Source organism: Rhodopirellula sp. UBA1907 (assembly GCF_002337565.1).
Classification (GTDB): Bacteria; Planctomycetota; Planctomycetia; order Pirellulales; family Pirellulaceae; genus Rhodopirellula; species Rhodopirellula europaea.
Genome location: NZ_DDGH01000094.1, coordinates 260,547 through 301,869, shown reverse-complemented (window position 1 = coordinate 301,869; position 41,323 = coordinate 260,547). Strand labels below are relative to the sequence as shown.

35 protein-coding genes are annotated in these 41,323 nt (G+C 55.2%); 12 read left to right on the top strand and 23 right to left on the bottom strand.

Features of this window, described 5'->3' with window-relative positions; genetic code table 11:
* Both B2R17_RS22770 and B2R17_RS22765 read right to left on the bottom strand, forming a co-directional pair.
* A partial coding sequence (locus B2R17_RS22770; RefSeq protein ID WP_286765806.1) for a hypothetical protein occupies positions 1 to 396 on the bottom strand: 396 nt, incomplete at its 3' end.
* Positions 397 to 747: 351 nt separating this feature from the next.
* A complete protein-coding gene (locus B2R17_RS22765) occupies positions 748 to 1,017 on the bottom strand; it encodes a hypothetical protein (protein WP_286765805.1) in 270 nt (89 codons plus the stop codon).
* A gap of 394 nt (positions 1,018 to 1,411) precedes the next feature.
* On the opposite strand from B2R17_RS22765, the gene B2R17_RS22760 reads away from it, so the two are divergent.
* From B2R17_RS22760 to B2R17_RS22740, 5 genes are all read left to right on the top strand, one after another.
* Positions 1,412 to 2,557 carry an ImmA/IrrE family metallo-endopeptidase gene (locus tag B2R17_RS22760; protein WP_286765804.1) on the top strand — a complete coding sequence of 382 codons (1,146 nt, stop codon included), beginning with the start codon at positions 1,412 to 1,414 and terminating at the stop codon, positions 2,555 to 2,557.
* Positions 2,554 to 3,087 (top strand): DUF4411 family protein, encoded by a 534-nt coding sequence (locus B2R17_RS22755; RefSeq protein ID WP_286765803.1) that lies wholly within the window; start codon positions 2,554 to 2,556, stop codon positions 3,085 to 3,087. The genes B2R17_RS22760 and B2R17_RS22755 overlap by 4 nt, the downstream gene beginning before the upstream one ends.
* Before the next feature lie 527 nt (positions 3,088 to 3,614).
* Positions 3,615 to 5,126, top strand: coding sequence for a hypothetical protein (locus tag B2R17_RS22750; protein ID WP_286765802.1), 1,512 nt, complete (start codon positions 3,615 to 3,617; stop codon positions 5,124 to 5,126).
* Positions 5,127 to 5,201: 75 nt separating this feature from the next.
* Entirely contained in the window at positions 5,202 to 5,516 is a 315-nt protein-coding gene (locus B2R17_RS22745; protein ID WP_286765801.1) for a hypothetical protein, read from the top strand.
* Positions 5,513 to 5,716, top strand: coding sequence for a hypothetical protein (locus tag B2R17_RS22740; RefSeq protein ID WP_286765800.1), 204 nt, complete (start codon positions 5,513 to 5,515; stop codon positions 5,714 to 5,716). Before B2R17_RS22745 ends, B2R17_RS22740 begins: the two co-directional genes overlap by 4 nt.
* Before the next feature lie 406 nt (positions 5,717 to 6,122).
* Here the strand turns inward: B2R17_RS22740 and B2R17_RS22735 are convergent, their stop codons facing one another.
* The 4 genes from B2R17_RS22735 to B2R17_RS22720 form a co-directional block, all read right to left on the bottom strand.
* Positions 6,123 to 7,115: a GGDEF domain-containing response regulator gene (locus B2R17_RS22735; protein ID WP_286765799.1), complete on the bottom strand. Its 993-nt coding sequence runs from the start codon at positions 7,113 to 7,115 to the stop codon at positions 6,123 to 6,125.
* 244 nt (positions 7,116 to 7,359) lie between these two features.
* Positions 7,360 to 7,746 carry a hypothetical protein gene (locus B2R17_RS22730; RefSeq protein ID WP_286765798.1) on the bottom strand — a complete coding sequence of 129 codons (387 nt, stop codon included), beginning with the start codon at positions 7,744 to 7,746 and terminating at the stop codon, positions 7,360 to 7,362.
* Positions 7,747 to 8,691: 945 nt separating this feature from the next.
* Positions 8,692 to 8,886, bottom strand: a complete 195-nt coding sequence (locus B2R17_RS22725; protein ID WP_286765797.1) for a hypothetical protein — start codon at positions 8,884 to 8,886, stop codon at positions 8,692 to 8,694.
* A 180-nt stretch (positions 8,887 to 9,066) separates the two neighbouring features.
* Entirely contained in the window at positions 9,067 to 10,140 is a 1,074-nt protein-coding gene (locus B2R17_RS22720; protein ID WP_286765796.1) for a hypothetical protein, read from the bottom strand.
* Between the two features lie 339 nt (positions 10,141 to 10,479).
* Here B2R17_RS22720 and B2R17_RS22715 point away from each other — a divergent pair, with 339 nt between their 5' ends.
* Positions 10,480 to 11,346 carry a hypothetical protein gene (locus tag B2R17_RS22715; RefSeq protein WP_286765795.1) on the top strand — a complete coding sequence of 289 codons (867 nt, stop codon included), beginning with the start codon at positions 10,480 to 10,482 and terminating at the stop codon, positions 11,344 to 11,346.
* A 111-nt stretch (positions 11,347 to 11,457) separates the two neighbouring features.
* Here B2R17_RS22715 and B2R17_RS22710 read toward each other — a convergent pair whose 3' ends face one another.
* The 7 genes from B2R17_RS22710 to B2R17_RS22680 all read right to left on the bottom strand — a co-directional run bounded on the left by B2R17_RS22710 (position 11,458) and on the right by B2R17_RS22680 (position 19,598).
* Entirely contained in the window at positions 11,458 to 11,790 is a 333-nt protein-coding gene (locus tag B2R17_RS22710) for a hypothetical protein (protein WP_286765794.1), read from the bottom strand.
* A gap of 742 nt (positions 11,791 to 12,532) precedes the next feature.
* Positions 12,533 to 13,048: a hypothetical protein gene (locus B2R17_RS22705; protein WP_286765793.1), complete on the bottom strand. Its 516-nt coding sequence runs from the start codon at positions 13,046 to 13,048 to the stop codon at positions 12,533 to 12,535.
* Between the two features lie 100 nt (positions 13,049 to 13,148).
* Entirely contained in the window at positions 13,149 to 16,592 is a 3,444-nt protein-coding gene (locus B2R17_RS22700) for an efflux RND transporter permease subunit (protein ID WP_286765792.1), read from the bottom strand.
* 72 nt (positions 16,593 to 16,664) lie between these two features.
* Entirely contained in the window at positions 16,665 to 16,820 is a 156-nt protein-coding gene (locus B2R17_RS22695; protein ID WP_008670908.1) for a hypothetical protein, read from the bottom strand.
* Positions 16,821 to 16,827: 7 nt separating this feature from the next.
* Positions 16,828 to 18,231, bottom strand: a complete 1,404-nt coding sequence (locus tag B2R17_RS22690) for an efflux RND transporter periplasmic adaptor subunit (RefSeq protein ID WP_286765791.1) — start codon at positions 18,229 to 18,231, stop codon at positions 16,828 to 16,830.
* Positions 18,232 to 18,455: 224 nt separating this feature from the next.
* Positions 18,456 to 18,896: a hypothetical protein gene (locus B2R17_RS22685; protein WP_286765790.1), complete on the bottom strand. Its 441-nt coding sequence runs from the start codon at positions 18,894 to 18,896 to the stop codon at positions 18,456 to 18,458.
* A 243-nt stretch (positions 18,897 to 19,139) separates the two neighbouring features.
* Positions 19,140 to 19,598 carry a hypothetical protein gene (locus B2R17_RS22680; RefSeq protein WP_008670902.1) on the bottom strand — a complete coding sequence of 153 codons (459 nt, stop codon included), beginning with the start codon at positions 19,596 to 19,598 and terminating at the stop codon, positions 19,140 to 19,142.
* 476 nt (positions 19,599 to 20,074) lie between these two features.
* Here B2R17_RS22680 and B2R17_RS22675 point away from each other — a divergent pair, with 476 nt between their 5' ends.
* Both B2R17_RS22675 and B2R17_RS22670 read left to right on the top strand, forming a co-directional pair.
* Positions 20,075 to 20,863 carry a rhomboid family intramembrane serine protease gene (locus tag B2R17_RS22675; protein WP_339886647.1) on the top strand — a complete coding sequence of 263 codons (789 nt, stop codon included), beginning with the start codon at positions 20,075 to 20,077 and terminating at the stop codon, positions 20,861 to 20,863.
* A 204-nt stretch (positions 20,864 to 21,067) separates the two neighbouring features.
* The gene (locus tag B2R17_RS22670) at positions 21,068 to 22,399 is read left to right on the top strand and encodes a hypothetical protein (RefSeq protein WP_286765788.1); all 1,332 of its coding nucleotides are present in this window, start codon (positions 21,068 to 21,070) and stop codon (positions 22,397 to 22,399) included.
* Between the two features lie 271 nt (positions 22,400 to 22,670).
* Here B2R17_RS22670 and B2R17_RS22665 read toward each other — a convergent pair whose 3' ends face one another.
* The 3 genes from B2R17_RS22665 to B2R17_RS22655 form a co-directional block, all read right to left on the bottom strand.
* Complete coding sequence (locus B2R17_RS22665; protein WP_286765787.1) at positions 22,671 to 23,036, bottom strand: hypothetical protein; 366 nt, start codon at positions 23,034 to 23,036, stop codon at positions 22,671 to 22,673.
* Between the two features lie 593 nt (positions 23,037 to 23,629).
* Complete coding sequence (fdhA, locus tag B2R17_RS22660; protein WP_037253482.1) at positions 23,630 to 24,838, bottom strand: formaldehyde dehydrogenase, glutathione-independent; 1,209 nt, start codon at positions 24,836 to 24,838, stop codon at positions 23,630 to 23,632.
* A gap of 281 nt (positions 24,839 to 25,119) precedes the next feature.
* A complete protein-coding gene (locus B2R17_RS22655; RefSeq protein WP_286765831.1) occupies positions 25,120 to 26,001 on the bottom strand; it encodes an SHOCT domain-containing protein in 882 nt (293 codons plus the stop codon).
* Between the two features lie 368 nt (positions 26,002 to 26,369).
* Between B2R17_RS22655 and B2R17_RS22650 the strand changes: the two genes are divergently transcribed.
* A complete protein-coding gene (locus tag B2R17_RS22650) occupies positions 26,370 to 28,409 on the top strand; it encodes a dockerin type I domain-containing protein (RefSeq protein WP_286765830.1) in 2,040 nt (679 codons plus the stop codon).
* 81 nt (positions 28,410 to 28,490) lie between these two features.
* Here B2R17_RS22650 and B2R17_RS22645 read toward each other — a convergent pair whose 3' ends face one another.
* Positions 28,491 to 29,999: a mannitol dehydrogenase family protein gene (locus B2R17_RS22645; protein ID WP_286765786.1), complete on the bottom strand. Its 1,509-nt coding sequence runs from the start codon at positions 29,997 to 29,999 to the stop codon at positions 28,491 to 28,493.
* 18 nt (positions 30,000 to 30,017) lie between these two features.
* Positions 30,018 to 31,745: a purine-cytosine permease family protein gene (locus B2R17_RS22640; RefSeq protein ID WP_286765785.1), complete on the bottom strand. Its 1,728-nt coding sequence runs from the start codon at positions 31,743 to 31,745 to the stop codon at positions 30,018 to 30,020.
* Positions 31,746 to 32,271: 526 nt separating this feature from the next.
* On the opposite strand from B2R17_RS22640, the gene B2R17_RS22635 reads away from it, so the two are divergent.
* Positions 32,272 to 33,333 carry a hypothetical protein gene (locus B2R17_RS22635; protein WP_286765784.1) on the top strand — a complete coding sequence of 354 codons (1,062 nt, stop codon included), beginning with the start codon at positions 32,272 to 32,274 and terminating at the stop codon, positions 33,331 to 33,333.
* Between the two features lie 140 nt (positions 33,334 to 33,473).
* Here the strand turns inward: B2R17_RS22635 and B2R17_RS22630 are convergent, their stop codons facing one another.
* Positions 33,474 to 34,595 (bottom strand): transglutaminase-like domain-containing protein, encoded by a 1,122-nt coding sequence (locus B2R17_RS22630; RefSeq protein ID WP_286765783.1) that lies wholly within the window; start codon positions 34,593 to 34,595, stop codon positions 33,474 to 33,476.
* 148 nt (positions 34,596 to 34,743) lie between these two features.
* The gene (locus B2R17_RS22625; protein WP_286765782.1) at positions 34,744 to 35,268 is read right to left on the bottom strand and encodes a hypothetical protein; all 525 of its coding nucleotides are present in this window, start codon (positions 35,266 to 35,268) and stop codon (positions 34,744 to 34,746) included.
* Positions 35,269 to 35,701: 433 nt separating this feature from the next.
* On the opposite strand from B2R17_RS22625, the gene B2R17_RS22620 reads away from it, so the two are divergent.
* The gene (locus B2R17_RS22620) at positions 35,702 to 36,862 is read left to right on the top strand and encodes a Gfo/Idh/MocA family protein (RefSeq protein ID WP_286765781.1); all 1,161 of its coding nucleotides are present in this window, start codon (positions 35,702 to 35,704) and stop codon (positions 36,860 to 36,862) included.
* On the top strand, positions 36,859 to 37,140 hold the full coding sequence (locus B2R17_RS22615) for a hypothetical protein (protein WP_286765780.1): 282 nt from the start codon (positions 36,859 to 36,861) through the stop codon (positions 37,138 to 37,140). The genes B2R17_RS22620 and B2R17_RS22615 overlap by 4 nt, the downstream gene beginning before the upstream one ends.
* Positions 37,141 to 37,514: 374 nt before the next feature.
* Here B2R17_RS22615 and B2R17_RS22610 read toward each other — a convergent pair whose 3' ends face one another.
* The 3 genes from B2R17_RS22610 to B2R17_RS22600 form a co-directional block, all read right to left on the bottom strand.
* On the bottom strand, positions 37,515 to 39,215 hold the full coding sequence (locus tag B2R17_RS22610; protein ID WP_286765779.1) for a J domain-containing protein: 1,701 nt from the start codon (positions 39,213 to 39,215) through the stop codon (positions 37,515 to 37,517).
* A 113-nt stretch (positions 39,216 to 39,328) separates the two neighbouring features.
* On the bottom strand, positions 39,329 to 40,009 hold the full coding sequence (locus B2R17_RS22605; protein WP_286765778.1) for a hypothetical protein: 681 nt from the start codon (positions 40,007 to 40,009) through the stop codon (positions 39,329 to 39,331).
* Between the two features lie 2 nt (positions 40,010 to 40,011).
* On the bottom strand, positions 40,012 to 41,323 hold a 1,312-nt coding region (locus B2R17_RS22600; protein ID WP_286765777.1), incomplete at its 5' end, for an Hsp70 family protein.

The following is a 41,323-nucleotide window of genomic DNA, read 5'->3' as shown; positions in this document are numbered from 1 at the left end:
CTGAACCGACTCACCGTATGCTTGAGAACAAAGGATCCGATGAAGCGTCAAGCCAGCGTCGATTGCTGCTTGAATATCTCGACCGCTTCCGTGTCCGACCGCCTTCAGGCCTTCGCGAATTATGCTGAACTGTTCAGGAGAAAGCTTCCCCGCGGTTCGCAATGACTCGATCATCCCAGCGCACCCGCCGGTTTCTTTCCGCCCGACCAAGCCTCTTTGGGCGAGTGCCAGCTGAACAGGCAACGTTCCGGACAAAATTGTCATCGCGTGCTCAGGACGACCGCTTTTTCGCAGAGTTCCCGCCATTGTCACCGCAGAGCGACAGTGGCTGATCAATCGCTGATCTCGGGCTGCTTTGTCGAGATGCTTCCCGACTTCTCGTGTGGATTTGCCCATTCTTGGACCTGATTCCTTCCGCAGCCACCATGGGTGACCGCGCACGACAAAGCCCAATCACCCGGTAGAAAACACGGAAACTACACCGCGTCGAACTTCTCGTTGCTCCCTGCCTGCGCAGATCGATGCTTCGATGGTTCCCGAATGATTGGGCTTTGGCATTCTCGCTCGTTCAGATTGTAGTTTGCGGCACTGTCACCTGTGGTCAGAGAAAACCACCGGTCAAGTCAATCAAGTTTTCTAGACTCGATCAACTGCCAAACGATGGCCGGATGATGCGCTTTTGCAAAACGAGTGTCAAGCGGAATCATTCAACGATTCGCAACCACGCCATTCGCGATGAAGCCAACTTCACGACGGTTTCTTACTCGGCGGGAGATCTTCCATCGGATCCTCGCGATTTCGAATTGCTTGCCACTGCTTGTGCGTTTTTGCTGCATGTCGCAATGCGGCCCTGATGTCCTCGCCTGCCATCCACCACACACCATTTCGCGGGTAATAGGGGATTTGGTGTTCGTTGATCCATTCCTTTACCGATCGATCGGTTTTAAAACCCATCGGAACCATCAGCTCCTTGTGGGTGATCGTCTCGCCGTCGCGAATTGCAAACACTGCACTCATCACTTAACCCATCACCTTTCAAGTTGCGTTCAAACAGCGGAAGCCCAAGGCAGTCCACGCCGTCGCCAGCGATCGTCAAACGTGAATCATGGACCGTTTCAGGTGTTGCGCGACACCCCAAAAGCGATCGCTACAAAACCGCCGCCCTCTCGAATCCACTGCCGCTGCAAAATGGACCAGGCTATTTTGCCGCTGAGACGACTAGAAAAGCCCTTTCTCCCGTCAATTGCGTGGATTCAGTCTCATTCTCCGGAAAAGTCATTCGGCTCGACAGACCATCACACTGCTCATTTGAGGGGCGAGAGCCGTTTGAACTAAACTGATATTGAGACGAACTCTGTGATTGAGATATCTCTCCTCGGGTGGGGGGACACCACGTCAATTGATTGCGGGAATGGCAAACTTCATCAGCATCGAACCGAACATGCTCACTTGGGCGGTGCAGCGTGCGCGTAAAGATGCTTCAGATTTCAAGCAGCCAGTACGAGAATGGATCGACGGAGGGCGGAAACCGACGCTCAAGCAACTGCAAGACTTCGCCCGCGCGGCAATGGTCCCATTGGGTTACCTCTTTCTAGAAACTCCGCCGGAAGAGAAGCTTCCAGTTCCAGATTTCAGAACACGACTGAGCAAAGAGGTTGAAAGTCCAAGCCCCAACTTGATTGACACCATTTTCGAAATGGAACGTCGTCAGGATTGGATGAGAGACTACCTCATTGATGCCGGGCAAGATCCACTTGAATTTGTGGGGAAATTTTCTGTCGATTCTGATGTGGTCGAAGTGGCGAATGACATCAGGCGAGAACTTGGCCTACCTCTCGACTGGGCTGAGCTGTGTTCGAATTCGTCGGAAACAGTTCGTGCATTTCGCAATGCCGTGAACAATGCCGGGATCCTCATCTTCTTCAATGGCATCGTTGGCAACACAACCCATCGAGTTCTCGATACGGACGAGTTTCAAGGCTTCGTGCTGGTCGACAACTACGCTCCTCTCATCTTCGTGAATTCCACAGACGCGAAAGCTGCCCAGCTTTTTACAATCGCGCACGAACTTGCTCACGTGTGGATCGGGCAAAGCGCTCTATTCAATGACCTGATGACGGACGAGAGCAGCCAGGGCATCGAGAGATTCTGCAACAAGGTCGCGGCGGAATTTTTGATGCCACGAGATGTCTTTACGGCCACCTGGAGGTTGCTGCCTGCGGGAGGGCGGCAAAGCGAACTCCAACGAAAGTTCAAGACAAGCCCCATCGCGATTGCAATCCGAGCGGTTGAACATGGGCTGATGAGCCGCAAGAAGTACGAGGAGTTTCTCGAAAAATACACCGAGCGGTTGGACGACGCCGACGTGCCAGAACCGACCAGTGGAAACTTCTGGAACAACCAAAATTCTCGTCTCTGCAGGAGGTTTGGGCAGGCGGTTGTCGCAGCAAACCAAGAAGGACGGCTTGGCCATATGGAGGCCTACGAGCTGACGAACCTGCGGGGCAAGACTTTCGACAAGTACGCAAAACGAATCTTAGATGGAGCTGGTGAATGACAGACGAATCGTTCGTGATGGATGCGGATTCGTTCATCAGCTCTCACAGAATGCACTACGGGTTTGACTTCTGCCCAGGCTTCTGGTCGGCGATCCTAATGGCGCATCGTCAACGCAGACTCGTCAGCATTGCCCGGGTGAAGGACGAGCTTGCTGGATCCGAGGATGAGCTTTCGGATTGGGTGAAGCAAATTGCACCTGAGTCATTTTTTGCGAAGCTCGACAATCAAGGCGTGCTTGTTAGCTACACCGAGATTTCTGAGTTCGTCCAAAACAGCACGCAGTACAAAGCCTCAGCAAAGGCAAAGTTCCTGGATGGCGCTGACCCCTGGCTGATTGCTTACGCGAAAGTCAATCGCTGCACGATTGTCACCCATGAAGTGCCAGCGCCACTTTCGACGACAAAAGTGAAGATCCCCGATGCGGCGAAGCATTTCAACGTGGATTGCATCGCACCTTACGAAATGCTCAGACGGCTACCTGGCTGCCTGACGTACCAAGAAGAGTCGGGCGACCGAGATCTTTTCTGAATCGTTCACGTTCGAGTTACTGAGCAAAGCGAGCCACCTTCCCGCCGGCCAGTCACCGCTTCCTCATCGCCCGGCTTTGCCGCTCAAACTCTGGCCCCACGTCTCTCGAGATTGAAATCACAACGCGTCCGGACCTGATGTCGTCCATAGCCTTCGCGATGCACCGGGGCGAAGGGATGTGCGAGAGCTTTTGAAAGCCTCCCGGTGAATAACGCCTGGCGTCGAGAACAACCAGCTCACATGCATCTGCGAAAGAGAAGCCGTGCAATCGCATCAGGCCTTCAACCTCTTGGGATTTCATCAGGTCGGCGGTGACAGCCGCGGGTTCTTCAGATGACTCAGCTGCTTGGCGTTTGATGAGCTGTGACAAAGACTTGGCTGGAGCAATCATTTGGTTCGCCAATAGGCTGCAACGGTACCGAAGTGATATCATGTCTTCAGCAGAGGCAAGCCGCACCTCGCTTTCCAGTCTTGCCAATTCAACAGCAAGGCCGATCGCACCAAACCACACTTGCAGGACTGCTCTTATGACACCTTCCCAATTCTCGCGCCAGAACCGTCGCAAAGCAATGGCTGCTGGCGGGCTGGCTGATCACCTCGCTGCGAACCCGCTTTCTCAGCAAGTTGCCGCGGATCCCCGCTGGCAAGCAATGCAGCAGCGTCGGCGACGAGCAACCAACGCAACGCAGACCATCGAAAACGTCTTCGGCTTCGATGCAGCTGCTCAACAGACCCCGCTCGTGAACGGTGCTCGCATGGCGCACGATCGTGCGAACCAGATACAGTCTCGCATGGCAAACGTTGCAACGATGGGCCAGCAAGCCGCTTCGTCTCAGGGACACACAGACAACTTCGGTATCACGACTCGGCGCGGTGTTGGAAACGCTGGGCCGTCGATGGGAAACCAAAGTGCGATCGATGCGGCCTACGCACAACGAACTGCCAGACGTGCCGCAAAACCGACCGCTCGAATTGGTAAGGGCGCTGACGGGAAACCCATGGTCGCACAAGGCGTGACGATGGATCAGCTGTTCCCAAGTGCGTCGGATGCCGGCAGCCGAGCCAAGTTCGAAGCCGCTCAGTCCGCCCGTGCTGAACGGAAAGCTGAGGCTCGCAGTATGCGACAAGACCAATTGGCCCAACAGCGTCAAGCTGCGTTGGCGCAACAGAGCCAAACCCCAGTGATCAATCCGTTCATGAACCCGATCGCTCTTGAGGCGATGCGGCGGGATCCAACGCTGGCACTCGGCGCGGTGAACAACTTGAACGAATCGCTGCAAGGGCGATCGCGGTTGGACCAGATTGCTTCACAAGCCCAGCAGCAGAACGCATTGGCGAACAAGCGATTCACGCTCGATGACTTTGTTCAGCGTGCTGGTGTCGACAATCAGGGCCAGATGACGACAGCGCAGATCGCTGACATGGCTGCACGCCAAGGTGTCGCGAAGGATTCCCTTGGCCTTCGTCGCGATGAGCTTGCTTTGCGGTACGGCGAGATGCAAAACGAATTTGCCAACCGAGATCGAATGACTGAGGAGGCGATCCAGGCCGGTCAGTACCAGCGCAGCCCCGAGTACCTGAACCATCAGCTCAAGCTCGCCGGCCGAGAAACTGGCAGTAGCGATGCGCCACTCACGCCGGCCGAGAGCTTCCAGGCGTCGATGGCGTTCTCTTCGCAGGATCCTGAGAGCCAGGCCAGTGCAATCGACTGGGGGGCAAACGCCATTCGACAGAATCCAGAGCGGGCAGGTGAGATCAGTCAGATGGTTGGCGCCAGCGATGAAGCCTTGCTGCAGAAATACGAGGAAGCTTTCCAAAGCCCGCACTGGCTATTTGAAGATGACAACGATGGCGAGATGCAGAAGGCGAGAATCGAACGAATCGGCTTGATGCTTGACGCTCGCGGGATCCCGCGTCCCGATCTCGATCGGAAACTGCCGTGGATGCAAGAGTTTTTGGGATGGAGCTATGCGAACCCGAAGCACACGGGCCGGGCGCTCGATGATCTGCTTGCGGCCGCCGCCGAACAAGCGGAGTAGAATAGCAGGATCGAGCAGGCGATTCCGGGGCAGCCCGTCACCCATCTCATTCGTGACTGGCAGGTGAGCTTGAAGATGGACGTCAACAAACTGCGAAAGGACAAGGCATCGCGTGCAATCGAGGTCTGCGCGCTGCGGGTGGTTCTCCATTCGAAGTTCAATCAGCGGATGTTCATTGATTTGGAAACCTCGCCAGAAAGCCCACACATGATCTGGCTGTTTGTCGGGCCAGAGTGCGAAACGATGACCAGTCGCCAGCACCAAGAAATGGCAGATGTTATCGCCGAGAGCTGGGAGAAATTTGACGGCGTGGAGCTGATTGACCGTCATGGAGAGGTGCTCGCCAGATCTCACTTTGATGAACTCGACAAGGATCGCCGGCGGGAATGAACACCGAGTTCGTTTCGGTGTATGGCGAATTCGCCGCCAGAGACGTCGCGACGGGCCACACCACAGGGCTCGGCACTCGTCACTCAGGCTCTAAGCGAGCGAGCCAAGATGGCTTGCCTTTGGCCGCTGGAGACCAGCAAGGCGAATTGATTCCTTTGGCCGTTGGCTATCAGGAAGCCTCGCAGTCGCCACCAGCTTGATGTGGGTAACGAATGAACGAATCAACGTCTGACAAACGGCCGCATTGGTCGACCAATTGGCACTCCTTCGGAAATCTTAGCAGCCTGTTTCCCGTTGACACATTTTGCTTCGAGCGAAAGATCCCTTTACAGATTCAAATTAATCAAAAGATGCCGGGAAACGAGCGGTCTAGCACTTGAGCCGCGGCTCCCGATTGCCCGAACGGAGCAAGGCTCAGCCCTCAGGCGCCGCCGCAACTCTTCTCTCGCGTGATACGAAATGATCAGCTCAGGCGAGCGATTGGATGTCCCAAGGCAAGCCGCGAGCCACGCGGTCAAGAAGGCCCACAGAAGCGATCGCCTCCTTTGCTCGCCGAGGTCACATTGTTCATTTGAGAGTCCGGAAGCAGCGTCGAAACATTCGTGATCAAACCTTCGATTGGTCCTGACGAAAGGCGACAGTGGCTGTCGTGTCCGCCGATGGCGCAAATGCAAAAGGAGATGCGTCGACCCGGGTGACTGGATGAATCGATTCCCCGTCATGTATGAAGCTGCGACACCTGCCACCCTGCTTTGACGCGTAAAGTGCGGAATCCGCTCGCTTCGAGGCAGAACGGAACGTGTCATCATGTTCGACGAGAGTTGCACCACAGCTTGCCGTGATTCTCGCCGCCGGATCCACACCATGCGAAAACGTACAGCTGGACTGCAATCGGTCAGCGATCGAGTTCGTTTCTTCAATCGACGACGACGAGAACAGGACCGTAAATTCCTCGCCACCGTGGCGACAGACGTCCCAATCCGGATCGCTCGCTGCGGAAAGTTTGAAAGCCACCTCTCGGATCACTTCATCGCCAACATCATGCCCGTATAAGTCATTGATCGACTTGAATCGATCGATATCGATCATCGCCAGTCCAAATACCGGTGAGTCACCTACCCGCCCCCGCTGGCGTCGTTCGAACGCGTGGTCGCCAGCGCGGCGGTTACCAATGCCGGTCAGGCTATCTGTAAGGGAAGCGAGTTCTGCCGTTCGAAGTCGCTTTTGCCTTGCGATCGACATCGCAGCCATGCGGGTCAGCAACTGCCCTGCCAGATGCTGCTTCGGCAGAAAATCTTGAGCCCCAGCTTCGATGGCGGCAACTGCAACATCGTGTCTGTCGTCACCGCTCAAGACGAAGATTGGTGTGCTTGGATGGGCGGTACTGACATGCTTCACGGCAGTCACGCCATCGCTGTCTGGGAGCCCCAAGTCGAACACAACCAGATCATAAGTTTCCAGCTCGAGTCTGTTGGACGCTTCTGCTGCCGTGCAGACGTGGTCAATGTTGAAGGTGATGTCAGGGGACCGCCTCAGCATCATCTCGACGAACTTGGCTTCTTCGACGCGATCTTCCACATGGAGAAGGTTGATTCTCATTTGCTTCCTTCTCCCGAAGTGAGTTTTGTTCATGGCTCCAAGCTTCAAAGCGTCATCAAACTTACCCCACGAACTTCACGTTGGAGAGAGAATTATCCAGACTGCTGGCGGATAAGCAGATGCACCCAACCGAAACGGTTCGACAAAGAGCTCATTCTGCAGCAGCTGCTATATTCAAAGGGGGAGCTTCACCGTTCTTATCCGCAAAATGCGAACCCAGAGTCCAGGAAGCTCAACGACTGAATCAGCTCTTAATCGACTGGCAGTTGATTGCCGGGTACTTGCGATTCAGTCGATGGAATAGCCAGAAAGCGGGCTTGCCAGCTTCGTCGAAGTACGGGTCATCTTCGTCCAGTTTTCTGACCTCAAACTCAAGTGTTTCCAGCTCTTGCTCGATCGCCTGTTTGAAACGTCTCTTTAGCTCGGCAGCCGCTTCGACTTCTGAGAACTCGATTGGCAGTTCCTGGAGGTCAGACCAACACAGTGCCATCAGTCGCAAACCGACGGGTTCGTGACCGGTAGGATCTTGCATCTCGACGGCAAACGGTTTCGTTGCAACTGGCATGGATTCTTTCTTGTGAGTGAGCTGAATGCTTTGACACAGCTTGTTGATGATCAAGTAGACCAGCATGCGTGATTTGGGAACACACCTATTGCCTCCCCGCAGACCAGGCTTCCGCTCAGCTGAAAGAAGTCTGGAGTTCACATGTCTTGGATTTGAAAGCTTGGCAACTGCTGAATTCTGGCGATTGGGTCACAGGGAAATGCAGGAGACAGGCCCTCTACTCTTTTCCGATTGGGCGTCGCGCTCGGACCAAGCAAGAATTTGACACTCGGCACCCGGCGATGACCCCGATATACAACGACAGCCTCTATCCGATCCAGCGTCTGGTTCAAAGGCAGAAGTCATTTTCAATCCGCCTGGGAATAGGTGTTTCTGCAAAGGACACGGTTGCATCACAGATGCTCGCGTCACTCAGATTCGCATCCCAAAGAGACCGCCAGATTTCAATCATCACTGACGAGCAGCGATGTCTGGCGAATCGGACTAGTTGGCACAATCACACGTCAGTGAAGCCGAAAGATAAGCCGAAGACGCTGAAAGCCAATGCCTTTCCGGCGACTGACCGTGGTGCCCCGGATACAGCCGCCGGACTAGCATTGCCCCGCTGTAGATATCGACAGTCCATTTACTTGACTTGATGGTTGGATCTGCTCATTACACGTCTCCCGAAACCGTCCAGGCTTGCTCAATATTCGTGTCGGGGGACCCGGTGGTTTTGGTCGAAAGTGAAAAGACTGGCGAGAGCATGTGCCCTTTTCTCTCGCCAGACGCGTCAGTGAAGCTGAGCCCCGGTTTCACTGGCGCTGTTTTTTCTTTTGAAAGCAATCGCCTGCAGCAATGCTTGCAATCAGGCTGACGCTCTAGTAATTGATTTGTCTTGAAAAACTGAGAATTGCCTGGGGTGAGCCTTCCAGAATGACGATAGTAAGTCTAGCGACGGAGCTAAACCAGCGTCGTTGGCAACCGCCCGGCTGAGCTTGCCCTGCTCTTCTGGGCATTTTTTATGCGCTATCAATTGCCTGCGGGAGGTTGGGTGCCTTCGCGATCGGTTCCCTCCAACTCAGCCTTGCCCGCCTCTTCAAAGTATGGATTGTCGCTGTCAAGCTTCTTGCCTCTGAAATCCAACGAATCCAGTTCTGATCCAATCGCTGCCCTCAGCCGTTTCTTTGGTTCCGCGGCGGCTGCCTCTGACAGGTCAGGTGGCAAAACTGCAATTCCGATCAGCACAAGACGAGCAATCGCAGGCCAGTAGGCTCATTTACTGCTGGATCGGGCATGTCGACATCAAAGGGTTTGGTGGCAACTGACATAGGTTGGTTTCCATGTTGATTGTTGGTGCGTTGGATCCCGCGATTCCAAGTGGAACACACCAACTCTGAATGCCGACTACCTCAACGTCCCGCCAACCTGAAAAAAGTCCTGTGCCCACATGTCGTGGACATGAACTTTCTTGATCCATTGTTTCGCCGAAGCGACTTCGCCGAGCAGCAATCGCATCAATCCTTCAGCTCTAGCCCGTTCGGGCGTGGGCACAGGACCAAGGACGATATTGATCACTGGAAGATCAATCCTCTTCGATGACTCACAGCGTCGCCGAATTGATTTGCAAATTGAGTTCAAAGCCAAGCCATCGGTCTCCGGAATTCGGTAGCCTACAAAATTGATGAATTCGGCACCCTGAATGAACTGCTCTGCGCAATTCCAGAGCCATTGGTTCGCTTGACTGAACCCAAGTTTGCCAGTTCCAGGTATCGCCATTGCGAACTCATCAAACTGGCGATCGTCACCAATCGTTTCATCGATCCCGCACTGCTGGATAGCTCCATTGACTCGCTTCCAGTCGACGCTGCCATGCATTTTCAACAAGGGGACCTTCCCCTGGAAACTTCGTTCATCTGTAAGCGAGGGAGCCCCGAGCAGGGTGAACAGGCCGCTGATGTTGAGCGACTCCACAATCGTGTCGTAGTTGAAGCTCACAATGACATCCTTTCCGACTTCGAGTCCGCTTGCCCATTGCTGATACGCAAGACCTCGCTCGCCATTGATTGCTCTGCCATTTGAGTAGCAACAGGTGACTTCAGCAGCGAGACGGCGGAGAGATGCTGCAAGAAGTCTGGACCAGAAGCCCGGGCCCGCGTTTTCGCGATACGGGGCAAAAGCTGACTCGGGGTTCTCCGCCCATCCACTGAGCACCTCAAGGTACTTTTCGGGATCTTGCCAGGCGGCTGGAACGGGCTTGCTTTCAAGAACTAGCTGCCCCGAACCTCTCGCATACTCCCGTCCAACTTGGCTGAGGCCTTCATGCAATCGCTCAAACCCCGATTGTCGCGGATACTCAGCAGCGACCAGCATCTCCATTTCTGGCGAAAACAGCTCGTGAAAGAGCGGTGCTCCGAGGTGGCGACTGAAGCCGGCGCCGAGGATCCAAACTCGCTTGCCTTCGTATTCTGGTTGTACCACGTCTCTTGCCCTGGCTACGCAATATTTGGCTGTGCGGCTACAAACGAACGGACCGCAAGCAATTCGTGAATCTAAACTCAAAGCGATCGCCTTAGCAATGAGCTTTCACGCTTGCGGCCCGTACCGCGAGATCTGGCCGGCGGGAGGTTGGTGCCACCACATATCTCCACCTTCCCAGCCTGGCAATTCGCGATACCTCAGAGCCATGTCGATCAGTAGTCTCTTTATCTGGGGTTTTCTCGGAAAAACGCATTTGTAACTTCCCCCTTGAGGCACAAAGCGGCAGTGGTTCTGATGCCGTCGATTCACCGCAAAACGTCAACCAATCAGGAGACCCCAGTGTCAGCCGAAACAGAAATGCTTCATTTGTTCAGGCGGGCCATGGACAAAGCCAACTCGCGTGACGGTTCCGGCTTTCGTTTTGTCCACGGCACTTTCGATGGAGTAAACGAATCACGCGCTGAGGAATGGAATGCCACCAACGTTAGTCAGCGTGCAGTGGGTGAAATCACCGGATATTCGTTTGGCAGAGAACGAGCTTTTACCGTGCTTTTGTTCCGTGAAGATTCTCACGCCCCTTTGTGGTTCGACTTGCTGCTGCCACTCTCTGAGCCGATCGTTTTTCCTCAAGATGCTCCAGCACAATTCAACTTCCTGAGCGATCAAGCGGCTGGGATCCAATTGAAAATGATCCCGTCCAGCAGAAACGGCGAAACGCGGATGTTAATAGGCGGTCTCAAAGCTCATGGGATCGCTGATCCAGACGGTTTCGGACTTTCAAATGCAATCCATCACCTTTCGCTTGTAGAGCTCGGTGTCGTTTCAAGGGCTACGGGAGGAGGGCATGACGCGTGGTCGAGCACGATAGCCGAAATGGTAGAGCACGGAGTCGATGAATATGCGGGCATTCAAACGACCGAGAGCGGACTGACTCCGATTCTGGAAGCGATTCTACCTTTAGAAACGACGAGCCAATGGGCGGTGGTCCCCTGCACTTCGATCAACTCGATTCTCGTGTATGACAGGACCAGCAATGCAGCGATCTCCAAATTGGTTGACGTGCAGCGACAGGGGTTTGTGATAGCAAACGCAGTCGTGGATGGGCCGAATGGTGAGCGAATCTTCGGATGTCTGATTCGCTGCATGATCGACTTGCCAAAGGCGACAGACAGCGTCCGAAATCTCTACAATTCGCTGAAGGCCTGATTGCACCCGGCTTGGCTGGCAGCACGCGTATCGCGAGCGAGTGTTACAGCTCCAAAGCACTGGCTTGCGATCGCGAGTGAGCAGGGCCGCGAACCGCCAGCTAGTTTCTCGCTATGGCAGGGGTTTGCCGGCGGGAAGGACTGCTTGCCCCCCTAAATCGCAAGGGCAATGAAAGCGACCAATACGATGGCACACGCCATCCCGAAGAGCCAGTCGATTATCTTCAGTGTTGATTTCAATGAGAATCGCCGGGAATCCATCATTGCATTTTCCTTCTCGCAGCAAGTGTGAACTATCGCTTGCAAATGATCTCAGTTTACTTGCCGAAAGATCAATTCCGTTTTCCAACCCGAGCAGCGTCTCTTGAAGGCGTGGAATTTTTGCTGCTAGAGAAAATTTCTGACGCCTTAGAAACTGGAAAAATACTTCGGGAGAGATATACATACACTGTGTCGCCGAATCGGGGTCGGGCCACCCCCGTCGACGACTGCTGTCCTCTGCGATGAACCGGAATCACAAGCCAAGCAGCCAATTGAAATGTTTGAAGCCACGGTCAGGACACTTTCGACCGAGTCCGCAATGAGTCGGCCTCTGCTCTGGATCGCACTTGCTCCCGAACTTCCTGAGGAAGAGCATGCCAAATGCCATGGACGATATCCGCGAGTGGTGTGCAATCTGGTGTAACTCGCATGCCCTCATTGCTTTTGCCCGTCTTTTCCGCGGTCGGTAGAGTCCTAGCGGGGTAGCTTGCTGGTAAGTCAGCGAAAGCCGGTTGAAGACAGACCCTGTGATTCACGGGTTTCTCTTCAGTCGGCTTTTTTTGTGTCCCGAGATCGGCACCCTGCCTCGCACCGTTGGTGGTGAGCTTTGTGGTGTTTTCAGGGTCTCCCGTTTCGGCGACCGCGAGGAGGGCCAGCGAAACTGGCTGGCAGGTTTGCGTATCGTGATCGGGGCGTCGTCATCGTTCCGGCCCATGATGATCGCGGGCATTCTGATGGGCGTTTGCACCAGCAGTCACGCACCTAAACTCGAGGCGTCCCAAACGACAACTCAGCCACGGTGACAGTCACCGCAGCCGAAATCAACGCTTGGACGATTCGCGGTCCAGGTTCTGGTCAATGGCTGACGACGGAGGCGATGAGATATCTCATCAATCTTCAGTCGACAATCTTCAATCGAAAATTCCCTAGTGAGCGTGAGCTTCTTCTTTGAAGTCGCCCGAGTACGGTGTTCCGTCAATCACGCCCGTCATGCTGCCTTCGTACTCTTGGACGACGCCAAGCTTTTCATGCGTGCCGATGAATCGCGAGGCTTTGCCATCGGGATCGCTTTCTTCCGGTGCCGCATTCAGAGTCACGGTCATTTCCGGCTCGACGATGTTCAGCTCAATGGTTTCTGCATCGATTGGGGTGGGCGTCTTTTCATCGCCACCTAGCACGTACACCGTCGCTTGAGTCTTGTCGTGATCGACTGTGAATTCGACGTGGTACTTTCCGCCACCCCAGTCTGCGATCGTGCCGTCGTGAGGGCCAGCTCCATGACCATGGCCGACAACACTGTGATCAATTCCGTCGCCTCCGGCGTGTTCGTGACCGGAATGATTGTCGATTTGGGCCGGTGGTTCGTTGACCGGCGTTTTTTGGCTGCAGCCAACGTTCATGACGAGGCTGATGGTCAAGAGTGCGTAGTTGAGTGACTTCATCGTACGTTTCCTTTTGAGTTTGCGGCGGTGACAATTCTGTGGCGATTGGAGAAGCCACTGTCAAAACCGCGAATTGAAAAAAACAATCCAATCTTTCGATCTAAAAGTCTTCTTTCTTCGATCGCAAATCTTCAATCGTGATTGCCTTGCCGCTGAACTTCCAAAACAGTCCGGGGTGAATCAAGAATTCGCAGAACGTTGACGTGGTCAATCCACCGAGGATGACCGTTGCCACCGGGTAAAGAATCTCACGTCCAGGTTCTTGCCCACCCAACACCAATGGGATCAGTCCAATGCCCGCGGTGAGTGCCGTCATCAGCACAGGTGCAAGTCGTTCGAGACTTCCGCGAACGATCATCGCTTCCGAGAACTCTTCGTCTTCCTCTTTCATCAGGTGGAAGTAGTGCGTCACCAGAAGAATCCCGTTGCGAACCGCGATCCCTCCGAGCGAGATGAAACCAACCAAGCTGGCGACCGTGAGGCTTTGCTGCGTGATGACTAGAGCCAGCACGCCGCCGATGAAAGCGGTCGGCAGGGCGTTGAGAATTTGCAGGACGATTCGCACCGATGGGAACAGCAGCATCAGCACCACGAACATGCCAACGACGGAGATGCCGGCCAGAACGATGATTAGCTGAGTCGCACGCTGCTGGCTTTCAAACTGCCCGCCATACTCGATGAAATAGCCGACCGGCATCTGCACTTCAGCGCCGACTCGTTGTTTGATTTCACCCACTGCACTGGCGAGATCGCGGCCCTGCGTGTTGCAGCGGATCACGATCCGTCGGCGGGCGTTTTCGCGATTGACGGAGTTTGGCCCGGTGCCTTCGCCGATGTCAGCGACCTCTCGCAGCTCAATCTGTCCGCGTTCGGTTTCGTCGGCGTGATGCGGCAAGTCAATGCGAAGACGACCGAGATTGGCATAGTCCGTCCGATACTCCTCTTCCAAGCGAACGAGCAGATCAAAACGACGTTGGCCTTCGAGTACCTGCGAAACCACCTCGCCTTGCAAAGCCGTTTGCAACACGTTGGCAACATACTCTCGCGTCAATCCGTGCAGAGCCAAATCGTCCGCACGCAATTCGATATGCAACTCAGCCGTCTCGCGAATTGGTTCGACGATCGGCGGCGTGATGCCAGGAATGTCTTGGATTGAGCTTTTGACTTGCTCGGCGACTCGGCCAAGAGTGTCGAGGTCATCGCCGTGAATCTTGATCGCGATTTGAGCGTAGACGCCAGAAACCATGTGGCTGATCAAGTGGGCAAGCGGTTGTTCGACTTCGATGTCCACGCCCGGCGCTTCATCGCTGAGCTTCTCCAACAGCTCGGCCAGGATTTCCTCGCGATTGGTCTCGGAATCCGGGTTGATGCTGAGGATGTATTCGCCGAAATTCACTGGCGACGCATGTTCGTCCATCTCAGCCCGACCGGTTCGACGAACGAAAGACAGGATTTCTCCATCGGGCCTTTCATCGGTCTTTTGCATTGATTGAAAGACCGCGTCGATCGAACGCGAAACTTGGTTCGACGCGTCGAGTGACGAACCAGGCGGAAGGGTCACGTTCACTTGGACGCTGCCTTCGTCGAAAGGCGGCAAGAAGTTTCTGCCCAGTTGAGACATTTGCCAAGCCGCGAGTGCAACGGCAATCCAAGTCAGGACCAACAGCGTGCGAGGCATCGCCATGCTAAGTCGTATCAGCGGCGTGACGAGTGTCTTCAGCCCGCGTAGCAAGAACCCGTCGCCTTCGCGGTGAGTCGCACCTGACGTGGGCAGCAAGTAATACGAAAGCACCGGTGTGACAGTCATCGACACGACGAACGATGCAAGAATCGAAACGATGTACGCAAACCCGAGTGGCGTGAACAAACGCCCTTCCACGCCCGAGAGCGCGAACAGCGGCAGAAACGAAAGAATGACGACCGCGGTGCCGAAAACGATCGAGCTGCGAATCTCTTTGCTGGCTTCGAAAACAATGACGATTGAAGATTGCCAATTGTCGATTGGTTGGGCGTTGTTTTGTTTCAAGCGACGGAAAATGTTTTCGACGTCCACAATCGCGTCGTCGACCAATTCGCCCATGGCAACGGCGATACCGCCGAGCGTCATGACATTGATTGACAGTTCACTGCCACTGAGGATTCCGACCAGACGGAAGACGAGCGTCGTCAGCACAAGCGATAGCGGAATTGCGGTCAGCGTGATGAACGTCGTGCGAAAGTTCAGCAGGAATAGGAACAAGACGATGATGACCAGCACCGCACCGATCACGAGTGCTTCGGCAACGTTGAAGATTCCACGGTCGATGAAGTTTTTCAACCGAAACAGTTCGCTGTTGACGATGATGTCGGCAGGCAGCGACGCTTCGACCTCCGCGAACGCCGCCGCAACATCGTCGGTCAGTTTTCGCGTGTCGACATGCGGTTGCTTGACGGTCGTGAACACAATCCCTGGCCGTCCGTTGACGCTTCCGTCGCCACGTTTCAGTTGAGGTCCCTCGGTGACTCGAGCGACCTGATCGAGCAACACGGAGCGTTTGGGATTGCTGCCGACAGGAACCTTTTTGAGGTCTTCAATAACAACACTCGGTTGCGGCCCGAGTCGCCCAAGCACACGAATCGGACGCTCTGTCTCGCCCGTCACGGCAAATCCGCCGCTCGTGTTGATGTTGCTTTCCCGCAGTGCTTTCTCGACGTCCTGCACCGTGATGTCGTATTCCAGCAGTGCCGTGGGGTCGATTAGGATTTGATACTGCTTTCGATCGCCGCCCTGCATGAAGACTTCCGCGACGCCGGTTGTTTTCAACAGCCGAGGCCGGATGATCCAATCCGCGATCGTACGCAGTTCAAGTTGTTGCTTGGCGTCGGAATAGAAATTGGCTTCATAAGTTCGTCCGTCGATCTCAATCGTCGCCGTCCCAACGTTCGGTTCCTCTGCTGCTGACCAGTCAATCGATTGCGTCGCAAGTTTCTCCCACGTTGCAAAGTCGTGTCGATCGCCTGGTCGCCAAACTTCGATGTGCGGCGTTTGACCATCGGCCACGGTCATTTCCGCCATCAGATTGGTCGTGCCGACTTGAGCAAGCTTTCCGCCGTCGGGACCGTCTTGTCGATAGATACCCGCGACGACGATCTGGCCCATGATCGAAGAGGGCGGTGTCATCTGAGGCCGAATTCCCGCTGGCAAGATTCCTTCGAGTGTTGTCAGTCGTTCTTGCACGGTTTGACGTGCCGCGCGGATCTCGGTCGACCAATCGAACTCGACAAAGATGATGTTCAAACCCGAGGTCGACTGACTGCGAACAGCTTGTACACCGTTGGCACCCATCAATGCGATTTCGATCGGCTGTGTGACCAGCGTTTCGACTTCTTCGGTCGCCAAGCCTGGTGCTTCAGTGATGATGACCACGCGAGGCCGGTCGAGGTCGGGAAAGACGTCGATCGGCATTTGCGTTGCCAGGTACGAGCCATAGACCAGCACGACCAAACTGATTACGACGACCAGCATGCGGTAACGGAGCGAGTATTTAATAATGAAATCGAACATGTTTATTGTCGATTTAAGAACGAAGATTGAAGATTGGATTTGACGCGATCTTCATTCGACGAACTTCAATCGTTATTCGGCCTTTGCTGTTTTCCGAGATGCAACCATGATGGCGGTGCTTTGATTTGCTTCGTCGAGGAGGGGTTCGACCTTCTCCTTCGCTAATAATTGGCCTTCGATGATCAGTTCGAGCCAGTAGCAGCTTTCGTTTGCCTCTTCAATCAACATTCTTCAATCAATGCGCAGCATGCACCGTTCCGTCCGGATGGACGTGCAAGCCGGGTTGCTCGCCGCTGGCTGTTTGCGATTTCAAGACTCGGTTCAACGATGCCGCGGAACTCTGGGCCAAGTAGCTTCCGCGAGGAATGCTGCCGTCGTTGGCGATCACGATTGACTGACGGTCTTCGTGCAGGACACGAACTGGGAACCGTTTGAAAAGGTCGCCATTTTGACGGAACACATACGCCTCCGGGCCTTCCCGAACCACGGCTTCCGCAGGCACAACGATGACATTTTCAAGCTGTTCGACCGGCACACGGATCCTTGCTCGTTGACCGGGGCGGAATCGCCAAACCAAGAACTGCTTTCCTGATTTCGTGTAGGCGTGAGACTGATTCGACAACGGAACAAAGAAGTCGAAGGTGCGGCTGTCAGGGTCGATCGAATTCGATAAATGCCGAATGTGAAACGTTTGCGAGATCTTGGGCCAATCGCCGGCATCGTCTTCCGCAAACTCGATCTCGACGGGACGGTTCTCCGCCGCTGCCTTCTCCAAGTACGACGCCTCGCGTTTGAAGGCGTGACCAACGACGTACAGCGATTGATGGTTCGATAGCTTGGCGAGCAACTGACCGGCCTGCACCTGCTGGCCCATCTCCACGCTCAACTCTTGAACCTCATAAGCCACTTCGTTCGGTGAGGCGGAATCGGTGATCAGACTGGCTTGCTGAACGGGAGTGTTTGGTTCGCCGATCGAAGCGATTTGTCCAGCCAATGGCGGCGGAGCGGCGACTTCGATGGTTGAGACAAACTGCCCTTCTTGTTGAACGAGATCAATCTGCTCGGGACGCAAGCCTCGCGTCAGCAAATCTTGCCGAGAGGATTGGATGATCGCCCGTTGGCGGCTCATGTCTGCTCGCAGTTCGATCATCTTCGCCTTGGACACCGCACCAGTGCTAACGGCTCCAGACAAGCGATCGATCTGTTCCTGGATGATGCCCGTTTCTTGATTCGCCTTGAACAGTTGCGTTTGCGTGTTCTGCAAATACTCGCTGAACAATCGAAGCGTGAACAAGGCATCGCCCGGCCGCTTCGTATCGCCAGGAAATCCGTGGATCGCGGTCACGATGCCAACCGCGGGCGAGGTCACGCCACGATCCGATAGTCCCGGTCGGTCGGCAACGACGCCGGGGATCGTGACTGATCTCCAAAAGGCTTGCGGCTTCGCGGGAGCGGACGACAAGCCAAGGTTTTTCCTTGCTTGTTCGCTGATCTCCAGCACCGTTTGCTTTTCGGTTGGCTCGGCCGATGAGTGATTCGTCGGCGTTTCGCTCGCCTCTTTGCTACCGAGCAATTCGGCTCGGAAGAACCAAGTCGCTGCGACAACAGCGACGATGATCGCTGGCCCAAGGTATTTCATGATGGAAGATTTTCGATGGGAGACTGATGATTTGCAGGGATGGCGAGTCCTACCAACCCGATGCGCGCAAGGAACGTTGTGGTTGAGCGCACCCGCTAGCGCGTCGGCTTGGTCGGCGAAGAAAAAACCGACTGCGCAACGTGCTGCAATGTCATAGAAATGAAGAACGTGAAAATCGAAAACAACGATCTCAAATCGTCAGTTTTCAATCTTCAGTCGACAATTCACAGCCGAAGAGAGGCCGTGAGAAGATAGATGGGCAGCGTCCGATAGCGATCCGGCGGATCACTGGTGCGCCATCCTGGTCGAAGGTTGACGGGAAGCGGATCTGAAAAAACGACCCAGTCTGCCGAGTGGAACTCAAGCCCGATCGTCCCCGATGCTCGCGTCAGCGAATGACCCGATGCAGCCAAATAGAGGGCATCCGAATCGTGCTCGGCCGCTGGCGAAAGCAAGGCATCTTGCGAAGCCGAATCGTCTTCGCTGGCATGCTGATGATGGTCGTCATGTGAGTGAACATCATCATGAGCGTGACCATGCAGATGCACATGCGGCCGGAGAGCATGATCGTCCGGTTCAGCCACACCGCTACCCGCGTGCAAATGAGGCAAGCATTGCCCGAGCACAAAAAGCGGAATCAGCAGGAGTGAAAGAACACGGTTCATGCCAAACAACTTAACTGCCAATTCGAAGATTCGCTATAGCGACCCAGCAATTGACTACGGAGGAAGAATCGCGGCACGGGCATCTTCGATGCACAGAACTCAACGGAGTGTCAGCCGCATGATTCGCTGCCGATCAGAAATCCCCTGCGAGTTTCGTCGGTCGGCAATTTGATGCCCCAACTGGAAGTCACGAATAACGTGTCCGGTTTTCGAAGGCGAATTTCGTCGCTGAGCAATTGACCGCTACGCAGTCTGTTTTAGTTTTCTGCCGAGTGACCATGCGAAAATGATGGTCACGATCGTGGCAACGCATGAGTAGAGAACTCGTACCAAGTTCGATGGCATGTCGACCAACATCGAAGCGACAATCAAGAATGCGAGGTAGACGAGTGTGTAGGCAATTGCCAATGGGAACGATCTGCAACGTCCCATGACGCCGTGCCAACGTGCCGCAAAGAGACTGCCGTACAGCACGATTGCCGGTGTGAACACCGCAATCATCGCGAAAAGAGCGATCTGCTCCCGATTCAGAGACAATCCTGAAGTCAGCAACGACATCAAACCAACGCCCGCCGACAGAATGAGAATGCCGACGACCGAGAGCATCATAAGACGCCGTATCCAAGCCCTTCCGTCACGGTGAATGAATCGCCAGATCGCCAATCCAATTTGCTTGTCGAGTGATTCGATGCGATTCAGCATGACGACCGTTTCAGTTCCATGACAAAGTGGACGTACTCTGGCCAAATGCAATCGCCTCGTTTCGTTCGGTGCTCGTCCGTGGCCAACCGCAATCACGTGACCGAGACGAGTTTAACAAAACCAGCTCCCTGAAGAGCCTAAGTGAGTGTGATTGTGCGATAGCCCCGGTTGCCCATCTGCACAGTGTAGGAACTGAGTTATCGCCCTGCGCCTACGCGATTCGTCTGTTCGCTCAGGAGGTGCTAGGACGCTTCGCCCAAACCGCTTGCCTTGTGCTAGGACCGTCGCCTAGTTTGGGACCGTCCTATCTCCATTCGCCAAGCCAGCGTGCCGCAAAAAACGAGGTGGTTGGCAACCTTGCCCGCCATGCCATGACCGAAAGACGACCGGAACCCGAAATCGTTTTTCGCTCGCCGTCGCACCGCGATTGCATGGATGCTCGGTTGGTGCTGGAATCGGTGGGGATCTCGAACGAGATGATGCGACAATCCGAGGACTGGTGCCTGGTCGTGCCCGACGATCAAGTCAACGCCGCCTTCGCTGAGTTGCAGTCGTATCGCAACGATCGTATTGCCGAAACCAAGCAGACGCTGCCATCCAAAGCCCTCGTGTTCGGTGGTTCGATTGCGGGGGTGGTTTACTACGCCATCTTCATTGTTTCGGTCGCCGTTCTGGCGGATACGTCTGCCTACGGGATCGACTGGAAAGCGGTCGGGCAGATGAACGCCGGTGATGTGATGAACGGTGAGTGGTGGCGAACGATCACCGCGCTGACCTTGCACGCTGATGCCGGGCATTTGCTCTCGAACTTGGTTTTTGGGTGTGTCTTCGGCGTGCTGGCGGGCCGTCTTCTAGGTGGCGGATTGGCTTGGTTGGCAATTGTCTTGGCCGGTGCTTTGGGGAATTTGATGAACGCCGTGATCCGGGACGCGGCGCACACTTCGATCGGCGCGTCGACTGCCGTGTTTGCCGCGTTAGGGATTCTGGTCGCGCACGCGATGCACCCTCGATACAAAACATCGACGAAGGCCTTGGTTCGCTGGAGTCCCTTGATTGGCGGCGTCCTGTTGTTGTCGTTCATGGGGCTGGAAGGCGAACGGACCGATGTGTTGGCGCACGTCACCGGCTTCGTCGCTGGAACGCTGTTTGGCTGGATCGGATGCCGCTTGCCGGAGGCGTGGCTTGCCCGCAGTTCGTTCCAAATGGTCGCTGGCGTGATCACCGGAGCAATCGTGGTTGGGGCTTGGGTGCTCGGCGCCCGGTGATGTCCCTTTCTGAACTCATTCGCTGAGTTCATTCTCTTGGTTTTGGGAATACCTGCGGAGTTCACGCCCGGGCAGCGTTCACGTGGAAGCGCTTACAGTGTATTCTATACAGAGAGGTGTACGTAATTGGCGTAGCGAAAACCGGTGGTACTGGGCTGTGCATCAATCAAACCTTGCTGAGATTCTGCGAACCCTGAACGAGACATGACCCGAAATCAATCACATGACATTGGCGAGTTCATGACGAATCATTCATCGTTGAAATGCCTGGTGGCGATGGTTCTGACCTTGGGATGGTTGCTCGCCATTGGCGTCCCTTCAACAGTGTCAGCGCAAGGTTTGATGGACATCGAGGAGCCGCCGTTTTCTTACTCCGACACGGTCGAGGACAATCGCGTCAGCCGGTTGATTGCGAAGATCCAGTCCAAAGAAGTGCGGCTCGATTACAGCAAGCCACGCGGGCACTTGGAATCGCTCCTGGAGGCATTGGATATCCCAGTTTCATCGCAAACCCTGGTGTTTTCCAAGACCAGCATGCAGGTCCAGCACATCTCACGTTCCAACCCAAGAGCCATTTACTTCAACGACGACACGTACGTTGGTTGGGTGCGCGGCAGTTCGTTGGTTGAAGTCTCAACCGCCGATTCGAAGTTGGGAGCGGCGTTCTACACCGTCGACATGAAACCCTGGCGAGCGAAGATGACGCGGTCAGACTATGACTGTTTAGGTTGCCATGCCACATCGATGACCGGCGGGTTGCCGGGGCATATGATGCGGAGCGTTTCGCCGTTTCATGACGGCGGGATCAACGCCCAATTCCCCTCGCACGTGACCAGTGATTCCAGTCCCTTTGCGGAGCGTTGGGGCGGTTGGTACGTGACCGGCAACCATGGTTCCATGCAGCACATGGGCAACGCCTTCTTGCGAGGCAACACGTTGGATCTGCGTCGCAGCGGCAATGTCACGGACTTGGAAGATCGCATTGACACCTCCGGGTACCTGTTGCCGACCAGTGACATTGCGGCGTTGATGGTCCTGGGGCATCAAACCAGCGTGCACAATGTTTTCGTCAAAGCGGACTTCACCGTCCGAATGCTGGAGTACGATCGTGCACAGCGTCTAGCGAAGGGGCAGAGCACCAGCGAAACAGACGACAAGGAGCTGTCGATGCAAATCGCCGAAGCCGCACGCCAAGTGTTGCAGGCAATCTTGTTCTGCGACGAGGAGCCGTTGGAGTCACCCATCGAAACTGCGGGCGAATTTGTGCATGAGTTCGAGGCACTCGGGCCGATCGATTCGAAGGGGCGATCGCTTCGGCAGTTTGATCTGCAAACCAGGTTGTTCCGATACCCATGTAGCTTCCTGGTCTACACCGAAGCCTTTGACGCCTTGCAGCCAACCCTGCGAACAGAAATCTTGACGCGACTGCGTACCATCCTGACCGCAGAGACTGTGCCCAACCAATACTCGCATCTGAACGCAACAACGCGAACCGAGCTACACGAGATCTTGAGCGAAACCCTGACCGGCTATTGAGCCGGACAGGACTAAATCGCCTCGGAGTTCACAACGTTAAGCGACGATTCTGCATGTTCCTGTCGCATCTAAACAGGTCGGCAGAAATGATCGGGCACAACCGTGTAAGCCGTTTGGGCGTTAGCCCCGGTTTTAGGTGGGACCAGTGGTGATTGCCAAAACAGTTCAAATGCTGAAAGACTCCTGCCGACCTGCTTCGTTCTCGATATTTGAGCCGTTTGTCTTTTGATCCGCGTTCTCTCCAAAGCAACCGCAGCAAACGCCGGAGCGATCACTTGTTCTCTTTCGACATGAGCATGCTCGCCATCGAAGCCACGCCCACGTCGGTTGAATTTCTGAGCGTCTTGAGTTCCGATCCACATTCGGTTTGAAGCCAATCAGCGAGTTCTGGGTTTTCCTCTACGCCGCGGAGGAGAGCGTGCAGCGATTGCGTCTGCATCTCCGTGTCTGGTTGCGTCAGCGATGCCCGAATGCACTCAGTGATCACTGCGGTCATGGCGTCGTCTTCGAAGCGGATCTCGATGCGATCGGGCAAGCTAGTCACCCAACGGATGGAACGATTCGCGACCCAAGCGAAGGAGACGAGCATCAAGAAAAGGAGTGCCACTGCAAGTAACGCGAAAAAACGTCGGTTCATCGCCGGAACTCCTCAGCTAGAGCCAAACGGAACGACACTTCAACAGTGCTGTCGGTTGTGTCATTCACGTCAAAGTGCACTGCAACAATTGGTTGAAGTCGCATCTCATAATTGTACCGCCAACGCGAGAGCCGCGTGACTCGGATCGGTTCTGGTAGTTGACTCCAGGAGTTGGTTTGGTGCCCTTTGTGCGGCTTCGTATGCTCGGTGAGTGTAGCGGGAGCCTGACCCATCAAAATGTTGTGCAGTTTTGAAGTGCCGTGCTCGCAACAGCTTGCGAACCTCGCCCGTTGGCAACGGGCTTGTCGATTTTGCTGTAGGTTGGCCACTCTTGGCCGACATCCGCAACCTGGACGGGCAAGAGTGCCCATCCTACATACATTTAAACCTCGTTGACGACTCAATCGACAAGCCGCCGCATGAGAGGGCGAATGCAATCGCTGCATCTGCCCTCTGTCGCGTCCATTGAATGTCGCGTTCCTTAGCAACGCGTGAACAACAAGTCACGATGTTAGCGGTGTGGCGCAAGCCGCCCGGTGAGGAACCGGAGGGCTCGCGCCCTTCCGCTACGTCACTTGTTGTTAACGTGGTTCTTAGCTGGAAGCAGCCAGGACGCCGTGTGGGTCGAGGACGAATTTCTTCGCGGCTCCTTGGTCAAAGTCGGCGTAGCCTTGAGGGGCATCTTCCAGCGAGATCACCGTTGCGTTGACCGCTTTGGCAATTTGGCAGCGATCATGCAGAATCGCCATCATCAGGCCTCGGTTGTACTTCATCACAGGGCACTGGCCGGTGGTGAAGTGCAGCGATTTGGCCCAGCCCAAACCGATGCGGAGCGATAGGTTGCCGGTGCGGGCTGCTTCGTCGACTCCGCCCGGGTCGTCGGTCACGTACAAGCCGGGAATGCCGACTCCGCCTCCGACTCGGGTCACCTCCATGACTTGGTTGAGCACCGTCGCGGGTTTCTCGACACCTGAATCTCCACCATGACCGCGGGCTTCGAATCCAACACAGTCAACGGCACAGTCGACTTCGCGGGATCCCAAGATTTGTTCGATCATGTCTGGCAAAGAAGCCTCGGTTTTGAGGTCAACCGTCTCGCAACCAAACGAGCGGGCTTGCGCGAGCCGTTCCTCGACCATGTCGCCAACGATCACCACGGCGGCACCGAGCAACTGGGCCGCGTGAGCACAGGCAAGTCCGACTGGGCCGGCTCCCGCGACGTACACTGTGCTGCCGGTGGTCACGCCCGCGGTGTACGCGCCGTGGTATCCGGTTGGGAAGATATCCGACAACATGGTCAAGTCGCGAATTTTCGCGAGAGCTTGGTCGCGGTCAGGGAACGCGAGCAAGTTCCAATCGGCGTAGGGAACCATCACGTAGCGAGATTGGCCGCCGATCCAGCCGCCCATGTCGACGTAACCATAAGCTGCGCCGGGGCGGTCGGGGTTCACGTTTTCACAAACGCCGGTGTCGCCTTCTTTGCAGCAGCGGCATCGACCGCACGCGATGTTGAACGGCACGCTGCAGATGTCACCTTTTTTGATGAACTCCACGTCGCGGCCGGCTTCCACGACCTCGCCAGTGATCTCGTGCCCAAGCACCATGCCGGCCGGGGCGGTCGTGCGTCCTCGAACCATGTGTTGGTCGGAGCCGCAAATGTTGGTGGAGATGACCTTCAGGATCACTCCATGATGGCACTGCCGAGTTTTTCCTCGATAGCTGAGTTCCAATTTGGGATCGTCGATCGACTGAACGTCGACCTTTCCATCGCCAAGGTACACAACACCTTTGTTATCTGACATCGAAACACGCCTCGTGGGGAATGAAGGAGCGAGCGGGAGAGAAGACAACCTTGGTGACGTCGACGGGAAGATCAGCGTCACTAAGTCGAGAGGCAGTCTATCAGATGGGCTCGCGGCAATGGGCGGCGGCGACCGGTCTCCTTGCAAGGTCAATAGACCGTGGTCGAAAGCGACTTGGTTTGGTAGGTTCGGGCGGAACGGTTCCTCGATCGTTCCCACGGATGTTTGTCATTCCCCACGAAAGACCGACCATCCAATGAGCGAACCGTTGCCGGCGAACTCTAAATTTTGTCCAGCAAGTCGGACTTCTTGCGATCGAATTCTTCCTGCGTGATGTAGCCCTTGTCGAGCAAGCCGCCGAGGCGATCGATCGTTTCAAAAACATCGTTCGGATTGGACGACGTTGTTTGCGGTTGGTTCGATGTGGTGACCGAAGCCGGCGTAGGCTCGGCAGGCGAAGTCTCTTGCGTCGATTGAGTCGGTGCCGCTGGAGGTGACGACGCTTGCGATGGAGCCGGAGCGGGTGGGGCTTGCGGCGTTTCGGTGACTCCGTTTCGACTGACGACAGGCAGCGATGACAGTGGAACGATTCCGAATTGGCTGGTGAAGGTGATGGAACCGTCGCCTGATTGCTGTTGGCTGAATCCACCAATGTTGTGATGCAGAGTGTCGTACAACCAAACGTCATCGCCCGTCGCGACCGCCAAACGTTGTGCGTTAGCAAAGTACGCGTAACGCATTTGGTTTTGCGATCCGCTGGCCGATGGCGATCCAAGTTCGCTGGGCCACCAATTTCGTCGCGGGTCCGGTGCGAACAAACTGTTCTCGCCCGATCCGCCGCCGGCTTGCTGGTCTTGGTAGTTTGAGCCACCGCTTTGGCTTTGCGATTGGAACACACCGCTGGTTGTTCCGGTTTGGTTCTCGGCGATCGAACGAGCGCAGTCGTCACACAGTGCGGCGACACGGTACTTCAGATTTTGATTGAACATGTCGCCAATCATCATCATGCCGCCGGACATCCATTGTCCTGACCCACCGAATTCTGGATGTGAGAACTGGGCCATGCTTCCGTTTCCGTTGTAGACCGCTGCCAACATGTGGCTGACGGCATCGACGGAAAACCCATGACGGTTTGAGAGTGTTTGGGCGATTTGCTGGCCCATGGACGAAAGTGGCAACACGGGAGACTCGCAGGAAACACTGGTGGAAATAGATCGACGTCAGGCACTTTACTGACATCACTCGATTCATTGTCAACCAATTCGCCCAGACTTCCTAGTGCCACATTTTTGGGGTGTCGATTGTGCCGGCCGGAATGGCTGCCGGGTGTCCTCGCCCCCTGGAAGCGGCCGGAAGCAGGACGATTTGCTGCGAATTGTTCGCTGACTTTCGATGTGACTGCGATGCAGGTGTGACGTTTGGTCGCGGGGTCCGTCCTCAGAAGGTATGGCGAGTCCTGTTTCGTCGCGAATTGCAACGATTTGAATGGCCCGCCGCTTCTCCTTCTCTTAAACGCGACGCGGGGAATACCATGCCACTCAGTTGGAATCGTTGGGGCAAAACGTCCAAGTCAGCTCGCTCTCGCAAACAGCATCGACAGTCGACTCGTCGGAAGTTGAAGTCGGAGAACTTGGAGGCCAGGAACCTTCTCGCGGCCAATTTGTTTCACAACGAGGCGATGCCGGAAGACGTCAACGAAGATGACCAGGTCACGGCTTTGGATGCGTTGACGATCATCAATCGAATGAATCGTGAACAAGCCGGTGAAGCCGCAGGCGATGTCGGACGCGGACAGATGACCGACGTCAACAACGATGGTCGCAACAGTGCTTTAGATGTATTGATGGTGATCAATCGTCTGAATCGCGATCAGGGTGGATCACGCGATTCGGGATCACCTGGCGGAGGATTGGGAAACCAAGACCAGGCAGATTCCGGTACGAACGGAGATGAATCGGATTCCGGGGACACCCCGGACGATGATCAATCGACCGGCGGAACGACTACGGACGATCAAACGGATTCGGCGATTGAGTTGACCGGTGACGCCGTGCTCGATTGGAACAACTTGTTCAACGAGTTGAACTCCAACAGCGAGGACTATCAAAACCCGGGGTACGCCTCGCGAGCGATGGCGATGCTGAACGTCGCGATTTATGACTCTGTCGCGATCGCGTCCGGCGATTCTGAAATCACATTCTATGATTACGATTCTTCGCTGACGAACTCTTCCGGCAACGTTTCATCGCAGGCTGCCGCTTCCAGTGCCGCCTACTCAGTTTTGAGTTCTTTGTACCTAGACCAGCAAGAAACGATTGATTCGTTTTATTCGGAGGTGCTGGCGACCTACAGCCAGGAATCGGAAACGGAGGCGGGGCTGATTCTCGGGGCTGAAGTTGGCAGCACCGTGATTGCGAATCGTGCGGATGATGGTTCGGACGCGATCGTGGAGTACACCTACACCGACGAGGTTGGTTCCTTCCAATCGGATCCGCTGAATCCAGACGTGCCGGTTTGGGGACCGGGATGGGGCGATGTCGACACGTTCGCCATCTCGGATGCGGACGCCTGCACACCGGATTCGCCTCCGGATTTGACCAGCGAAGAATACGCGGCGTCGTACAACGAAGTGAAAGAGTTGGGAGCGGTAGACAGCACCACTCGAACAGCCGACCAAACCGAAGCGGGTATCTTTTGGGCCTACGACCGAGAAGGTTTGGGAACTCCGCTGGCATTGTTCAATGACATCCTTGAAACGGTGGCCGTGCAAGAAGGCAACACATTCGAAGAGAATGCGGCGCTGTTCGCTCAGGCATCGGTCGCGATGGCCGATGCGGGCGTTGTGGCATGGACGACCAAGTTTGCAGAGGAGTTCTGGCGTCCGGTCACCGCGATTCAGGAAGGTGACGCGGATGGGAATGCTTTGACAGAAGGCGATGCTGATTGGACCGCCTTGGGGGCTCCCGACGGAGGCGATGACATTGTTGGCTTCACGCCACAGTTCCCAACGTACATCTCCGGCCACGCGACATTCGGCGGTGCCTTGTTCGGGACCTTGCAAGAATTCTATGGGACCGATGACATCTCATTCACCGTCGCGTCGGAAGAGCTTGAGATCCTGATGGATAACCCGGAGCTTCAAGAAGCCTATGGTTTGGATCTGGAAGACGCGGAGCGAACTTTCAGTTCCTTCAGTGAAGCCATGGCCGAGAATGGACGCAGCCGAATTTACCTGGGCATTCATTTAGACTTCGATGATCTGGTCGGTCAGGAGGTCGGCCAGTCCATCGCAGCGTCGGTCGCATCCGAATTCATCGTGGCGACATCGGAAGATGATTCGATTGGCGAAGGCGTCGATGATGGCAAGCTGGCCACGATCGACCGAGAGAACCAGCCAAACCGCGACGGTTCTGACCGATCGGGACAAGGGAATCGCGAACCGATTGTTCAAGACACCGCTCAGGTGTCTCTGGAACAAAATTCATCTCGCGATGATTTGAATCGCCGATCGGAGGATGACCAGCGAATCGCTGCCATCGATCAAATCTTCGCGGAAAACCGTTTGATCTAAACGGACAAGACCGGAGACGCTTGCAGCGACGCAATTTCGGTCTCTGCGAGTTGGTTCACAAAAGCGAACTCGGGCGAGGTGTCAGTTCGCCTGCCCCGAGGTTTGAATCAGACGCTCCATCATCGACGCGATATCGGTCGTTTCGTAGAGCGTTTCAACCATCGAAACGTATTGCTTGGTGAAGCGTTCGTTTTGAATCAGATCGCCGAACACCTCGGTGACTTCCAAGAACGAGAGCGGATCTTTGCAAGTGGCAACCGCCGCTTGATGAAGCTGTGTCTTCAGTTCGTCAGTGATCTCAAGAGCGTTGCCATCTTGGTCGGTTTGCTTGTCGCTGTAAAAGCACCAAGCCGCCATCACCAACGTCGCGAATTGGATGCTGCCACCGCGAGCCAGGTTGTCTTGGATGGTCGGAATTAAAAAGACCGGCAATTTGCTGGAACTTTCCAGGCAGATGCGGGAAAGAGCGTCCTTGATGTTTGGATTTCCAAAACGCTGCAACAACGTGTCTTTGTAGGATTCCAGGTCGATTCCTTCGACTTCGTCCAACACCGGCGTCACTTCCACATCCATGAACTGGCGTAGGTAAGTGGCAAACAGAGTGTCCGAGACACAACCATCGATCGTCCGGTGTCCATGAAGCGATCCAAGGATGCCCAACACGGAGTGACCGGCGTTGAGAAGCCGCAACTTCATCTTCTCGTAAGGAACAACATCGGGGACAAATTGAGCGCCGACGGATTCCCATTTGGGGCGACCCGAAGAGAAACTGTCTTCGACGACCCACTGGCAAAATGGCTCGCAAGTGACTGGCCATTGGTCCGTCAGTTGGTGTTCCTCGGCCAAGTATGCGATGTCAGCATCGGTGGTGACGGGAGTGATCCGGTCAACCATTGCGTTGGGGAAGCAAACGTTGGCTTCGATCCATTCCGCGAGTTCCGGATCCTGCTTTTTCGCGAATCCCAACACCGTTTTACGAGTCAGGTCGCCGTTGTGTTGGATGTTGTCGCACGACTGGATCGTAAACGCGGGAAGGTCGCGTGCTCGACGACGCTTGAGCGCCTCGGTAAGAAACCCAAACACCATTTTTGGCTTGGTCGGATGTTCCAAATCGTGCTGCGCGTCGGGATGATCCCAATTGAAATCACCAGTCGCGGCGTCCAGGTTGTAGCCGCCTTCGGTGATGGTCAGCGATACGATTCGAGTGTCGGGACTGGCCATTTGTTTGATCACCGATTCGGGATCGTCGCATCCCATCAAGAAATCGATGATCGAACCGATCACGCGGTTTTCGATGGTGCCATTGGGATGCCGGATGATCAGCGTGTAGAGATAGTCTTGCTCTTTCAATATCGAGGCGATTTTCTCATCGCCTGGTCGCAAACCCACGCCGCAGATTCCCCAATCACAAGACTCATCCGCCCGCAGCAGTTCGTCGGTGTAAAAGGCCTCGTGCGATCGATGGAACCCACCGACGCCGACGTGCACGATTCGAGGCTTCAGACGACTGCGGTCGTATTGCGGCGGCAATAGTTCGGCGGGCAACGCTGTCAGGTTGGCTTCGTTTAGCGTCTTGGTTTCATTGGTCATGTTGTTCCAGCCAGTTGACTAATTGTCGTGCTGTGGATTGATGGCTTTGTAGCGATGCAGAACCCAGTATGCGGTCGCGAAATACGAAATCGTCAGCACGAACGCCCAGGTGTAGAAGAGGTCACGATTGGAGGTGTAGGTTTGCAAGTCCGGACTTTGGAACATTGTTCTCAAGGCAAGCAACAAGATGAACAGCAGACAAAGCCGTGAGGTCCATCGTAGCACCAGGGTCAAACGCGATGAGTCGGTGACGGGTTCGCCTTCCGCCAACGCTTGTTCGTGTTGGAATTCGCGAATGTCTTCGTTGAGTCTTCGCTCCTTTTCTTCTTCCGCCGGATAAGCTTCCGCGGCCCCATAGAGCTTGGCCAGGAAAGTGTAGAGCAGAATCGTGAATGCCCACGTGGGAAGAAACAGGTAGTAAAACGACATCACCTGCATCGCGTTCAGCCCAAACCCAAAGATCAACCCAGCGATCCAGGATGCAATGGCGGGAGTGCTGTGCGGCAAATTTCGAAATTTCGCCCAATAACGCGTGAAGCCGATTCGAGGGAACACCACGTGTTCGGCAAAAACGATCGCTCCGACGGGAACGACCAACAGACCCGCGTAGGTCAACAGCGGAAGGATTTGACGAAAGACAAACGGGAAGCACGCAACCGCGACGGTTACGCATCCGACGGTGAACGTGACCTTTTTACGAGACCGATTGTGGAAGATCGCTTGGGCGGCCAAACCCGCGCGATACAGGTTCGCATTCGCGGTCGTCCACCCGGCAACGATGACGATGACATAGCCGGACAATCCGAGTGCTCGATAGGCAACGTCACCGGGATCGAGGTCAACAATGGTGGACTTCAGCAACACCGCCGCTCCGGCACCCATGATGCCTGATGCGATCCACGCGATATAGTGTCCGAACAACATGCCCGCACTGGTGCACAACCCATAGATCGACTTTTTCGCGTATCGCAACAACGCCATGTCAATCAATCCGAAGTGCGTGATCGTGTTGGCCGCCCAAGCGAAACCGGCGACCTCCCACATTCCGATTCCCGGTTTGCCTTCCGCATTGGTTCCGGTCCAAATCGAATGGTCGCCGATGACGAGAAAATCACCAAGGCCGGCGAGGGTGGTTTTTCCAAGAACCGATTCAGCCAATGCAGGGAACAGCACCAAAGCTCCACTTACAAACATCACGACCAGCCACGGACCGCATAGACCCGAGAATTCTGCCACGGCGTTGAATCCGTACATCGCGATCAACACCACGATCATTCCCACCGCGACAACAACCGCGACAAACAAAAAGTCCGTCGGATACCACTCCAATTGAGCCGGTATGTTGAACAGCAGCCGCACCGCGGTGCAGGAGACCGTGATCATCGCGGCGGAGATGACCGTGAAGATCAAGACATTGGCCCAGTTGTAGAGCCGCGTCATCGAGTCGCCAGCGATCTTTTCCAAGTAGGTGTAGAGACTCAATCGAGTCTGAACGGCGATCGGGGTGGTGATGAGCGTCCAGCTTAGGATCGCCAAAATGTTGCCGATCAGCAGCCCAATCAGAATGTCGCGAGTCGTCGCTCCCATGGCGACAAAGGTTGCGCCAATCACAAACTCGGTCGCCGCAACATGCTCTCCCGCATACAGGCCGACAAAGTGAGGCCAGCTGTGCAACCGATGGCTTGGAACCGGCAACTGCTCCTGTTTCATTTGGGCAATTGCTTGTCGGTTCGTGTCGGTGCTCATGCGTGTTGCTCTACGGGGGGAATTCGAGGCCGGTGCCGTAATTCTAAACAGATTTCCACCTCAACAGGACGAATCGCGACCCAGGTCGTCACAGACAACTCACCATGCGTTCGTGTTGGACGCGATGTCGCAGTCGAACGTTTGAGTTCAGCAAATTGGTTGGGTTGCAGAGATTGTGTTGGTGCCGGATCGACTTAATTGCATTTTTGAATTGCTGCGAGATGAGCAGTCGGTTGGGAGGCGACGCATCGATTCGCGTCGTATTGGCACAGTGAGATTTGGGCGGGATCGTAGTGTGTGACAAGGCCGCACGATCTGGATTGGCAGTCATGCAACTTTGGCATTGGGTGATACCAAGTTTGCCATTGAGTGGGACTTGGCAATCTGTGCGGATCATTGGCGTGAGATCGCAGCAGTGTGTCTTTGTCGACCGATTTGCCGTCAGTAACGAAACAAGCACATTGTTCAATTGGTCCGGCAGCGTTGATCGGCCATTGTCAATGTGCATGTCAATAGGAGACGGATCGTGAATTGCGTTTGGAAGGCCTCGGCTTTGGCCGTCATCATGGGGTGCTGTTTGACGTCGTTTGCTTCGGCCGGACATTCCAATGGTTGTGATCCATTGGGGCTGGTTGGATGCGACGATGTGTGTTGCGATGAGCTTGGTTGCGATGACAGTGGGTGCGACTCCCTGTGTGATTCAGTCGGGTGCCGTGGTTGCAAAGCCGCAGGATGCCTGGCCTCGTTGAAACGACACCTGCGTCCAAGTGATCACTGCTTCGACGATTTCATCAGCCCAATGATTGACTTTGTTCACTTCGAAGATCCACGCAATTTGACGGAATTGCGTCCCATCTTCGTGACGCATCAGTTTCCCGCCACGCTCGGACCCGGAAACATTCCCGGCGGCGGCTCGGTCCAACTGTTTGCATTGCAGTTCCGTGTGGCTTTGACGGAACGACTCAGTCTGATCGCCGTGAAGGATGGATACATCCTGGATAACAGCGAAGGAGCGTTGGACACGTTGTTGTTGGATTCCGGATGGGCTGATGTTTCAGCGGGGCTGAAATACAACTTGATTCGCGATACCCAATCGGGAACGTTGTTGTCCGGCGGATTCACATACGAAATCCCGATGGGTAGCAAACAATCGTCGCAAGCGATCGGCGATGGGGAATTCCACTTTTTCGCGACGGGTGGACAACGTTTGATGGGTGGCAACGCCCACATCCTCAGCTCCGTTGGGTGGCAGTTGCCCGTTGACCAATCGGTTCAAAGCACGACCGTTCATTGGAACAACCACTTTGACGTGAAGTTGACCGACCGTGTCTACCTGTTCACTGAAAACTCCTGGTGGCACTGGGTTGACGAAGCTGAAAACGGTTTGGCACTGGGTGTTTCTGGCCAAGACCTGCTCAACTTGGGCGCAACCGATGTGGAAGGCAACGATTTGGTCACTCACAACGTCGGCATGAAGTTCAAACCAAACAGCAGCTTTGAAGCAGGTGTGGCTTACGAATTTCCTTTGACCGCGTTCAAAGACGTGCTGGAAGACCGAGTCACCGTGGACATGATCTTCCGATATTAATCCACATGACCGATCGGTCGAAAAACTCAAGTTGATCAGTGCTCAACGAATCTGTGGAAGCGACAGGGGCGATGGTGAATGAATCACCATCGCCCTTTTTTGCCGTTGTTAGGTTCTCTGCATACGAAGGCAACAACCATTTAGGGTTTGACGGTCCAAGATTCCTGATGGCTAAATTGGTCGAGGTTGCCCTCGCCGGTCAGCCACATCAAAGGGATTTGGAAGTATGGGGCTCGGTAGTCACCGTGAAGGTCCGTGTCGAACTCGACGCCGGGATCAACGTGATAGGTGATGAAGTCACCGTCGGACTGACCGAAGTATTGCAGTTTTGTTTTGGTTCGGTCATGAATGATCGCCGAAGAGGTGTCCAAAGGAATCCAGCCAACGTTTTGAGCGTAGAACTCTGCGATCACGTGGTATTGGTAGTACGGCTGATCGTTGATTGTCTCGCCTGGATTGGCAGAGATCGCCCATCGGCCCGATAGAATTCGTGCTGGCACGCCTTCGCTTCGCATGACGGTGGCGAAAAGAGTGGAGAGACCACCGCAGTCAGTTGCATCCGATTGGCACAACAGGGATGCGGTTCTGTCTTCGCTTGGGACATACGAATACTGGTACGTGTTGGCCAGTCTTTGGAACACTCGTTGAGCGAATCGGACTTCGCCCTCCGTCCGAATGCGTCGAAACCGATTCTTCGTTTTCCACTTTTGGAATGCTTCGGACTGAAAGTCGTACTCTGGCGTCGCCCGCAGAAAGATCGCTCGGTCTTCGTCTGAGAGCGGATCGACTGACGGGTTCGCTGAAGTGGCTCGTTTGTCGTATTGCAACGATCGAGCAAACAATTGAATTTCGTCATCGCATCGGAACTGGGCGGAACTGGTTTGCGAATCATCCACCACCTCGATGCGACTCCGGCGAATGATCCGCTTCAACACAGACTTATCTGTGATGCGTTCGCTGGCGGGTGTGGTGCTGGCGTTCACCAATGTTTGACCGGGCAAGTTCGGGGGCTCCGGCATTGCGAAAACCCATGTGTTGGCTTTCACCGATGGGATGTCGACCGCGAAGGTGATGGTCGCGGTGACTCGTTTGGCCGGGGTGCGAACGATCGAGAAACCTTGATTGAGCCCACTGGGGATTTTCGGTCCTTCAGCCGCCGGTTGACTCGGTCGTTCGATGAAATTGTCTTGAGCTACCGCGTCGACGAATGACAAAGCGACGAAAGTGATCGCGGCGGCTAAAAGTGCTTTGGTAGATGGCATTGATTGGACCCCGCTTGGAATTGTCGCTCGTGAGGGAAATATGAACCCATGAGCAAATCGACAGGTGCCAAGCATACCAGTCGGAATCGCAGTCTGCCTTTCGCAAGCGATCGACAGCAGCGATCATTGCCACTTCGGATAGAGATGGTTATTGAAGCGACCGCGGCAAAACGGTCACTTTTCGGACATCACCGACGTAGTTGTCGCCGATCAATTCCAGCAAACCATCCAAGAATTCGCGTGCTTCGGCGTTGCTGTCGAATGTGTCGACGTATTGCCAGTCCATGTCGGGTGTGTAGGACTTGATGAAATAGTCCAGGTATCCCGGATTGCGCTCCAGTTCTAGCAACGCGAATAGTTCCGCTTCTTCTCGGGTGTCAAAGAAACGAGGCTGGATATGCAGCCCGCCGGCAGCATCTCCGACGTTGATCCACCCATCCTTCGTTTGCAAGAAGAGTTCGAATTCTTGCTTCTTCGATGTGTCTTCCGCGATCCAAACTTCGTAGTCCGTCATCGCGATCGCTTCCAGCCATTCCGCTTCGAGAATTCCTTTGTCGGCCTTTCGGATGGGAGGCGGCGATGGGCGAGTGTGCTCGGGGTGTGTTTGGTGCTGTGCGCTGGCGGTCGACAGAAAACAAACGCTGAAAACGATGGTGAGGGTGAACTGACGCATGATTTCGGTCCGTGCTGGTGAAGGGGGTGGTGCATGTCGAGCAACACTCCACTCAGCGGACGGGACCATGGTTTGTTACATGGCGATATGTTCAGAATTTGGCGGCCTTTGGAAGATGCTCAGCCGAAAGCCGCTTGCGTGCGGCAATCGGGGGTGAAACGCGGGCACTGAGGAGGGTCAAGCAGCTTGCTGACATTTCCCGTGGCCGGCGGGCGATGGATTGCGTCGCGAGAAGGTGACTGGAGCTTCCCACAACGACGATGCATTGGGAACGCTGTCGTTGTCAGCCCTGCGCAGGTTACTCAAACCGAACTTTCGTGGAGGTGGATTCTTTGGCGGCCGGAGCGGAACGCTAGGCTGCATACCGAACGCTTGCGAATCTGCTAGATTGTGCATCGATGAACAATCCAGGCGAACTGCGAAGGGAACTCGAGTGAAATTGCGAATCGGATTGATCGGATTGGGCGATCAATGGCAGTCCATGCACCGGCCTGCATTGCGGATGCTAGGAGATCGATTCGATGTTCGTGCGATCTATTGCAACGTGTCCAAATTGGCCGAATCTGCGGTCTCCGAGTTCCAAGCGGACCCCGTCGACGGATACCAAGCGTTGGTGACGCGGGATGACATCGACGCGGTGTTGGTGCTCGAGAACTCTTGGTTGCGATTCCATCCCGCAACGGCGGCCTGTCGGGCCGGCAAAGCGGTCTACTGGGCCAGCGATTTAGATTTCGATCCAGTCCGCGATCGCGAATTCAAAAATTGCGTGGAGGATTCCGGAGTCGCATTCATGGCTGGGCTTCCACGACGGTTTGCCCCCGCGACGTTGCGGCTGAAGGAATTGATCGCGACTCACCTGGGGGCACCCCGACTGATTTTTTGTCACAAGCGATTGTGTTTGGAAGACGCTCCACTGAAGCGACGCGACCAAATCACGCGGCGCGGTGTCGAGGGAAACTTGGGTGACGATTCGCGAGTCGATCCGGAAGAGATTCGTGCTCGGATGACGCGCACCGAATTGATGCAGTTGATTGATTGGTGTTGTTACGTTGTCGGAGAACGCCCTCTCAGTGTGATGTCGGCCAATCACTCACCTGAAGAAGCGGCGGACTACCAAGCTCTCAGTTTGTTGTTCAATGATGCGACTTCCAGTCGAGGCTCGCGTGAACGATTTTCGACTGGTACTCCAGCAGCGACATCCAATGGGAGTTCCACCGAAAGCAGTCGGCGACCTAGCGGAAACAAGGGTGTCACCGCTCAAGTCAGTTGTGGCAGTTACATCCCCGCCCAATGGCAAGAGGCAATCGGTTTTCGACCACCCGCGGCGATGCAGGTTTGTTGCGAGAACGGAGTCGCGTTTGTCGATCTGCCCGGAACGTTGGTCTGGTTCGATGACGCTGGACGTCACCAAGAGTTCTTGGAGGGGGAATCCCCGGTTGGTGAGAAGATGCTCGGTCAATTCCATCGGGCGGTGACGAGTTTGGTTCGAAATCTGAGTGGATTGGAAGACGCGTTCAATGCGGCCGCGATTTTGAAGGCGGCTCGTACGAGTTTGCATGAAGGACGACGAGTTGATTTGGGAGATCTAGCGTGACCGATTTGCCGACGACCAGCAAGAAAGATCAGCCGGCGTTTGGGTGCGTGGTTTACGTGAGCCGAACGGAAAGTGGTCGCACGCGGGGCCGCGTTGCGAACTTGGAAGGTGTCGAAACCGAAGGTGCCACCGAACGCGATGTGCTGTCGACGATCGTTCGCGACGTGCGGGCTCGAATCGGCGAGCACATGCAACGGGAAGAGGAGGTTCCGTGGTTGGATCCTCCTGCGGAGAAACAGCCCGATGAAGTGAAACGGTTCTTGCCGCTGCACTTGTAGGTTGTAGTGTGGGCCTTGCTTACGCTGCGGGTTGTGATGCTCGCTCGCGTTGCGAGCATGGGGCGTTGTGCGGTCCGAATTCTGGCGAATCCGGCTACGGGGAGGCGGGGATTGTTGGTGGTGGCCTTGCTTACGCTGCGGGTTGGGATGCTTGCTCGCGTTGCGAGCATGGGACGGTGTGCGTCCGAATTCTGGCGAATCCGGCTACAGGAAGGCGGGGATTGTTAATGGTGGCCTTGCTTACGCGGCGGGTTGTGATGCTCGCTCGCTTTGCGATCATGGGACGGTGTGCGGTCCGAATTCTGGCGAATCCGCCTACGGGTAGGTTCCTGTGGTTCTGTGGCCCTGAGCCCCTTTCCCACTCCCACTCCCACTCACCCCACAAACAATTGAGCGCGGGCGAAGATCAGTAGCCCGAGATCGCCGTGGCAGAAACTGAGGACCAGGTTCATCCATTCGGTGTCGTCGTGGAATGCGGCAGCCTCGTTGAGACGCGTCAATGAATCGCTGGGAGATTCCCCACAGGATTGCACATAGCGGAACAGTCGCCCTCGCCAACGTTTGGTGTAGCACGTTGCGAAGTATTTTTGACGTGAGTTTTCGGCACGCTCGGCAAGGTGCTTGGGATAGAACCAAAAGAAATAGTAGATGTTAAATCCTAATCCTGCGATCAGGCAAAGTACACAAATGGCGACGAGCGCCGCTGGACCGTTCAGTTGATTGATGACCGGCATTGAAATGAACAGGATTCCGGCGAAGAGGAGCAGCAAGACCGCGAAGGATCCCGCGAACGGAATCCATTTGTAGGTTGTGTCAATCAATGAAACGCGATGCACGACCTCTTGCAGCGTGTTCTTGAGATCACGCAAACACGAGACCGCTTGACGATTGTTCTTCTCTTCGTCTGGTGCGGGTGCGATCAAGCCTGTTGTTTCTGCCAGGTCCGATGTGGCCATCATCATCAGTAGGAACAACGAGTGATCGTCTTGTTCTTGGTTGATCGGGAATGACTCCTGAACGCCGTGAGCATCACGAGCGATCTCGTCGAGACACCGTGCCATTTCCGCCGTCGCCGTCGGCCCGTCGCCCGTGCAGTAGGTGCGTAGGAACGATTCCATCGTCGCACGCGCCGGCAACTCCGAAGCAGATGGCTTGGTTGACGAAAGATAACTGTGCAGCAATTCGACGAATTCCAAATCGTTCTGCATCGAATCGTCCAAGTCTGCGGCTTGGCCAGACAACGTTTCGAGTTGCGATTGAGTCCACTCCGAGGGAGCGGTCCAGATGGCCGTCCTCAAGATGCGAAGGTAGAACGCCAGTCGGGCGCGCGGATCGCCCTGACGCAGATGGCTTTCGCATTCGCGGATCAATCGTTCAAAGGTTGCGAATGGTTGATCGATCAACAGGCGTTCCCAAAGCGGTTCGGTCAATCGATAGAACATCGAAGAACGAATCGATTTGGCGATCTTTGGCAGAAGCGTTTGGATCTGATCGTCCGGCACATCACCGCGAAGCGTGCCTGCGACGAGTGAGATCAGCCCGGGTTCTTGCGGATGTTCCTGCAAGCCATCGAGCAACCATTGTAAAAACTGGGGGCGATGTTTCTCGTTCTCGTTGGTTGGTTTGACGAGAAGGTCGCTGAGCACCGCGAGGATGTAGTATTCCAGTGGCGAGCGTGAATGCTTTTGCAAAAGACGCGTGTAAGACTCACGCGGATTCGCGATCGCTTCATCGACGGGCGAAACCGGTGGCTTCGGACGCTTGGACGTTTGGTTTGCATTCGAGGCCGAAGTGTCGCTAGGACGCGATTCGGGTTGAGGCGGAGGATTGGCGTTTGGCTTCCAAGCCTCCGCGGCAGATTGGCTCTCGGCTTGGTTTCGGCCGTATCGTTCCGCATTCTCGAGTTGTTCGTAGGCAGCCCGAATCCGTTGGAATTCCTGTGGGTGCGTTTCCGGTTTGAACTGACGAATCAGCTTTCCATAGGCACGCTTCAGATCACGACGATCGAAGCCTTCCGTTAAGTCGAAGAACGATCTTGGATCGTGCGGAAGATGATGCCACGCGGGGTCAGACATGAACGATGATGGGCGTGAGTGTCACTTGGATGCGATGGGCGGTACCGGCAGGGAGTGGATTCTGCCACCGCCGTGCGATGCTTCTGCAGAAGTTTGGCGCTGCCGCGGTCGGCTCAATCCATCAGGAAAAGCTTGGCGATTTGGTAGGCGATCAGGGTTCCAAAGAATAGGACCCTGAAGTTGAGCAAGGAGGCACCGCCGGACTTCATCGGTCCCGATGCTTTGCTGTTCTGCAGCGTGATGAGCCAATCACGTTCTAAGGCGAACAGATTCGGATACGCCTTTTGAATTTTGAGTGAAGTCTCGCGAGCTCGTTTGCGACTGCTCTTGGTCGTCAAATTTTGAATGTACTTCTCACGCACGTAGCCGGCATCGGATTGCGGCAGCACCACGGACTTGCCCAATGCGATCACCAATTCTCGGTCGAACTTTTTGTCGTCCAACATTTTGACGAACGAGTTGCGTTCGGTTGCGGCAGTTTGCAAACGGCGAATCGTCGGTGCCAACTCGGGGACTTCCTCAGCGTTTAGGCTGGCCAAACCTGAGCCCAGTTCTTCGTCCGATAGATGGAAGAATTTCTGTTGAAGATGAGTCACCGTCTCGCGAGCCTTCGCTCGTTTTTGGTGCTTGGCGACCATGTCGTCAACGGAATCCGAATCGACGCTGGTTTGCCGGCGATCATGATTCGGCATCCGCAATGTCTTTCGTCGCGATTGCAACGCGGATGCGGACTGCCATACCGGATTGATGTCCAGCATGGATCGCAAATAGGTTTTGGCGGGCGAGTCAGTCACGTTCAATGATCTTCGTGATCGAGGCCAAGTGAGGATAGAACCATCAACAATGTGTCCTTTGCGCTCGCAAAGTGTTCGCGATCCGATCTTGCCATGGCGTCCTCGTAGATGTCCAAGGCTTCGTCGAGTTGTTGACGCTGAGATGGATGGAGTTCGCCGAGCATGCGTTCCGCAAAACGAGCGAGCTTTTGATTGTCCAAATCATCGCGAGGATAGAACTTCAATGCATCGATGCGACGCTTGGCTTCTTCGATTTGGGCGGGAGACAACTGATGCACATGATTGGTCAAAACGGTGCGGAACCGTTCGCCTCCCGGTGCATAGGCCTCGACTTCCAAAACGCCTGACAAATCGTACGTGAAGCGAACATAGATGGGGCTGCCGGCGGGACCGGGTGGTAATCCTTTGACTTCCAATTCCCCCAGAGCCGTGTTGTCGGCCACTTTGCGAGCGTCACCTTGGAAGACACGCAGCGTCACGTTGGTTTGGTTTGCCGCGACGGTGCTGAAGACTTCTTCGCGTGAAATTGGGATCGTGCAATTGCGATGCAACACCGGTTTGAAATAGCCGTCCTGCATGTGACCACCGAATTCTTTGACGACTTCGACCCCCAGCGTGAACGGACAGACATCCGTCATCACCATGTCGTCGACCGCGGCGTCTTGGCCGATCAAGGCGGCTTGGACGGCCGCGCCGAGAGCGACGACTTCATCGGGGTCGTGATCGATGATCGGCGGTTTGCCAAAGTAGTCGACGACGAAGTCGCGCAGCACCGGCATGCGAGTCGAGCCACCGACCAAGATCACGTCGTCGATGTCTTTGGGATCCAGTTCAGCGTCGCGAAGTGCTCGCGCGATCGGTCCCGCGATTCGCTGCATCAACGGATCGCACATTCGCGAAAAGTCGGCTCGGGTGAGCCGATATGTTTTCGGTTTCTCCGCGAAGTTGCCATCTTGGTCGGGAAGCCGGATCTTGCAGCTTTCTTCCTTGGACAGCAAACGTTTCGCCTTTTCGCATTCGCCTCGCAATCGAGATACACGCAGAGGTTGCTGCAGTTCAGCGAGTTCGAGCTGGGTGTCTTCGCCGGACAAGACCGCGGAGACCATTCGGTCGGTGAAGTCTTCGCCGCCCAACATGCTCTCGCCGGCGGTTGCGCGGATTTCCAGGGTGCCTTCGAAGACTTCCATGACGGTCACGTCGAATGTGCCGCCGCCAAGGTCGATGACGCAGAGGTTCTTTTCTTCTTCGCGAGCGTGGAAGCCGTAGACGAGTGCCGCGGCTGTGGGTTCGTTGATCATACGGCGAACGTTCAAG

Excerpts from the sequence above, each read along its gene's own strand:
- B2R17_RS22765 (WP_286765805.1), bottom strand. The coding sequence starts at position 1,017 with ATGAGTGCAGTGTTTGCAATTCGCGACGGCGAGACGATCACCCACAAG.
- B2R17_RS22760 (WP_286765804.1), top strand. The coding sequence starts at position 1,412 with ATGGCAAACTTCATCAGCATCGAACCGAACATGCTCACTTGGGCGGTG.
- B2R17_RS22755 (WP_286765803.1), top strand. The coding sequence starts at position 2,554 with ATGACAGACGAATCGTTCGTGATGGATGCGGATTCGTTCATCAGCTCT.
- B2R17_RS22750 (WP_286765802.1), top strand. The coding sequence starts at position 3,615 with ATGACACCTTCCCAATTCTCGCGCCAGAACCGTCGCAAAGCAATGGCT.
- B2R17_RS22745 (WP_286765801.1), top strand. The coding sequence starts at position 5,202 with ATGGACGTCAACAAACTGCGAAAGGACAAGGCATCGCGTGCAATCGAG.
- B2R17_RS22740 (WP_286765800.1), top strand. The coding sequence starts at position 5,513 with ATGAACACCGAGTTCGTTTCGGTGTATGGCGAATTCGCCGCCAGAGAC.
- B2R17_RS22735 (WP_286765799.1), bottom strand. The coding sequence starts at position 7,115 with ATGAGAATCAACCTTCTCCATGTGGAAGATCGCGTCGAAGAAGCCAAG.
- B2R17_RS22730 (WP_286765798.1), bottom strand. The coding sequence starts at position 7,746 with ATGCTGGTCTACTTGATCATCAACAAGCTGTGTCAAAGCATTCAGCTC.
- B2R17_RS22710 (WP_286765794.1), bottom strand. The coding sequence starts at position 11,790 with ATGTATATCTCTCCCGAAGTATTTTTCCAGTTTCTAAGGCGTCAGAAA.
- B2R17_RS22705 (WP_286765793.1), bottom strand. The coding sequence starts at position 13,048 with ATGAAGTCACTCAACTACGCACTCTTGACCATCAGCCTCGTCATGAAC.
- B2R17_RS22700 (WP_286765792.1), bottom strand. The coding sequence starts at position 16,592 with ATGTTCGATTTCATTATTAAATACTCGCTCCGTTACCGCATGCTGGTC.
- B2R17_RS22695 (WP_008670908.1), bottom strand. The coding sequence starts at position 16,820 with ATGTTGATTGAAGAGGCAAACGAAAGCTGCTACTGGCTCGAACTGATC.
- B2R17_RS22690 (WP_286765791.1), bottom strand. The coding sequence starts at position 18,231 with ATGAAATACCTTGGGCCAGCGATCATCGTCGCTGTTGTCGCAGCGACT.
- B2R17_RS22685 (WP_286765790.1), bottom strand. The coding sequence starts at position 18,896 with ATGAACCGTGTTCTTTCACTCCTGCTGATTCCGCTTTTTGTGCTCGGG.
- B2R17_RS22680 (WP_008670902.1), bottom strand. The coding sequence starts at position 19,598 with ATGCTGAATCGCATCGAATCACTCGACAAGCAAATTGGATTGGCGATC.
- B2R17_RS22675 (WP_339886647.1), top strand. The coding sequence starts at position 20,075 with ATGATGCGACAATCCGAGGACTGGTGCCTGGTCGTGCCCGACGATCAA.
- B2R17_RS22670 (WP_286765788.1), top strand. The coding sequence starts at position 21,068 with ATGACCCGAAATCAATCACATGACATTGGCGAGTTCATGACGAATCAT.
- B2R17_RS22665 (WP_286765787.1), bottom strand. The coding sequence starts at position 23,036 with ATGAACCGACGTTTTTTCGCGTTACTTGCAGTGGCACTCCTTTTCTTG.
- fdhA (WP_037253482.1), bottom strand. The coding sequence starts at position 24,838 with ATGTCAGATAACAAAGGTGTTGTGTACCTTGGCGATGGAAAGGTCGAC.
- B2R17_RS22655 (WP_286765831.1), bottom strand. The coding sequence starts at position 26,001 with ATGGGCCAGCAAATCGCCCAAACACTCTCAAACCGTCATGGGTTTTCC.
- B2R17_RS22650 (WP_286765830.1), top strand. The coding sequence starts at position 26,370 with ATGCCACTCAGTTGGAATCGTTGGGGCAAAACGTCCAAGTCAGCTCGC.
- B2R17_RS22645 (WP_286765786.1), bottom strand. The coding sequence starts at position 29,999 with ATGACCAATGAAACCAAGACGCTAAACGAAGCCAACCTGACAGCGTTG.
- B2R17_RS22640 (WP_286765785.1), bottom strand. The coding sequence starts at position 31,745 with ATGAGCACCGACACGAACCGACAAGCAATTGCCCAAATGAAACAGGAG.
- B2R17_RS22630 (WP_286765783.1), bottom strand. The coding sequence starts at position 34,595 with ATGCCATCTACCAAAGCACTTTTAGCCGCCGCGATCACTTTCGTCGCT.
- B2R17_RS22625 (WP_286765782.1), bottom strand. The coding sequence starts at position 35,268 with ATGCGTCAGTTCACCCTCACCATCGTTTTCAGCGTTTGTTTTCTGTCG.
- B2R17_RS22610 (WP_286765779.1), bottom strand. The coding sequence starts at position 39,215 with ATGTCTGACCCCGCGTGGCATCATCTTCCGCACGATCCAAGATCGTTC.